Source organism: Candidatus Campylobacter infans (genome assembly GCF_013416015.1).
Taxonomy (GTDB): domain Bacteria; phylum Campylobacterota; class Campylobacteria; order Campylobacterales; family Campylobacteraceae; genus Campylobacter; species Campylobacter infans.
On the sequence record NZ_CP049075.1, the window covers coordinates 1,148,252 to 1,205,922 of the forward strand.

The 57,671-nt window shown below is 37.6% G+C and carries 48 protein-coding genes and 2 tRNA genes (2 of these 50 running past the window's edge); 35 read left to right on the forward strand and 15 right to left on the reverse strand.

Annotation, left to right across the window (positions count from 1 at the left end; genetic code table 11):
* Nucleotides 1-334, reverse strand: partial view of a hypothetical protein gene (locus tag CINF_RS05790; RefSeq protein ID WP_179974836.1) — the 5' portion only. Its footprint begins 98 nt before the window's first position; only the first 334 of its 432 coding nucleotides appear in the window; its start codon is at nt 332-334; its stop codon lies off the left edge, out of view.
* Nucleotide 335: 1 nt separating this feature from the next.
* Entirely contained in the window at nt 336-2,057 is a 1,722-nt protein-coding gene (locus CINF_RS05795; RefSeq protein ID WP_179974837.1) for a M3 family oligoendopeptidase, read from the reverse strand.
* 186 nt (nt 2,058-2,243) lie between these two features.
* Between CINF_RS05795 and hemH the strand changes: the two genes are divergently transcribed.
* The 8 genes from hemH to ligA all read left to right on the forward strand — a co-directional run bounded on the left by hemH (nt 2,244) and on the right by ligA (nt 11,911).
* Complete coding sequence (gene hemH / locus CINF_RS05800; RefSeq protein WP_179974838.1) at nt 2,244-3,170, forward strand: ferrochelatase; 927 nt, start codon at nt 2,244-2,246, stop codon at nt 3,168-3,170.
* The gene (locus tag CINF_RS05805) at nt 3,157-5,178 is read left to right on the forward strand and encodes an ATP-dependent helicase (protein ID WP_179974839.1); all 2,022 of its coding nucleotides are present in this window, start codon (nt 3,157-3,159) and stop codon (nt 5,176-5,178) included. The genes hemH and CINF_RS05805 overlap by 14 nt, the downstream gene beginning before the upstream one ends.
* Before the next feature lie 134 nt (nt 5,179-5,312).
* Nucleotides 5,313-6,152, forward strand: coding sequence for a class 1 fructose-bisphosphatase (locus CINF_RS05810; RefSeq protein ID WP_179974840.1), 840 nt, complete (start codon nt 5,313-5,315; stop codon nt 6,150-6,152).
* Nucleotides 6,140-6,412, forward strand: coding sequence for a hypothetical protein (locus tag CINF_RS05815; protein WP_179974841.1), 273 nt, complete (start codon nt 6,140-6,142; stop codon nt 6,410-6,412). The genes CINF_RS05810 and CINF_RS05815 overlap by 13 nt, the downstream gene beginning before the upstream one ends.
* Before the next feature lie 86 nt (nt 6,413-6,498).
* A complete protein-coding gene (locus tag CINF_RS05820) occupies nt 6,499-7,881 on the forward strand; it encodes a sodium-dependent transporter (RefSeq protein WP_179974842.1) in 1,383 nt (460 codons plus the stop codon).
* Between the two features lie 6 nt (nt 7,882-7,887).
* Complete coding sequence (locus tag CINF_RS05825) at nt 7,888-9,093, forward strand: M48 family metallopeptidase (protein ID WP_179974843.1); 1,206 nt, start codon at nt 7,888-7,890, stop codon at nt 9,091-9,093.
* On the forward strand, nt 9,080-9,874 hold the full coding sequence (gene prmC / locus CINF_RS05830; protein WP_179974844.1) for a peptide chain release factor N(5)-glutamine methyltransferase: 795 nt from the start codon (nt 9,080-9,082) through the stop codon (nt 9,872-9,874). The genes CINF_RS05825 and prmC overlap by 14 nt, the downstream gene beginning before the upstream one ends.
* Before the next feature lie 90 nt (nt 9,875-9,964).
* Nucleotides 9,965-11,911 (forward strand): NAD-dependent DNA ligase LigA, encoded by a 1,947-nt coding sequence (gene ligA, locus CINF_RS05835; protein ID WP_179974845.1) that lies wholly within the window; start codon nt 9,965-9,967, stop codon nt 11,909-11,911.
* A gap of 129 nt (nt 11,912-12,040) precedes the next feature.
* On the opposite strand, the gene CINF_RS05840 is transcribed toward ligA, so the two are convergent.
* The 4 genes from CINF_RS05840 to metK are packed head-to-tail and all read right to left on the reverse strand — an operon-like array spanning nt 12,041 to nt 15,536.
* Nucleotides 12,041-13,324 carry an adenosylmethionine--8-amino-7-oxononanoate transaminase gene (locus CINF_RS05840; protein ID WP_179974846.1) on the reverse strand — a complete coding sequence of 428 codons (1,284 nt, stop codon included), beginning with the start codon at nt 13,322-13,324 and terminating at the stop codon, nt 12,041-12,043.
* Nucleotides 13,325-13,364: 40 nt separating this feature from the next.
* Entirely contained in the window at nt 13,365-13,739 is a 375-nt protein-coding gene (gene acpS, locus CINF_RS05845) for a holo-ACP synthase (protein ID WP_179974847.1), read from the reverse strand.
* Entirely contained in the window at nt 13,736-14,281 is a 546-nt protein-coding gene (gene fliL / locus CINF_RS05850; RefSeq protein ID WP_178696996.1) for a flagellar basal body-associated protein FliL, read from the reverse strand. The genes acpS and fliL overlap by 4 nt, the downstream gene beginning before the upstream one ends.
* 55 nt (nt 14,282-14,336) lie before the next feature.
* The gene (gene metK / locus CINF_RS05855; RefSeq protein WP_179974848.1) at nt 14,337-15,536 is read right to left on the reverse strand and encodes a methionine adenosyltransferase; all 1,200 of its coding nucleotides are present in this window, start codon (nt 15,534-15,536) and stop codon (nt 14,337-14,339) included.
* Between the two features lie 157 nt (nt 15,537-15,693).
* On the opposite strand from metK, the gene CINF_RS05860 reads away from it, so the two are divergent.
* From CINF_RS05860 to CINF_RS05940, 17 genes are all read left to right on the forward strand, one after another.
* Nucleotides 15,694-16,320, forward strand: coding sequence for a uracil-DNA glycosylase family protein (locus CINF_RS05860; protein WP_178696994.1), 627 nt, complete (start codon nt 15,694-15,696; stop codon nt 16,318-16,320).
* Nucleotides 16,317-17,540 (forward strand): hypothetical protein, encoded by a 1,224-nt coding sequence (locus CINF_RS05865; protein WP_178696993.1) that lies wholly within the window; start codon nt 16,317-16,319, stop codon nt 17,538-17,540. Before CINF_RS05860 ends, CINF_RS05865 begins: the two co-directional genes overlap by 4 nt.
* Nucleotides 17,541-17,619: 79 nt before the next feature.
* Complete coding sequence (gene rpmH, locus CINF_RS05870) at nt 17,620-17,754, forward strand: 50S ribosomal protein L34 (RefSeq protein ID WP_178696992.1); 135 nt, start codon at nt 17,620-17,622, stop codon at nt 17,752-17,754.
* A 1-nt stretch (nt 17,755) separates the two neighbouring features.
* Nucleotides 17,756-18,085, forward strand: a complete 330-nt coding sequence (gene rnpA, locus CINF_RS05875) for a ribonuclease P protein component (RefSeq protein WP_178696991.1) — start codon at nt 17,756-17,758, stop codon at nt 18,083-18,085.
* 10 nt (nt 18,086-18,095) lie between these two features.
* Complete coding sequence (yidD, locus tag CINF_RS05880) at nt 18,096-18,428, forward strand: membrane protein insertion efficiency factor YidD (RefSeq protein ID WP_178696990.1); 333 nt, start codon at nt 18,096-18,098, stop codon at nt 18,426-18,428.
* Entirely contained in the window at nt 18,428-20,011 is a 1,584-nt protein-coding gene (gene yidC, locus CINF_RS05885; protein WP_240156097.1) for a membrane protein insertase YidC, read from the forward strand. The genes yidD and yidC overlap by 1 nt, the downstream gene beginning before the upstream one ends.
* Nucleotides 20,012-20,031: 20 nt before the next feature.
* Complete coding sequence (locus tag CINF_RS05890) at nt 20,032-20,928, forward strand: Jag N-terminal domain-containing protein (RefSeq protein WP_179974849.1); 897 nt, start codon at nt 20,032-20,034, stop codon at nt 20,926-20,928.
* Entirely contained in the window at nt 20,925-22,295 is a 1,371-nt protein-coding gene (gene mnmE / locus CINF_RS05895; protein WP_179974850.1) for a tRNA uridine-5-carboxymethylaminomethyl(34) synthesis GTPase MnmE, read from the forward strand. Before CINF_RS05890 ends, mnmE begins: the two co-directional genes overlap by 4 nt.
* Before the next feature lie 38 nt (nt 22,296-22,333).
* Nucleotides 22,334-24,568 (forward strand): phosphoribosylformylglycinamidine synthase subunit PurL, encoded by a 2,235-nt coding sequence (gene purL, locus CINF_RS05900; RefSeq protein WP_179974851.1) that lies wholly within the window; start codon nt 22,334-22,336, stop codon nt 24,566-24,568.
* A 156-nt stretch (nt 24,569-24,724) separates the two neighbouring features.
* Nucleotides 24,725-25,114, forward strand: coding sequence for a 30S ribosomal protein S12 (rpsL, locus tag CINF_RS05905; RefSeq protein ID WP_178696987.1), 390 nt, complete (start codon nt 24,725-24,727; stop codon nt 25,112-25,114).
* Nucleotides 25,115-25,203: 89 nt separating this feature from the next.
* Nucleotides 25,204-25,674: a 30S ribosomal protein S7 gene (rpsG, locus tag CINF_RS05910; protein ID WP_178696986.1), complete on the forward strand. Its 471-nt coding sequence runs from the start codon at nt 25,204-25,206 to the stop codon at nt 25,672-25,674.
* A 12-nt stretch (nt 25,675-25,686) separates the two neighbouring features.
* Nucleotides 25,687-27,762 (forward strand): elongation factor G, encoded by a 2,076-nt coding sequence (gene fusA, locus CINF_RS05915; RefSeq protein ID WP_179974852.1) that lies wholly within the window; start codon nt 25,687-25,689, stop codon nt 27,760-27,762.
* Nucleotides 27,763-27,819: 57 nt separating this feature from the next.
* Nucleotides 27,820-27,896, forward strand: a tRNA-Arg gene (locus CINF_RS05920).
* A 265-nt stretch (nt 27,897-28,161) separates the two neighbouring features.
* Nucleotides 28,162-29,463: a tyrosine-type recombinase/integrase gene (locus CINF_RS05925; RefSeq protein ID WP_179974853.1), complete on the forward strand. Its 1,302-nt coding sequence runs from the start codon at nt 28,162-28,164 to the stop codon at nt 29,461-29,463.
* A gap of 737 nt (nt 29,464-30,200) precedes the next feature.
* Nucleotides 30,201-30,443 (forward strand): hypothetical protein, encoded by a 243-nt coding sequence (locus CINF_RS05930; protein WP_179974854.1) that lies wholly within the window; start codon nt 30,201-30,203, stop codon nt 30,441-30,443.
* A complete protein-coding gene (locus CINF_RS05935; RefSeq protein ID WP_179974855.1) occupies nt 30,436-31,644 on the forward strand; it encodes a hypothetical protein in 1,209 nt (402 codons plus the stop codon). Before CINF_RS05930 ends, CINF_RS05935 begins: the two co-directional genes overlap by 8 nt.
* Nucleotides 31,645-31,751: 107 nt before the next feature.
* Nucleotides 31,752-33,089 (forward strand): AAA family ATPase, encoded by a 1,338-nt coding sequence (locus CINF_RS05940; protein ID WP_179974856.1) that lies wholly within the window; start codon nt 31,752-31,754, stop codon nt 33,087-33,089.
* A 386-nt stretch (nt 33,090-33,475) separates the two neighbouring features.
* Here CINF_RS05940 and CINF_RS09105 read toward each other — a convergent pair whose 3' ends face one another.
* Nucleotides 33,476-33,607 carry a hypothetical protein gene (locus CINF_RS09105; protein ID WP_275690504.1) on the reverse strand — a complete coding sequence of 44 codons (132 nt, stop codon included), beginning with the start codon at nt 33,605-33,607 and terminating at the stop codon, nt 33,476-33,478.
* 591 nt (nt 33,608-34,198) lie between these two features.
* On the opposite strand from CINF_RS09105, the gene CINF_RS05945 reads away from it, so the two are divergent.
* Nucleotides 34,199-34,492: a hypothetical protein gene (locus tag CINF_RS05945; RefSeq protein WP_179974857.1), complete on the forward strand. Its 294-nt coding sequence runs from the start codon at nt 34,199-34,201 to the stop codon at nt 34,490-34,492.
* A 27-nt stretch (nt 34,493-34,519) separates the two neighbouring features.
* The gene (locus CINF_RS05950; RefSeq protein WP_179974858.1) at nt 34,520-36,073 is read left to right on the forward strand and encodes a flagellin B; all 1,554 of its coding nucleotides are present in this window, start codon (nt 34,520-34,522) and stop codon (nt 36,071-36,073) included.
* Nucleotides 36,074-36,793: 720 nt separating this feature from the next.
* Here the strand turns inward: CINF_RS05950 and CINF_RS05955 are convergent.
* A complete protein-coding gene (locus CINF_RS05955; protein ID WP_179974859.1) occupies nt 36,794-39,346 on the reverse strand; it encodes a bifunctional aconitate hydratase 2/2-methylisocitrate dehydratase in 2,553 nt (850 codons plus the stop codon).
* Between the two features lie 108 nt (nt 39,347-39,454).
* Here CINF_RS05955 and CINF_RS05960 point away from each other — a divergent pair, with 108 nt between their 5' ends.
* Nucleotides 39,455-39,928: a methylated-DNA--[protein]-cysteine S-methyltransferase gene (locus CINF_RS05960; RefSeq protein WP_179974860.1), complete on the forward strand. Its 474-nt coding sequence runs from the start codon at nt 39,455-39,457 to the stop codon at nt 39,926-39,928.
* A gap of 180 nt (nt 39,929-40,108) precedes the next feature.
* Here the strand turns inward: CINF_RS05960 and CINF_RS05965 are convergent, their stop codons facing one another.
* Nucleotides 40,109-41,002, reverse strand: a complete 894-nt coding sequence (locus tag CINF_RS05965) for a PDC sensor domain-containing protein (protein ID WP_179974861.1) — start codon at nt 41,000-41,002, stop codon at nt 40,109-40,111.
* Nucleotides 41,003-41,178: 176 nt separating this feature from the next.
* A complete protein-coding gene (locus CINF_RS05970; RefSeq protein ID WP_178695271.1) occupies nt 41,179-42,336 on the reverse strand; it encodes an aminotransferase class III-fold pyridoxal phosphate-dependent enzyme in 1,158 nt (385 codons plus the stop codon).
* Between the two features lie 162 nt (nt 42,337-42,498).
* Between CINF_RS05970 and bamD the strand changes: the two genes are divergently transcribed.
* Together bamD and lon are read left to right on the forward strand one after the other, a co-directional pair.
* Nucleotides 42,499-43,152: an outer membrane protein assembly factor BamD gene (gene bamD / locus CINF_RS05975; RefSeq protein ID WP_179974862.1), complete on the forward strand. Its 654-nt coding sequence runs from the start codon at nt 42,499-42,501 to the stop codon at nt 43,150-43,152.
* A 52-nt stretch (nt 43,153-43,204) separates the two neighbouring features.
* On the forward strand, nt 43,205-45,559 hold the full coding sequence (gene lon, locus CINF_RS05980; RefSeq protein WP_179975949.1) for an endopeptidase La: 2,355 nt from the start codon (nt 43,205-43,207) through the stop codon (nt 45,557-45,559).
* A 140-nt stretch (nt 45,560-45,699) separates the two neighbouring features.
* On the opposite strand, the gene CINF_RS05985 is transcribed toward lon, so the two are convergent.
* A tRNA-Met gene (locus CINF_RS05985) sits at nt 45,700-45,777 on the reverse strand.
* Between the two features lie 73 nt (nt 45,778-45,850).
* On the opposite strand from CINF_RS05985, the gene CINF_RS05990 reads away from it, so the two are divergent.
* Nucleotides 45,851-46,588, forward strand: coding sequence for a hypothetical protein (locus CINF_RS05990; RefSeq protein ID WP_179974863.1), 738 nt, complete (start codon nt 45,851-45,853; stop codon nt 46,586-46,588).
* Between the two features lie 181 nt (nt 46,589-46,769).
* Here the strand turns inward: CINF_RS05990 and trmA are convergent, their stop codons facing one another.
* Both trmA and CINF_RS06000 read right to left on the reverse strand, forming a co-directional pair.
* Entirely contained in the window at nt 46,770-47,879 is a 1,110-nt protein-coding gene (trmA, locus tag CINF_RS05995; protein WP_179974864.1) for a tRNA (uridine(54)-C5)-methyltransferase TrmA, read from the reverse strand.
* On the reverse strand, nt 47,872-48,621 hold the full coding sequence (locus CINF_RS06000; protein WP_179974865.1) for an SDR family NAD(P)-dependent oxidoreductase: 750 nt from the start codon (nt 48,619-48,621) through the stop codon (nt 47,872-47,874). The genes trmA and CINF_RS06000 overlap by 8 nt, the downstream gene beginning before the upstream one ends.
* Nucleotides 48,622-48,691: 70 nt before the next feature.
* On the opposite strand from CINF_RS06000, the gene tgt reads away from it, so the two are divergent.
* From tgt to CINF_RS06015, 3 genes are all read left to right on the forward strand, one after another.
* Nucleotides 48,692-49,846, forward strand: a complete 1,155-nt coding sequence (gene tgt / locus CINF_RS06005; RefSeq protein ID WP_179974866.1) for a tRNA guanosine(34) transglycosylase Tgt — start codon at nt 48,692-48,694, stop codon at nt 49,844-49,846.
* 208 nt (nt 49,847-50,054) lie between these two features.
* The gene (locus CINF_RS06010) at nt 50,055-51,188 is read left to right on the forward strand and encodes a glycosyltransferase (protein ID WP_179974867.1); all 1,134 of its coding nucleotides are present in this window, start codon (nt 50,055-50,057) and stop codon (nt 51,186-51,188) included.
* On the forward strand, nt 51,185-51,838 hold the full coding sequence (locus CINF_RS06015; protein ID WP_178695278.1) for a sugar transferase: 654 nt from the start codon (nt 51,185-51,187) through the stop codon (nt 51,836-51,838). The genes CINF_RS06010 and CINF_RS06015 overlap by 4 nt, the downstream gene beginning before the upstream one ends.
* Nucleotides 51,839-52,151: 313 nt before the next feature.
* Here CINF_RS06015 and CINF_RS06020 read toward each other — a convergent pair whose 3' ends face one another.
* On the reverse strand, nt 52,152-52,448 hold the full coding sequence (locus CINF_RS06020; RefSeq protein WP_179974868.1) for a HigA family addiction module antitoxin: 297 nt from the start codon (nt 52,446-52,448) through the stop codon (nt 52,152-52,154).
* Between the two features lie 2 nt (nt 52,449-52,450).
* Nucleotides 52,451-52,741, reverse strand: coding sequence for a type II toxin-antitoxin system RelE/ParE family toxin (locus CINF_RS06025; protein WP_179974869.1), 291 nt, complete (start codon nt 52,739-52,741; stop codon nt 52,451-52,453).
* 543 nt (nt 52,742-53,284) lie between these two features.
* Between CINF_RS06025 and CINF_RS06030 the strand changes: the two genes are divergently transcribed.
* Nucleotides 53,285-57,671, forward strand: partial view of a beta strand repeat-containing protein gene (locus CINF_RS06030; protein WP_179974870.1) — the start only. It continues 4,919 nt past the right edge of the window; only the first 4,387 of its 9,306 coding nucleotides appear in the window; its start codon is at nt 53,285-53,287; its stop codon lies beyond the right edge, outside the window.

The following is a 57,671-nucleotide window of genomic DNA, read 5'->3' on the forward strand; positions in this document are numbered from 1 at the left end:
CTAGTAAGGTTGTTTTATCAATGCTAATGCGCAAAACCCCGCTAAAATCTATACTAACGCTTGAACAAAAATTTTCCTCCCCAAAACTTGTCTCAAAAATCAAACTTTCATTTATAAGTTTTGCGCTACTTAGCCCATAACCGCTAAGAGCAAAAAGCGCTACTTCATTTGTGAGTTTTAAATGCTCTGGCAAGGGCGGATTAAAGCGCACAAAGTTCATATTTACTAACACATCAAAACTTTCATTTTTGCTTAAAATCAGCTCAAAGCACTCTCTAACATGGCGTTGCATTAAGCTTACAAATTCCTTGCTAGCTACAAAATCATCACCCATTTTATCCCCTTAACTCCATAAACTCATCGACTAATTTTTGAATTTCATTTATACCGATTTGCCAAAAATCCTTACTTTCTATATCAAAGCCAAACATCGCCACCATATCTTTTGGAGATTTTGAGCCACCAAGAGATAAAAACTCAGTATAAACCCCGTTAAAATCAGCAAGTTCGCCACTTTTATAAAGTCCATAAATTGCAAGCACCAAAAGCTGAGCATAAGAATAAGCATAACAATAAAATGGCGAATGAATAAAATGTGGTATATAACTCCACCAAATCCCGTAATATTCATTTAATTTAAGAGAGTCCCCAAACATCTTGCGTGAATGTTTTAGCCAAATTTCACTAAGTTCATCGCTGCTTAATTCCCCGCTAATCGCGTGTATTTCACGCTCAAAGGTGGTAAAGTTTATTTGCCTATAAAGCGTTGCAAAAATATCTTCAAGTTTTGCGCCAATTATTGCGCGTTTTGTGTTGTTATTTGCTTGATCTTTAATGCGTTCAAATACCAGCATCTCGCAAAACACCGATGCGGTCTCAGCCGTAGTAAGTGGCGTATGCGAGCTAAGATAGCCGGCTTTATAGCTTAAAAACTGATGAATGCTATGGCCTAACTCGTGCGCTAAGGTGTAAATATCACGGCGTTTATTTGTGTAATTTAACAATATAAAAGGATGTAAGCTACTTACACTTGAATGACTAAATGCGCCATTTACTTTATTAGTAGCTGGCATTACATCGCACCAGCCGTGTTTTAGCCCGTGTTCTGCTATCTTGCCAAACTCATCATCAAAATCATAAAAAGCATTTAAAACTATCTTTTTAGCATCTTCAAAACTAAAATATTCATCATCATCACTAAGCGGAGCGTATCTATCATAATCATACAACTCTTCAAATCCTAAAATTTCACGCTTTGTAGCATAATATTTAATAGGCAAATCAAAGCTCGCCTCGCTAGCTTCAATTAGCGCATCAACGCTTTGCTTGCTGATTTGATTGCTTAAATCCCTAGCACTTTGTGGATATTCATAACCTCTAAGCTCGCGCTCATTGCGTAAATCTGCGCGAATTATATTTAAAATATAAGTAAGCAAATGTAAATTACTCTCCAAGCCTTTTGATAGGCTAAGTGCTGCATCTTTTCGCTCATCGCGTTTTGGGCTACTTAATTTTGCTAGCACCAATTCTTCGCTTAAACTATGCCCTCTATAATCAAAACGCATCCTAGCCATACTTTCATCAAAAAGGCGAGAAAATGCGTTTGCGCCAGTATTTGCCGTGCGTAAAAGTATGCGCTCTTCGCTCAGGCTTAATTCATATTTTTTTTGCTTGGCTGAATTGCTTAAATAATATTCATAGCCTTTTGTTTGCTCTATTAAATCTTCTTGTTTTTGTTTTGGCAAGGCGTTAAATTCAAGCATAAAAAAGAGCAAATTTTCTTCAATCTTTGTAACTCTATCTTCAAAATGCGCTAAAATTGCGCCCTTGCTAGTATCTTTGCTAAACATTAAATGAGCATAACTTAGCACCTTCGCTACGCTTTCGTTTAAAATTTCATATTCTGCTATTGCTTCATCAAATTTTTCTTGGCTTAATGCGTAAAGTTGCTTTTCGTATTGTTGCTTAAAATTAGCACTTTTGCTTTCTAATTCATCGCAAAAGCCATTAGCACCATCTTGGCTAGCAAAAAACTCGCCCAAATCCCATTCATACATTATCTAATCCTTTAATTAGCAAAAATTGTGAAATTATAGCAAAAAACACGCTAAACGCGCCAAGAAAATACACGCATTAAAATTTGCTTAAATTTTAATACTAGAAATTTTATGATTTTAAAAAGCTGTGTTTAAGCTAATTTAGCTAAATTCCGCCCTTTATTTTAAAATTTGCTGAGGATAAAAATGCAAAAAGATGTGGTGATTTTACTAAATATGGGCGCGCCAAATGATTTAAGCGAGGTAGAAATTTTTTTAAAAAATATGTTTAATGATGAATATATTTTGCCTATTAAAAGCCCAAAAATTCGCTCTTTTGTAGCCAATCTAATCACTAAAATACGAAGCAAAAAAACTAAAAAAATCTACGAAACCCTAGGTGGCAAATCACCGATGGTAGCCATAACGCAACGACTAATTACTAAATTAAATTTTGTCCAACAAGATTTTGTTTTTGATTATGCTATGCGCTACACAACGCCTTTTGTAAATGAAATTTTACCAAAATATAAAAATGCTAAAAGCATAACTCTTTTTGCGCTTTATCCGCATTATTCGCAAACCACCGTGCTTTCAAGCTATGATGATGCCCTAAAAGCAGCTAGCGAGCAAGGCATAGAAATTTCAAAAAAAATCGAACCATTTTATAAAGATGATGAGTTTAACACAGCTATCGCAAGCTCGATAAAATCAAGCCTTAACGATACAAAAAGCGCGCATTTAGTTTTTAGTGCGCATTCTTTGCCAAAAAAAATGATAGAAAATGGCGATTTATATGAAAAGCACATCAACGAACACATAGAACTACTTAGTAAAAAGCTTGATTTTAAGGGCATTCATTTAGCTTATCAAAGCCATTTAGGACCAGTAAAGTGGCTTGAACCAAATATTTCAAAGGTGCTTGATGGGTTAAAGGGCGAGCGCGTGGTTATTTATCCGCTTAGCTTTTGTATTGATTGCTCTGAGAGTGATTATGAGCTAGAAATTTTATATCGTGCTTATGCAAAAAAAATAGGCATTAGCGAATATATCGTGGTTAAAGCCCTAAATGATAGCACGGATTTTATGCGTTATATTTTAAATAAATTAAAGCAAACTAATGCCTCTAAGTAATCTTAACCAAGAGCAATTAGCAGCAGCTAGTGCTAGTGCTGGGCATAATCTAATAATCGCATCAGCAGGCACTGGCAAAACTAGCACCATAGTAGCGCGCATAGGATATTTGCTAAACTCTGGCATAAAGCCTGAGCGCATTTTGCTTTTAACCTTTACAAATAAAGCCGCTACTGAGATGATGGAGCGACTTAATAAAAAATTTCCCAAAAGCATTACAAATAAAGTGCTTGCTGGCACCTTTCACGCCATTTCTTATAAATTGCTTAAATCTATGAATAAAAACATAATCTTAAAACAACCCAGCGAACTAAAAACCTTGCTAAAAAGCCTGGTAAATGCTAGGCAGTTTCATCATTTAAGCGAGCTTAGTGCTTATGGCGGGGCATATTTGTATGATATTTTTTCGCTTTTTACAAATAGCGCGCTTGATATTAGCTTTAAAGAATGGTTTAGCCAAAAAAACCAAGACCAAGCAGTATTTGCTGATATTTATGAGGATATTTTGCGTGAGTTTGAAAGCGAAAAGGCGCGTTTTGGCTATGTGGATTTTAATGATTTATTGCTCAAAATGCGCACAGAGCTTAAAAACGAAAATGCGCCAAGTTTTGATGAAATTTTAGTAGATGAATACCAAGATACAAATTCCTTACAAAGCTCGCTAATTGATGCTTTTAATTCAAAAAGCCTTTTTTGCGTGGGCGATTTTGATCAAAGCATTTATGCCTTTAATGGCGCAAATATCGAAATAATCGGCTCTTTTAAGCATAGATATAAAGATGCTAAAATTTATACCCTAAATACAAATTACAGAAGTAGTGCTAAAATTTTAAAGCTAGCAAACCGCGTGATATCCATAAATCCACGCCTTTATGAAAAAGAGCTTAAAGTAAGCAGAATTGGCGAGTTTAAATCCCCTCAGCTTTTAGTTTATAACGAGCTAATCTCACAATACAAAGGCATAGCTCAAATAATAAAAGATTCAAAATACGATAAAAGCGATATAGCCGTAATTTTTCGCAATAATTCAAGTGCTGATGGCATAGAAATAGCTCTAAAAGAATTAGGTATAAGCTCAAAACGCCGTGGTAGTGGTAGTTTTTTTGATAGCTTAGAAATCAAAGCTCTTATTTGCTTGCTTGCTTTAAGCCTAAATGGGCGCGATATAATGAGCTTTATAGAGATTTTTGGCTACGCAAAAGGCGTAGGCGAAGCTAAGGCTAAACAAATTTTTGATTTGCTTAGCCAGCTTGGCGATGGAGATATGCGCTTAGGGCTTTTATGCCCGAATCAAAACGCAAGATTAACGCATAAAAGGCGCAAAAATTACGAACTTGGGCTTTTTGATGATATGCTAGATTATCAAAATGCTACAAATATCGATGAAAGCGCATTTAACGCAAATTTTAAAGGTCATCAAATTTTAAATTACCTAAACCAAAACGGGGCTAATTTTTTAAATGATCTCTACTGCCTTTTAGCCAGCCTCAAAAACACAACAAACACGCAAAACGCCATAAACACAGCCATCAATTCACGCATTTATGCTAATATCGCACAATTTTTAGCCCATAAAAAAGCCCTGCGAAAAAACTTCACCCTAAATGAAGAAGCCAAACAACAAGCTTATGAAAACATCATCACAAGGGCTAAAAGCCTAGCTCTTATTAGCAATACTTATAAAGAGCTTGCTAGTTTTTATAATTTTTTAGTGCTTGGCAAGAGTGAGTTAAATAGTGGTAATGGGGTGAATTTATTAAGCGTGCATTCAAGCAAGGGCTTGGAATTTGGGCAAGTTTTTGTGATTGATTTAGCAAATACGCGCTTTCCAAACTTGCGTTTAATGGCACAAGGCGGGAGTTTAGAAGAAGAGCGCAGGCTTTTTTATGTAGCAGTTACAAGAGCAAAAGATGAGCTTTATTTAAGTTACGCAAAATACGATAAAAACGGCAAAACTAGCTTTGAAGCAAGCCAATTTATTCAAGAAGCTGGTTTTGTGATTGAATAAATTTTAAAAGCGCGTTTAAAATTTAAAATAAATTAACATTAAAATTTCACTTTAAAATTTTAAAAAATTTACTTAAAAACTTAACTTTTTTAAATTTTTTTAGCTAAAATCCAAAAATTTTTTAAAGGCAAATAATGAAAAAAATTTTTAAAAGCTTCAAAAAAATCGCAATCAGCATAAGCGATGCCCTAAAATACGCTGATTTTAGCTACTCAAACAGCACAAACGCTACGGGCGATACCCAGCTAAAATTAGACATATTAAGCGATGAAATAATCACAAAAAAACTCTCAAAACTAAAATGCATAAAAGCCCTAATCAGCGAAGAAAAACAAAACGCCCTACAACTAGAAAATAGCGGCAAATACATCATCGCTTACGATCCACTTGATGGCAGTTCGCTTGTAGATGTTAATTTTGCCGTAGGCTCGATTTTTGGCATTTATAAAAACGAATTATGCCCGCAAAATTTGATCGCTAGCGCATATATCATCTATGGACCGCGCACTGAATTAGTGCTGTGTAAGAAAAAAGCCTTATTATTTAGATTAAATAAAAAAGGAAAATTTAGCCTTGTGCGCGAATTAAAATTAAACGAAAAAGGCAAGCTAAATGCCACAGGTGGCACACAAAAAGCTTGGGAGCAAAAGCACGCTATGCTTATAAAATCGCTATTTGATGAAGGTTACCGCCTAAGATATAGTGGCGCGATGGTTAGCGATTTGCATCAAATTTTATTAAAAGGTGGCGGGCTTTTTAGCTATCCACGCAGTGCTGATGCGCCAAATGGCAAGCTTAGATTGGCATTTGAAATTTTACCTTTTGCGTGGATTTTTGAGCACGCAAATGGCGCAACTAGCGATGGCTCAAATGATAGTTTATTTGATTTAGACCTAAAAACCCCGCACCAAACTAGCCCTTGTTATTTTGGCTCAAAATACGAAATCAATAAGGTAAAACAATGCCTACGCTAAACTCTAATGAAAATTTTAAAGCAAATCAAAATAGCTCTTTAAATATAAATGAGCCAGAAAGTGCCATAGATGAAAAAGCAAAATATTTTAGCCTTGATTTAGAAAATAAAACCAAAGAACTAAAACAATGCCAAGCAGAGCATAATCTAAACTCTTGCTTGCCCTGCTCGCAGCTTTTAGCATGTAAAAAGCGCAATGCTTATGTAAAAGCAGCCTTTGATAAAATGTGTCAAGGCGAGGATAGAGGATTTATTTTTTAAAATTTAAACAAATTTTAATGTTTAAATTTTAACACCCGCCCCAAAAAGCTAGAAATTTTAAATATTTACACGCAAAAAGGATAATAATGCAACAACACAGACCATTTTGGAGTTCGCGCTTTACTTATGTGTTAGCAGTAGCTGGCGCGACTGTTGGCTTTGGAGCTACTTGGCGTTTTCCTTATTTAGTAGGGCAAAACGGCGGCGGCGCGTATGTGCTAGTTTTTATTGTAGCGATGATATTAATTGGCATACCGATGTTGCTTGTAGAAAATGCCATCGGGCGAAGAATGCAAGTAAATGCTGTTGATGCTTTTGGTGGCAAAGTAAATGGGCGCGAAATTAGCAAATATTGGCGCATTGTAGGATATGGCGGCCTTGTGGGTGCTTTTGGCATTATGGCTTATTATATGGTAATTGGCGGCTGGGTGCTTGATTATATTTATAGCATTTTGCTTGGTGATTTAAAAATTGGCAAGGGCATTTTAAGTGCTGAGCAAACAAGCAGTTTTTATGAAAAAAACATAAACAATTCACCGCTTGAAATTGGCATTTTTACCTTTATTTTTGTGGTTATAAATTATATTATTTTAATTAACGGCGCGGTTAAGGGCATAGAGCGCGCAGCAAAATACCTGATGCCACTTTTGTTTTTGCTAATGCTTGGAATGGTTGGGCGCAATTTAAGCTTAGATGGCGCGCTAGAAGGAACGATTTATTATTTAAAGCCAGATTTTTCTAAGATTAACACAAAACTTTTTATAGATGTTTTGGGGCAGGTTTTCTTTGCTCTTTCGCTTGGTTTTGCTACTATAATCACGCTTTCAAGCTTTGTTAAAAAAGATGAAAGCCTAGTTCAAACCTCCATAATCACAGGCATTTTAAATACCGCAATAGCCGTGCTTGCTGGATTTATGATCTTCCCATCGCTTTTTACCTTTGGTATAGAGCCAAACTCAGGGCCTAGCTTGGTATTTAAGAGCTTGCCGATAGTCTTTTCGCATATGTTTGCTGGTGATTTTGTAGCGGTGGCATTTTTTAGCTTATTGATGATAGCTGCGCTTACTACATCTTTGCCTATTTATGAAGCAATTATTACAGTGCTTGAAGAAAAAAGCACGCTAAGCCGTAAAAATTGCATTCTAATCGTGCTTGGCGGGATTTTTATTCTAGGCAATATTCCTAGTTTATTGGCCACAAATATATTAGCTGATATTAGCATTTTTGGTAAAAATATTTTTGATGCTTATGATGCGATTTCGGCTAATATTTTCTTTGTGCTTACTTCATTGCTTTGTGCGATATTTGTCGGCTGGGTGCTAAAAGACGAGGCTAAGGCTGAAATTTTAAGAGGTAGCCAAAAATATGCTAAATTAGTAGATATTTGGTTTTTTTATGTTAAATACATTATTCCTTTTATCGTTTTAATCGTATTTATCAGCAGTTTTTATGATAATTTTATAAAGTAGGCAATTATGCTATATATTTTACTTGCGCTTTATAGCATCGTTAGTATTTATGAGCTAGGCCTTAGCTTGCTAGAATATAATTTTGTAAAAAAAGCCATGAAAGAGCAAGCTGTGGTCTTAGATAGTGCTGGTTATGAAAAAGCCGGTCTTACTAGGCTTGTGAAATTAAAATTTTCTATGTTTGTTGAAATTTTTAATTTAATTATGCTTTTTATTTGGTCTTGTTTTGGCTTGGCATTTTTGAGTGAGCTTATCAACACTCTTAGCCAAAATGCGCGCTTAAATGGCGTAATTTTGGTGCTTAGCTTTTTATTAATTAGCACAATTTTAAGCTTGCCTTTTGCTATTTATGAAAGTTTTGTGCTAGATAAAAAGCTAGGATTTAGCAATTTAACGCCAAAACTTTTTATCAGCGATACACTCAAAGAACTTGCGCTTTTGTGCGTATTTGCAGGACTTGGCGTGTGGGCGTTTAGCCTTTGTTATGATTATTTGGGGCGTTTTTGGTGGGTTTATGCTTATGTGATTGCATTTTGCGTGGTTTTATTGATAAATCTAATTTATCCAACCTTAATCGCACCTATTTTTAATAAAATGACCCCTCTTAATGACGAAAGCCTAGGCGTGGCTATTTCATCATTGCTTGATAAATGCGGCTTTAAAAGTAGCGGGGTATTTGTAATGGATGCAAGCAGACGCGATAACCGCTTAAATGCGTATTTTGGCGGACTTGGTAGCACAAAAAGAGTGGTGCTTTTTGACACGCTGATTGAAAAATTAAGCCAAGCTGAAATTTTAGCCGTGCTTTCACATGAATTAGGGCATTTCAAGCATAAAGATATGATAAAAAATATCATTATGATGGCTGTGGTGATGTTTATATTTTTTATTATCGCAGGCTCGTTAAATGCTAGCGTTTATGGGGCTATTGGCTTAGATGAGAGTGCTTATTCGCTTATTATATTTTGTATGCTTTATGGGGCGATTTTAAATGCGGTATTTACCCCTTTAATGTCGGCATTTTCGCGCTCACACGAATTTGGAGCAGATGAGTTTGCCGCAAAATTAACCAACAAAAACGATATGATCCTAGCCCTAAAAAAACTAGCTAGCCAAAATAAAGCCTTTCCGCTTTCTCATAAAATTTATAGCTTTATTTATGACTCACACCCTACCCTAGCCCAAAGGATTAGCCAACTTGAAAATAGCTGATGCTCTAAGGCTTTTTAGCACGCAACTTAGCCCAAAACAACGCCGCGATCTTATGTGCTTTGCTTTAAATATTAGCTTTGAAAAGCTATTTTTAAGGCTAAACGATGAACTTAGCAACGAGCAAAAAGATGAATATTTAAAGCTTTGCGAGCGTTTAAGCCTTGGGGAGCCTTTTGAGTATATTAGTGGGGTGTGCGAGTTTTTAGGGCGCGAGTTTATGGTAAATTCTAGCGTTTTAATCCCGCGCATTGAAACTGAAATTTTAGTGCAAAAATGCCTAAAAATTGTCAAAAGACAAAATTTTAAAAATATTATTGATATAGGCACAGGTAGCGGAATAATCGCTATTAGCCTGGCTTTAAGCTTGCCAAATACCAACATTTTAGCCACAGATCTTAGCCTCAAAGCCCTACAAACAGCCAAAGAAAATGCTAAAAAATTTGGCGTTAAAAATATCAGTTTTTTACAAAGCGATTTATTAGAAAATTTTAACCAAAACGCCGATATAATCATCTCAAATCCGCCATATATAGCAAGGGATTATCCACTTAGTATTAGCGTATTAAATGAACCTAGTCTTGGGCTTTTTGGTGGCATTAAAGGTGATGAAATTTTAATTAATCTAATAAAACAAGCCAAAAATCGCTGTAAATATCTAGCCTGTGAAATTGGCTACGACCAAAAAGCCAGCATGCAAACTGCGCTAAAAAACGCAGGATTTAAAGCGCGTTTTTATAAGGATTTAGCAGGATTTACAAGAGGTTTTATCGCCCATATTTAAAATTTCAAACTCAAAATAAGTTAAATTTTAAAATTTATTTGCAATAAAAGCTATTTTTGCTAAATTTCGCCCCTTAAATAAAGGCAAAAAATGAACGAAAAACAATACCAAAACGCCATAAAAATTTTAAATGAATGGGCGCACGCCTACTACACCCTAGATAAGCCAATAGCCAGCGATGCCGAATATGACGAGCTTTACCGCCAAATTTTAAACTACGAAGCAAAAAATCCACTTTTAATAGCTAGCAATTCACCAAGTCGCCGCGTGGGAGCTGAAATTTTAAAAGGCTTTGAAAAAATGGCTCATATCAAAGCACTTTGGTCTATGGAGGATATTTTTGATCAAAACGAGCTAAAAGAATGGTTAGAGCGTGGCAATAAACAAAATTTAGAGCTTTATATAGAGCCAAAATTTGATGGGGCTAGTTTGAATTTATTGTATGAAAATGGACAATTATTTAGCGCAATTACGCGCGGTGATGGCAAAATCGGCGAAAATGTAACGCAAAATGCGCGCACAATTACTAGCATACCATTAACAATCCCCTACAAAGAACGCATCGAAATTAGAGGTGAGGTTTTAATAACAAAGAGCGATTTTAACGCCATAAACCAAGAATTAACAAAACAAGGCAAGCAAACACTAGCAAACCCGCGAAACGCCGCTGCTGGCAGCCTAAGACAGTTAGATAGTGCTATTACGCGCTCTAGGAGGCTGAAATTTTATCCTTGGGGCGTGGGCGAGAATAATTTAAAATTTACAAAACACAATCAAATAATGGAATTTATTCACTCGCTTGGCTTTTTACAAGATGAGTTTTGCGTGCTTTGCGTTGGCTTAGAAAACGCGCAAAATGCGTATAATGAGCTTTTAAGGCGCCGCGAGAGTGCTAGTATTTTAATGGATGGGATGGTGCTAAGATTAAATGATGTAAGCCAAGAAGAAAAATTTGGCTACACGGTGAAATTCCCGCGCTTTATGGTAGCTTATAAATTCCCAGCGCTTGAAAAAAGCACCATTATTTTAGATGTTGTGTGGCAAGTAGGTCGCACAGGCGCGCTCACGCCAAAAGCGATTTGCCAAAGCGTAAATATCGATGGGGCAAATGTCCAGCATGCCACCTTACATAATTATGATGAAATTTGTCGCCTTGGTGTGAAAATTGGCGATGTGGTTAGCATTATCCGCAGCGGCGATGTGATACCTAAAATCACAGGCGTTTTAAGGCCAGGGAAAGAGCAAAAAGAAATTATTAAGCCAAAATTTTGCCCACAATGTGATAGTAAGCTTTTTGATGATGGGGCTATTTTAAAATGCCAAAATCTTGCTTGTAAGGCGCGCGTGCTAAATAATATGATTTATTTTGCCAGCAAAAAATGTATGAATATCGATGGGCTTAGTAGTGCGACAATCAGGCTATTTTATGAACTTGGGCTAATTAAAAATATCAGCGATTTATATAGATTAAAACAAAGCGATTTAGAAAATTTAGAAGGTTTTAAAGATAAAAAAATCGCTAATCTTTTAAACGCCATCGCTGCTTCTAAAACGCCTAGTTTAGAGCGTTTTATAGCATCGCTTGGCATAGAGCTAATAGGCGAGGTTGCTGCTAAAAAAATAGCCCAACACCAAAAGCAAAATTGGCGCAACGCAAGCTATGATGAATTAATTAGCATAGATGGTTTTGGCGAAAATATGGCAAAAAGTTATTTGGAGTTTATGCGCATAAATCGTGAAAAAATCGATGAACTTTTAAGCTTTATCACGCCCAAAATACAAACGCAAACCCCGCAAACCAGCCAAATATCTAACAAAACCTTTGTCCTAACTGGCACACTAAGTGCGCCACGCCAAAGCTTTAAAGAACGCATCGAAGCACTTGGTGGGCGCGTAAGTAGCGCGATTTCATCTAATACTGATTTTTTGCTTTGCGGGCAAAATGCTGGCTCTAAACTAAATAAAGCAAAAGAGCTTGGAGTAGAAATTTTAAATGAAGCTCAGTTTAATGCCCTAATCACACAAAATAATGAATGATTTTAGGCTGGTTTTAGAAAGTTGGGCAAATTAAATTTTAAAATTTGTGTTTTAAAATTTAAAATTTGGGCGCGGAATTTTAAAATTTGAGAACAAAATTTTAAAATTTGAGAGCGAAATTTTCAAGCATTAAAGCTCGTCAATCATTTGCTTAATTTGCCTAGCAGCGTAGCTTATTTGCTCGTGCGAAATTACATAAGGTGGCATAAAATACACGCAATTTTCTAGCGGGCGAAGCACCAAACCACGCTTTAAAGCCTCAAAACGCATATTTTTCACGCTATTTTTTGGCACATTTATTAAATCAAAAGCCAAAACCATACCACATTGTCTAAAATTATGCACCTTTTTGTGATTTTTTAAACTAGCAAACTCAGCTAAAATAAACGCGCTCAAAGAGCGGTTTTTTTCTATGATATTTTCATCTTCAAATATATCTAGCACGGCATTTGCCCCAGCTGCTGCTAAGGCGTTGCCTGTGTAGCTGTGAGAATGCAAAAACGCTCGCGAAAAATCCCCCAAAAACTCATTATAAATACTATCATTTGTAAGCACCACACTAAAAGGCATAAATCCGCCAGTTATCCCCTTGCTAATACAAATAAAATCAGGCACAAAGCCAATTTGATTAAACGCCCACATCGTGCCTGTGCGCCCAAATCCCACAGCAATTTCATCAAAAATCACATCAATGCGAGCATTTTTTACCATTTCGCACGCCTTTTTATAAAAGCTAGGGCTTGGCATATTCATATTGCCAGCACATTGTATTAGTGGCTCGGCAATAAATGCGCTAATTTTATGCCCATAATCTTTTAAAATGCTCGCAAGATCGCTTAGGGCTTCATCTTCGCTTACTTCATTATCTTTAAAACTCATTGGCACCTTTGTGCTAATTGCGTTTATTAAAATTCCGCCATAACTAAGCTTATAAATCTCCACATCGCCAACGCTTAAAGCCCCGATGGTTTCGCCGTGATAGCTATTTTTGAGATTTAAAAATAGCGGTTTTTCAAGCCCTTGTAATTTATTTTTATGATAGCTCATTTTTAAAGCAATCTCCACGGCCGCACTGCCATTATCCCCATAAAAACATTTATTAAAAGGCGCGCCAAGGCTAGCACAAAGTCGCTCGCTTAGTTTGATAATGGCTTCGTGCGAAAAACCAGCTAATATAACTTGTGCTAATTTATCTGCTTGATTAGCAATGGCTTTTGCTATACGCTCATTACTATGGCCTAAAATATTTACCCACCAGCTACTAACACAATCAATATATTCTTTACCATCAAAATCCCTTAACACCGCGCCATAAGCTTGTTTGATAGGAATTATCTCATCATAATCGCTCATTTGCGAACAAGGATGCCAAATATGCGCTAAATCGCGCTTTGAAAGCTCTGCGTTAGTCATTTTATCCTCGCTGGTATTTTAAAATTTTAAATATGAAAATTTATTGCTTTTTGCGTAATTTTACCACAGCAATGGCTATGCCACCATCATGGCTAAGGCTTACAAATGCGCGCTTTTTTAGGCTTTTTTGCTTGCGTTTTTTATAAGCAAGGCGCGCGTGTTTTGAAATTTTAACACAAGGTGCGCCAAGCGGGCTTTTAAAAATACTTATATCACTAAAATCACAATCCTTGCAAATACCGCATCCTAGGGCTTTTGCCGTTGCTTCTTTAATAGCCCAAAAGCCAGCAATGCTAGCATCATTTTTAGCCAAGCTTAGTTCTTTTTCGTTTAAAAAACGCCCTAAAAAACGCTTGCCAAACTTAGCTTTAAGTTTTGTGATGCGATCTATGCTAATTACATCAACGCCTATCATTGCACGATAAAATCGGTAAAAAAGACATTTTTAATATAGCCATCGCGTAAAATTTCATTTAATTTAGTGGCTATTTCATCTTTTAAGCGTTCTTTGCCTTTTGCGGTGCTGACATCTTCATAGGTTCTTGATGTTAAAATTCTAATAATTATATCACGCAAAAGTGGCTTTTTTTGGTCTATTTCAGGCGTTAGCGTTTCTGCGCTTAATTCTAAGTTTATCTCCATTTTAAGATAGCGCGAGCCAGTTTCGCTAAGCAAATTTACTAAAAATTGATCTAATGGATACATAGGGCCGACATTAAAAAAATCATTAGAGCGTTCTTTTGGCATAGAGCGAGATGGTGCTTTTTGCTCTTGCGTGGCCGCTGCTACTGCTGCGCTACTTGCTTGCTCTGCGATTTTTTCGTTTTCTTCATTGCCACCCATCAATAAAACCACAAACAAACCTATAATCACCAAAAGAATTACTAAAATTCCAATAACCACAACAAGCACCAAACTAGTGCTTTTTTTCTTTTCTTTATTTTCTTCTTCTGCCATTTTGATCCCTTTAAATTAGATTTTTTTAATTGTAGCAATAATCATACCATTTAAATTAGCCTAATTTTTTAAATAACTCCACACTATCTAAACTCTCCCAAGGATAGCTAGGCACGCCCACTTGCCCTTTTGATGCGACATCAGCGTATAAAAATGTATCTTTACTAGGCTTATCTAAGCCAAATTTTTTAGTAATCCAGCGTGGTGTAAGTGCGAAATTTTCATACACAAAATCACTCAAAACATCATCGCCCACGCTTTTAAGATTTGTACCCATACAATCAACGCTAATGCTAGTTGGTTTTGCTACGCCTATTGCATAGCTAAGCTGAACTATGCATTTTTTAGCAAGTCCAGCAGCTACGATATTTTTGGCTATATATCTAGCAGCATAAAGCCCGCTTCTATCGACTTTTGTGTAGTCTTTTGAACTTTGTGCGCCACCACCTATTGGCGAATACCCGCCAAAACTATCTACGATTAATTTGCGCCCTGTTAGCCCGCTATCGTGTAATGAGCTATGATTTACATAACGCCCGGTAGGATTTATATAAATTATAGTATTTTGCGGATCGTATAAATTAGCTGGCAAGCCGGCATTATCGATTAACTCTTTAATCGTGCTTCTTACCTCGTCTATGCTTAAATTATCAACACTTGGCGCACTTACTACGATGGTGTGAATGCGCTGTGGAGCGCAGTTTTCAAAATTTTGCTTAGTGCCATAATCAATGGTAACTTGCGTTTTAATATCCACACCAAAACGATCAGGATGATTTAGGGCGTATTCATAAACCTTATCACATAGCATTCTTGCGTAAGTAATGGCTGCTGGCATTAAATGCTGTGTTTCACAACTTGCAAAACCAAACATTATACCTTGATCGCCAGCGCCTATTTCGCCACTTGCTTGATCTACGCCTTGATTTATATCAGGGCTTTGCTGATTTAAAAACACATCAACTTCAAGATCTTGTGGATGCAAGCATTGCTCGCGCGTAAAATGCGGATTATCAAAATAACCTATTTTTTTAATAGATTCTTTTACTATATCGCGGTAATCTTGATGCGTAAAATCAACCTTAGCATTTACCTCACCGCCGATTACTACATGCTTGCCAGCTACAAAAACCTCACTTGCTACGCGTCCATTTGGATCTTGCTTTAAAATCGCATCCACAATGCTATCAGCTATTATATCAGCGCATTTATCAGGGTGTCCTGGACTTACTACTTCGCTTGTAAATAAATACATTATTTATCCTTGAATATATTTGAATGTAAAAAATGGCGCCCATTGTAGCAAATTAACTTTAAATAAGCGTAAAATTAATAAATTTTAATCTAATTCATTTTAAAATTTTAAAATTTAAAAAGCACAAATTTAGTTTATTTTTATATAATCAGCGCTTATGAGTTTAGATGATTTATATTTTCATAAAGCAATGGGATATAGTTTTATAGGGCATTACACGCCATCGCAAAATCAAAATTTTTACAAAGATTTAAACGAATGCAACACAAATATCAAAGAATGCAATCTTTGTCAGCTTTGTAAAATCCGCCAAGATAGCGTTTTAATCGATATTTGCGAGCATAGCTATGATGCAAAAATTATCTTTGTATCCTTAATGGCTTATGATGGTATAAAGCGCGATATAGACGCATTTAAAGCTTTAATCGGCAAGGAATTTTCAAACGCATATTTTAGCTTTTTGCTTAAATGCATAACCACGCGCTCTAAATTTGAAAATTTTATCGCAAATAACGATATAAACGCTAATTTAAAGCCTTGTAAGCCCTATTTTGATTTAGAACAAAAAATGCTTAAACCAAAAATCATAATAGCACTTGGAGCGCAAGTATTTAAGGCTTTGATGGGAGAAAGTGGCTATGCTTATACTAGCGTTCGTGGCGGATTATATAGGTTGGGTGATATGCTAGTTATGCCAACGCACGATTTGGCATTTTTAGCAAAAAATCCTAGCTTAAAATGCGAAATAATCGCAGATTTACATAAATTAAAGGCTTTTTTATGAAAAAAATTATTTTACTTTTTGTTTTTTTAGTGTTTTATGCGCCAAATGCGCTCTTTGCTAAGGCTGATAAACTCTCAAATATCCCACCAGCAAGCTTGGAGTTTATCAACCTAGAACCACAAGAATGCAATATAGCCTGTCTTTTTGAACTACTAAAAAAAGGGCGAGTGTTTAGTTTTATTTCTCGTTTTGGGCAAAATATTTCAAATACCCAGTTGCTAAATGCTTATTATGCTATATTAAGCGGGGTTGAATTAAATAGTGCTGAGGCGATTTTTACGCCCATTAATGCTAATGCCAAAATCGCCGTGCTAATCCCAAAACAAAGCATCAAAAGCTATTCTTTTATCGTAACTAACGCTATTTTAGCCTACACAGCTAGCAGCGATAAGGCTGTGGCTATAAAATTTTTTATCACCAAAGATGAAAGCACCTTAGATGAAACAATCCTAGCCCTACAAAGCGAAGGTTTTAAGTATGTAATCGCACCAATAACTGATGCAGCCTTGCCTATCATATCAGCACAAAAATACGAAAAAATCTTTTTTTACATACCTACTTTACACGCTAGCTTAGCAAAAGAATATAACGATAATATCGTCTTTGGCGGCATTGATTATGAATCACAAATTAGCGCGCTTTTAGAATACGCAAATAATAAAATCGCTAGCTTTGGCGATGGTAGCAGATTAAGCCAGCTCTTAAACGAGCAAGTTAAAAATTTCGCCCCAAATGCGTATATTGATGTAATAGACAATAAAAGCGTTGATTTAAAAAGCCATTTAGATAATAACAAAGCCTTACAAAATGCTTCGATTTTCTTAAACACCACATTATTGCGCGCTTCGCTTTTAGCATCGCAATTTCGCGTTTATGATTTAGAGCCACACGCAGTGCTTTGTACGCAAATATGCTATGATCTTGTGCTTTTTAATTTATTAAGAAGTGCTGATAGGGCTAAAATGCTTGTGGCTTCATCTTTTGGCGATATTGATGATGAAATTGTGGCAAAGGCAAAAATTCTTGGCATTGATTTAAAATTTGATAGAGTAGCTTATCCTACTATTTTTGGCCTAGATTACATAATCACGCAATTTTTATTTAACGGCACTAACGCGCGCTTTAATGAAATAATCAACAACGGACAAGTAGCTTATCGCACGCATATTTATAAGGTAAACTCAAAAGGTTTTGTCAATATAACAAAGCAAAAAAGATAATTTATAAACACCAAAAAAAGAAGCTTTTAAGAATTGCTAGGCTATAATCGCGCCCTTTATTTTATTTTAAGGAAAAAATATGAAAAGAACCTACCAACCACACAACACGCCTAAAAAACGCACTCATGGATTTAGAGTGCGAATGAAAACCAAAAACGGACGCAAGGTAATAAACGCACGCCGCGCAAAAGGCAGAAAAAGATTAGCGGCTTAATTTGGCAAAATATGCTCGTATCAGGCTTAATGCTGAGTTTAGCACCATCTATAAAAATGCTAAAAAATGGCACTGCGAGCATGCTAGCGTGTATTTTCTAGCTAATGAAAATGAGTTAAAATTTGCGCCAGTAGCTAGCAAAAAAATCGGCAATGCTATTAAAAGAAACAAAGCCAAAAGACGCTTACGCGCGGTATTTGCTAGCCTTTATCCAAAGCTAAAAAACGGCTCTTATATAATAACAGCCAAGCAAAGCTTAATCAGCGCGCCTTTTAGTGATTTAAGCAAAAATTTAATTTGGTCTATCTCTAAAATAGGCGCTTTTAAATAACATAAACAAAATGCAAAAATTTATAAATGAGCTTATAAGCTTTTATCAGCGTTATATTTCAGTGCTTTTTGGGCAAAAATGCAGGTATTATCCAAGTTGCTCAAACTACGCTCTTTGGTATTTAAAAAATGAAAATTTTTTCATAGCTAGTTTTAAAATTTGCCTTAGAATTTTGCGTTGTAATCAGCTATTTCGCGGTGGCGTGGATTATCCTATAATCAAACGCAAGCATAATAATCCAGCGCGCCTAAAAAAACTAGACAAAATTCCAAAAATTAGTTATTTTTTAGTGCCAATCAAACAAAACAAATTTTATTTAATTAAAAATTTTAAGGAAAAATAGTGATTGATAAATTATCCACTCAGGCTAGACTTTTTATTGCCATCGTGCTATCTATGGTGTTTTTTGTAGCTTATGATTATTATTTTTTGCCCAAAAAACAATTAGATCAAAACTCTACCTCCATAGAGCAAAACGCTCAAAACACCCAAAACGCCCCAGCAATAAAGCAAAACGCCCCTGACGCACAAAACGCCCAAAACGCCCCAGCACAAAAGCAAAGTAAAATTTTAGTAAAAATAAGCGCACCTGATTTTAATGCTAGCATTGATGAGTTTGGTAGGATTTCAAATTTTATCCTAAGTAATGATAAGTTTAAAAATGAAGAAGGCGAGCAAACAACTCTAATTGCTCCAAGCCACGAACCTCTGCCACTTGAAGTGCGTTTTGCTAACACAGAGCTTAATAACCTAGCCTTTAAAAACACATACAGCGCAAGCTCAAATGAACTTGATTTAAATACTGGCGCAAAAAGCGTGATATTAACTCAAAATTTAGGCGATAAAACCCTAATTAAAGAAATACTTTTTTACCCAAATGGTAGTTATGATCTCAAAGTAAGCGTTGATGCTGATTATTTCATCACCGCAGGGCATCGCCCAAGTGCGCAAGTAGATGGCTATACAGTTCATGGCACAATGCTACGCACTAGTAGCGATAGCTTAGAGATAATCGAAGATGGCGATGCAAAAGGCGATGAAGTATTTAGAGGTATAGATTTAGTAGCTAGTAGCGATAGATACTACACCACGCTATTTTATGATGAAAACAAAAATTTAGAAGTATATATACAAAATGCCAAAGATGAAAGCACCCTAGCCTTTATTAGAACTAGTGGCGCGCTTATGCTAAAAGGCTTTATAGGGCCAAAGAATAATGAACTTCTAAAAAGCATAAATCCGCGTCTAAGCGATGTGGTAGAATACGGCTGGTTTACTTTTATCTCAAAACCAATGTTTGCCTTTCTTAACTGGCTTTATGGCTATTTGGGCAACTGGGGCTGGGCGATAGTAGTGCTTACGCTAATAATCCGTGTGATATTATTCCCGCTTACTTACAAAGGTATGGTATCTATGAATAAACTAAAAGATATCGCGCCTAAAATGCGAGAACTCCAAGCCAAATACAAAGGCGACCCAGCCAAACTAAACGCACATATGATGGAGCTTTATAAAAAGCACGGCGCTAATCCTATGGGCGGATGTTTGCCGATTTTGCTTCAAATACCTGTGTTTTTTGCGATTTACCGCGTGCTTTTAAATGCTATCGAGCTAAAAGGTGCTGAGTGGATTTTATGGGTTAATGATTTGGCTATAAAAGATCCGTATTTTGTGCTACCTATTTTAATGGGCGCGTCTATGTATTTACAACAACGCATAACGCCTACTACTTTTAGTGATCCAATGCAAGAAAAGCTAATGCGCTGGCTGCCGGTGATTTTTACATTTTTCTTTTTGATGTTCCCAGCAGGTCTTACGCTGTATTGGTTTATTAATAACCTTTGCTCGCTATTACAACAATACCTTGTAAATAAAATGTTTGCAAAGCATAAAGCAGAAGAAATAGCAGCACACAAACAAGCTTAAAATTTTAATGTGAGGTAGATATGAAAATACAAGCATATTCTTTACAAGAAGCTTATATGAAAGCATCAAACGAGCTTTCAAGCTCAGCAGCAGATATCAATATACAAATTATTTCAAAACCTTGTGCTGGAATTTTTGGCTTATTTAAAAAGCTCGGCGTTTTTGAAGCTACAATTACTAAAAAAAGCAACCCTCACGCCAAAGCAGAAAAACACAAAAATAATAAAGAAATAAAAAGCCAAAAAGCAAGCGAAAATAACCCAAAAGAAGCTTTAACCCAAAACGAAGCTAAAATTTTAAACACCCAAGATAAAAGCCAAATTTTAAACACACAAACCCAAGCCCAAATTTTAAACGCCAAACCAGAAGAGCCAACCACCCAAAAGCCAAGTAGCTTTAATGCTTATAATGATATTATTGACAATTTCAACACAGAAAGCAAAGAAAAAGCCAAAGCCACGCAAGAAATAGCCCTTAGCGTCCAAAATGATCTAACAAGGCTTTTTGGTGTAAGCTCATTTAAAGTCAATCCGCCAGAGGTTAGCATCTATGATCAAAACACGCTATATATTAAAATAGACGGCGAAGATAGCGCACTTTTAATAGGCAAAGAAGGCTACCGCTATAAAGCAATTTCTTATCTTTTATATAACTGGATAAACGCAAAATACGGCTTAAATATACGCTTTGAAGTGGCTGAGTTTTTAAGTAATCAAGAAAATATCATATCAACTTATCTAGCAAGCCTAACCCAGCGCATAAAAGAGCAAGGTTTTGGCAACACAAAAGTGCTTGATGGCGTGCTACTTAAAATCGCCTTAGAACAATTAAGAACACAATTCCCAGATAAATATGTAGCCATCAAAAACAACGATGAAGGCCGCTATATTGTAGTTAGCGAATTTTATAAAAAATGACAATCTTAGCAGCTGCTACTCCAAACGGCACAGGCGCCATAGCCATAGTGCGCCTTAGCGGGCCAAGGGCATATGAGCTTGCTATGATGATGATTGCCCCGCAAATTAAAGCTGGCAAAAATCTCACCAAAATAATCACAGCCCACAACCCAAAAAGCCTAAAACCGCGTTATGCCCATCTTTGCAAGCTTTACTCTCAAAATGCCGAGCTAATAGATGAGGCCATTGTGATATATTTTAAAGCTCCGCATAGTTTTAGCGGAGAAGATATTATAGAGTTTCAAACCCACGGCGGCGATGGCGTTAAAAATTTGATTATTGACGAGCTTTTAAGCCTTGGCGCAAGGGCGGCAAATCCTGGGGAGTTTAGCAAGCGTGCCTTTATAAATGGCAAATTAAGCGCAAGCAAGGCTGAGAGCATTCAGGCTCTAATACAAGCAAGAAGCACAAGCGCGGTTAAAATTTTAGCCAGAACGATGAACGGCGAGCTAGATATTTTCGCAAATGCTCTAAGGGCTGAATTGATAGAAATTTTGGCTTATTGTGAGGTTAGTATTGATTATGCAGAAGAAGATTTGCCCCCTAGCCTTTTAGCCCAAATCCACTCCAAGCTAAATAACGCCATAACAAAATTAGAAAAAATCATAGAGCTTTCATGCTCGCGCCGCGGTTTAATCGATGGCTTTAAAATCGCCATAATCGGCCGCCCAAATGTAGGCAAAAGCTCTTTATTAAATGCTTTTTTGGCTTATGAGCGAGCCATAGTAAGCGATATAGAAGGCACCACGCGAGATAGAGTTGAAGAAAGCTTACACCTTGGCTCCCATCTTGTTCGCATCATCGATACAGCAGGCATTAGAAATAGCGATGATACAATAGAAAATATAGGCATAAGCTATTCTAAAAAAGCTCTAAATGACGCTGATATTATTATTTGCTTATTTGATGCTAGCACAAAAGCCACAAATGATGATTTAGAAATTTTAAAACTTGCCAAAAACTCAAATAAAAAAATATTTTTTGTGCTAAATAAATGCGATTTGGCTATAAATTTTAATCAAGTACTACCAAAAAGCATTAAAATCAGCGCAAAAGACGATATCAGCGAGCTTAAAAGCCAAATAATTAGCTATTTAAACGCCCAAGATACTAGCGAATTACTACTAAGCTCAAATCGCCAAATAAACGCTTGCCAAAATTGCGCAAATGCCATTAAAAACGCAAGCTTTAAACTAAACGAAAATGAATTAGAGCTTTTTGCTTTTGAAATAAACCAAGCCCTAAAAGAACTAGGCAAAATCACCGCCCCACCACTTCATAGCGAAGTGCTTGATGTGATGTTTGGTTCATTTTGCTTAGGAAAATAATAAAATTTAGCTACAATCACGCCCAAAAAGGATAAAAAATGGATAAAGAAACAATCAAAGCACATAAAATCAGCGATGATGAATATAATAAAATTTTAAGTATTTTAAAAAGAGAGCCAAATTTGCTTGAATTAGGCATATTCTCAGCTATGTGGAGCGAGCATTGCTCATATAAATCTAGCAAAAAATACCTAAACGGCTTCCCCACAAAAGCCCCGTGGGTAATCCAAGGACCAGGCGAAAATGCAGGCGTCATAGATGTAGGCGATGGCTGGGCTGCTGTTTTTAAAATAGAAAGCCATAATCACCCAAGCTTTATTGAGCCTTTTGCTGGCGCAGCTACTGGTGTGGGCGGGATTTTTCGCGATATTTTCACCATGGGAGCAAGGGTTGAAGCTAGTATGAATAGCTTGCGCTTTGGCCAAATCAAAAACAAAAGCCAATATTTAGGGCTTAAAAGTAGCAAGCAAAATGATTTAGAAATTTCAAAACACCAAAGATATTTATTAAAAGGCGTAGCAGCTGGCATTAGCCATTATGGTAATTGTATGGGCGTTGCTACAATAGGCGGAGAAACTAGCTTTGATGAAAGCTTTAATGGCAATATTTTAGTAAATGCCTTTGGGCTTGGAATTTGTAAAAAAGATGAAATTTTTTACGCAAAAGCTGGCGAGGCCGGCAATGAAGTAATATATGTAGGCTCACGCACAGGACGCGATGGCTTAGGCGGCGCTGTAATGGCAAGTGATAGCTTTAACCAAACTAGCAAAAAATTACGCCCAACCGTACAAGTTGGCGATCCATTTGCGCAAAAATTACTAATGGAGGCTTGCTTAGAATTATTTAAAAAAGATTTTATCATCGGCATTCAAGATATGGGCGCAGCAGGGCTTACATCAAGCAGCTTTGAAATGGCTGGCAAAAGCGGAGCTGGTATGCGCTTAGATCTTGATAAAGTGCCTATGCGCGAGCGCGGTATGAATCCTTATGAACTAATGCTAAGCGAAAGCCAAGAGCGTATGCTAATATGTGCTAAAAAAGGTTATATTAAAGAAATTAAAGCCATTTTTGATAAATATGAATTACACGCTGAGCTAATAGGCGAGGTAACAAATACAGGGCAGATGGAGTTATTTTGGCATAAAGAGCTAGTAGGCTCTGTGCCGATTGCGCCTATTACGGAGCTTGCGCCTATTTTAGATAGACCAACATCACGCCCAAAGTACCTCGATGAAATTTCAAATTTTAACATAAACCTAATGCCAAAAGTAGATGAAAACACGGCATTTAAAGCACTTTTGGGCGATGAAAATGTGCTAAATAAAGCCTTTATTTATGATCAATATGACGCCCACATCGGCACAAATACCATCAAAATGCCAGGATTTTTAGGTGCGAGTGCTATTAGGATAAAGCAAAGTGGTGCTGCTATTGTAGTAGCTAGCCAATGCAACACAAGGCATAATTTTATAAATCCGCAAATAGGCGCCGCAGCCGCTGTGGCAAGTGCTGGGCGCAAGGTAGCTATGAGCGGAGCAATGCCCTTAGCCATTACGGATTGTTTAAATTATGGCAACCCGCAAAACCCTGAGGTTATGTGGCAGTTTGCTAAGGGCTGCGAGGGCATAAAGCAAGCTTGTAGCGCGCTAAATACGCCAGTAGTAAGCGGTAATGTAAGCTTGTATAATGAAACAGAGGGCATTAGCGTCCAGCCAACACCAACAATTGTAAATGTAGGCTTGCTAAAAGATGCCACAAAACTACTAAATAGCGTGCTTTGCTTGGATTGCGATGTGTATTTGCTAGGAAAAACTACTGGCGAGTTTGGCGGGTCGTTATACGCAAAAGTGCTTTATAATGAATGTGCTGGAATTTTAAAAGATATTGATTTTAAGGTTGAGCGCGCACTATGGGATTTAGTAATTAAAGCAAATGAAAATGAGCTTTTAGGCTTTGCAAACTCCGTTGGCAGTGGCGGTGTGGCAATTAGCCTGGCTAAAATGAGTGCTTGTGCTAATCTTGGAGTAAATGCATTTTGTAGCTTTTTAGATGATGCGTTTTTATTTGATGAAAGTTTTACTCGCGCGCTAGTGGGCGTAAAAAAAGGTAAAAATTTACAATTTGAAAACCTAGCTCAAAATTTTGGCTTAGAATGCGTAAAAATCGGCGTTGTAGGCGGCGATGAGTTTAAATTAAATAATATAAAAATTTCTTTAAACGAGCTTAAAAAAATTTATTTTGATGGCTTTGCTAAGATGATTAATGAGTTTTAATTTTATTTGCGGTGGTAAATTTTAAAATTTATGCCACCGCAAAATCCCTAAGCCAAATTTTAATTAAACTTAAAATTTTAAAATTTTTCATATTAAATTAAGCAAATTTCTTATATAATCTGCGCCTTTTTTTAAATTTAGTTGAAAGGATTTACTGTGCCAACCATCAATCAATTGGTTCGTAAAGAGCGCAAGAAAGTGATTGTAAAATCCAAATCTCCAGCGCTAAAAGAATGCCCACAAAGAAGGGGAGTTTGCACTCGTGTTTATACCACAACACCTAAAAAGCCAAACTCAGCTCTTCGTAAAGTTGCCAAAGTTCGCTTGACAAGCGGATTTGAGGTCATTAGTTATATCGGTGGTGAAGGACACAATCTCCAAGAGCACAGCATTGTGCTAGTTCGTGGCGGTCGTGTTAAGGATTTGCCGGGTGTGAAATACCACATAGTGCGCGGTGCGCTTGATACTGCTGGCGTTGCCAAAAGAACAGTATCTCGCTCTAAATACGGCGCAAAACGCCCAAAAGAAGGCGCAGCTAAGAAATAATTTAGCCTAGTTTAGCGAAAGCTTATTCATTGACACAGGTTAGGCTCTATGCTAAAACCTGAGTAAAATTAAAATTTGAAGGATTTACAATGAGAAGAAGAAAAGCACCGGTAAGGCCTGTGATGCCAGATCCGGTTTATAACAGTAAAGTCATCACTAAATTTATAAATTCCCTAATGTATGATGGCAAAAAAAGCGTGGCTACTCAAATAATGTATGGTGCGCTTAAAGCCATCGAACAAAAAAACAAAGAAGCAAAAGGCATAGAAGTTTTTGAAAACGCTATGGACAATGTGCGCCCTATAATGGAGGTAAAATCTCGCCGTGTTGGTGGCGCGACCTATCAAGTGCCTGTTGAAGTGCGCGCAGCCCGCCAGCAAGCCCTAGCCATTCGCTGGATCATAAGCTTTGCTCGCAAAAGAAGTGAGCGCACTATGATAGATAAATTAGCTGGCGAATTACTAGATGCTGCTAATTCTCGTGGCGCAGCATTTAAGAAAAAAGAAGATACTTATAAAATGGCTGAGGCAAATAAAGCCTTTGCTCACTACCGCTGGTAAGAAAGGGATAAAATGGCAAGAAAAACTCCCCTTAATAGAGTTCGCAATATCGGTATTGCCGCTCACATCGATGCTGGCAAAACCACAACTAGCGAGCGCATACTTTTTTTCACAGGTATGAGCCATAAAATAGGCGAAGTCCATGAAGGCGCGGCCACTATGGACTGGATGGAGCAAGAACGCGAGCGTGGCATTACCATCACATCAGCTGCTACTACTTGCTTTTGGAAAGATCATCAAATCAATCTTATCGACACCCCAGGACACGTGGATTTTACCATAGAAGTAGAACGCTCTATGCGTGTGCTTGATGGTGCTATATCTGTATTTTGTGCTGTTGGTGGCGTCCAACCACAAAGCGAAACAGTTTGGCGCCAAGCTAATAAATACCGCGTGCCAAGAATGGTTTTTGTAAATAAAATGGATCGCGTTGGTGCTAATTTTTTTGGTGTAGAACAACAAATAAAAGATAGATTAAAAGCTAATCCAGTGCCTATTCAAATTCCAATCGGCGCAGAAGATACATTCAAGGGCGTAATTGATTTAGTAAAAATGAAAGCGCTTATTTGGGATGATGCCAAAGGCCCTAGCCTACCTGATATTAGCGAAATACCAGCTGAATTAATGGATAAAGCACAAGAATACCGCGCTAAATTGCTCGATGCTGTGGCTGAAACAGATGATGCTCTAATGGAAAAATACCTTGAGGGCGTAGAACTTAGCGAAGAAGAAATTAAAAAAGGCATTAAAAAAGGTTGCCTTAGTATGTCATTAATACCTATGCTATGTGGCACAGCCTTTAAAAATAAAGGCGTTCAGCCATTGCTTGATGCTGTGGTGGATTTCTTGCCATCACCTGATGAAGTAGCTGAAATAAAAGGCATGTATGAAGATGGCACAGAAGTAAGCGTAGCCAACAGCGATGATGGCGAGTTTGCCGGCTTAGCATTTAAGATTATGACAGATCCTTTCGTTGGTCAGCTCACCTTTGTGCGCGTTTATCGTGGCTGTTTGGAAAGTGGCAGCTATGTATATAACAGCGTAAAAGGCAAAAAAGAACGCATTGGACGCTTACTTAGAATGCATTCAAATAAGCGCGAAGAAGTTAAAGAAATCCACGCAGGCGAAATCGGCGCGGTAGTTGGCTTAAAAGATACATTTACAGGCGATACCCTAACAGGCGAAAAAGATCATGTAATATTAGAAAAAATGGACTTCCCAGATCCGGTTATTAGCGTAGCTGTCGAGCCAAAAACCAAAGCAGACCAAGAAAAAATGGGCATAGCCTTACAAAAACTAGCCCAAGAAGACCCAAGCTTTAAAGTAAGCACAGATGAAGAAAGTGGGCAAACCATCATCTCAGGTATGGGTGAGCTACACCTTGAAATCATCGTTGATCGTATGCTTAGAGAGTTTAAAGTAGAAGCCGAAGTTGGCAAACCACAAGTTGCATACCGCGAAACCATCAAAAACTCAGTTGAGCAAGAATACAAATACGCCAAGCAATCAGGCGGACGCGGACAATACGGCCATGTATTTTTACGCATCGAGCCAGTTGAAGCAGGCAGTGGCTTTGTATTTGTTAATGATATTAAAGGTGGCGTTGTTCCAAAAGAATACATCCCAGCCGTTGAAAAAGGTTGCCAAGAAGCCCTACAAAATGGCGTGCTAGCAGGCTATCCTGTCGAAGATATTAAAATCACGCTATTTGACGGCTCATACCACGAAGTAGATAGCTCTGAAATGGCATTTAAACTTGCTGCTTCTATGTGCTTTAAAGAAGGTGCCAGAAAGGCTAGCCCTGCGATATTAGAGCCTATGATGAAGGTTGAAGTAGAAACGCCAGAAGAATACATGGGAGATGTTATCGGCGATTTAAATAAACGCCGCGGACAAATAAACTCAATGGACGAAAGAAGCGGAAACAAAATCATCACAGCATTTTGTCCTTTGGCTGAAATGTTTGGCTACTCTACTGATTTGCGCTCTCAAACGCAAGGACGCGCCACTTATTCTATGGAATTTGACCATTACGAAGAAGTACCGCGCAATGTAAGCGAAGAAATCATCAAGCAAAGAAACGGCTAATCTGGCCTGGCAGCTTGCGCTCGCAAGCTGTCTTTATAAAATCCCTATAATTTTTTTGTCCTCATAGCTCAGCTGGATAGAGCGCAAAATTCCTAATTTTGAGGCCGCAAGTTCAAACCTTGCTGGGGACACCACTTAATGTTTTCTTAAACCATTTTTACTTCTCAAAACTTCTCACAAAACGCGATTATTAGGGCATTTGCCGTTTTCTTATGTTTGATTAAGTTTTATTAAGTTATACTCTTTTTGAGAATACAGCCTATCAGGTAGCCTATCAGGTGGCAAAGCTTAAAAGGCAAAACACCGAACCTTATTTATTTATGGGTTAATTTATTTTTAAGCTTTAACCCCTAAAAGAATAATTTAAGTTAGTTTTTAAAAAGGGGATAAAAAAAATAAATGGGCTTAACAACGCTAGCAGAGTTTAAAAAACTTACACACAATCCAAAGAACAAAGATTTTACACGCATAGCACTAGACGACAACGGCAAACGCTTTTTTATTTATATTTATTACACAGGCAAAAGGATTTTTTATTATCGAACGCGCAGGGGGCAGTGGGTTAGATTAGGCGAATTCACGCAATTATTTAGCCTAGCGCAAGCGCGAGCAAGGGCGGATTTACTTTACGCCCAAGACGCGTTAAGCCCCATTGACAAAAAAGAGCTTACAGCAAAGCAAACGCGACAAACATACACCCTGCGAAATTGTTATGATGAGTTTTTTACGCAAGCCTATAAGCTTAGTGGTGAAATCGGCTCAGCTGAATATGAGCGAGCGCAACGCAGGCGAAAAAACGCTAACCGCCACATTCAAAAGTGGATTTTACAACCATTAGGGGATAAATTGTTAAGCGAGCTTAATGAGCAAGACTTAATTAACGCATTCACAAACACAAAAAATCCGCCTTGCGCCGATACTATGCGAAAAAATCTATCCACCCTAAGCAATATATTAGCACCTGCAGAGCGCAAGGGCATAATTAGCGATTGTAGTTTTATCGACAAAGCGCGCCAAAAGCTTAATAAGATACTAGAAAGCAACAGCCACGAGCCCAGAGAGCGCGCAACGCTTTTAGACGATAAAAACCGCCTAGACGAGCAAAAGACAAGCGAGCTTATAAAATGCGTGATGGGTGGCAAAATGAGCCTACACGCAAAGCTTTTGTTTGCTTTTATGATGATTAATCCGCAACGCCAAAACGAGCTTAGGCATTTGCGCGCAAGCGATTTAACGCGCGATAAAACCGCGATAAAATACCACGCCCACAACAACAAAACATCCGCGCAAGCTCTTATCCCGCTATCACCGCAAGGGCGCAGGATTATTGAGCTAGCATTGAAAATCAGCGGGGGAAAATACATTTTTAGCATTAACAATACGCCAATCAGCGATAACACGCTAAACAAGTTTATAAAAGAAAATGGGCTAAATTTTACAATGCATTCAATCCGCGCAACATTTGCCACATCAATCCAAGCCAGCGATGAATTAGGCGAAAATAGCATTTACCGCAAGAAATTAGCGGATATTATAATGCTCCACATCACGCAATCTGCGGTCGATAAAGCCTATTTTTTAGAGCAAGCCAAACAAAGCGAGCTTTTGCGTGTTTTAGAATTTTGGGCTAACAAAATAGAGAATTTGGGGCTTGATATTGACTATTTAGAACAGCAAGTAAAAGATTTGCTAAATGAATAAACCTTTTTTTTATGGGGTTGAATTAGAATTTTAATCCGTAAAAATTTTAGTTTTTTAGGTGTTTTTTAAATCCACTTAAAAAACAGCCCAAACCACGACACCATCGGCATTTGCGGGCATTTTTTTAACAAGTGGGCTTAAAAAACAGGCTAAGCACGATATAATCGGCATTTGCGGGCACTTTTTTTTGTGTTTTTTAGATTTTTAGAAAAAAGGCGGGTAAATTCTTTTGTTGATGCCTTTTTTGTCAATTTTGCTTTTAAACTTAGTAGCCCCCAGAATTTAGCCCATAAGATAAAAGCCTTTTATCTCTTAGGGGCTTAGCTAGTTGCTAGTTACATAGCTAGTTACATAGTATGTAACTAGTTTTAAAGCACGATATAATCGGCATTTGGGCTTAGCTAGTTACTAGTTACATCACACACCCCCTTAATGTAACTAGCTACCCCCTAACCTCAGCAATCCGCAAATTTTAATCATTTTATATTTATAAAAAAGCGCAGTGGGCTGAGGTTGCCACCCTAGCAAATGCCACAAGGCGATGAAATAGCAAAGGGTAACAGCCTTTTTTTATTCTATGGGCTAATCCACTCCACTAAAAAAAACGCCCTTAAATTTCAAGCCAAATAGTGATTTTTTTTCATAAAATCTCACAAAACAAAAAAAGGCTATTGACAAAATCCTTTTAAAGATTGAAAATTACGCAAAGAATATAAAACAATTTGAAAGGAGCTTTTATGAAAGCATTATTTACCACAAAACAGGTGGCGAAAGCCTTGAACATATCAAAGGCAACGCTAGACAAATACGCGATGGCGGGGGCAGACAAAAATCATCCCCTTTACCTACAATTTTCAGGCGGTAATGGAGCGTTAAGGCGTTATCCGCGCTACATTGTAAAAGCCAAATTAATAGAATTAGGCGCAAGCGAGCAAGATGCAGAGCAAACGCTCCAAGAAATTGAGAGCGCAAATGCTTAGCATTAGCGAACTCCGCGCGCGCGGGTATTTAACCCGCGATAATGTCGCGCAAATTTTAATAAATTTGGGCTACAAGCTCAGCGCGGATTATAAGTTTAAAATCCGCGATGAGCGCACGCCGTCCGCAAGCGTTGATAAAAATGGGCGCATTTGCGACTTTGGCGGAAGTTTTAGCGGGAGTATCTTTGATTTTTTAAAAGATATTCACGGATTAACGCCAAAGAGCGCAAACGAGCTTTTAAACGAGCTTTGTGGCACAAAGGACAGCAACAATCCCGCACCCTTAACTTTTCAGCCCATAGTGAAAAAATCCACGCATCCGCAAGCAAGGCAACCTCAGCCACCGCAAGCCAAGCAAGTAAGCGCAGGGGAGCTAGCCGAGCTTAACAGGGTAGCAAATGAGCTAAGCTTAAATGCGCTAGCATTATTTAACAAAGCCCACTACATAGAGCGCAAAGGCGAGCAAAGCTTTTATGAGCGTTTAAATGGCATTGATGTAGCGCGCCAAGTAGAAGCCTTTACAGCGCAATTTTATTACGGACAATCGGGGCTTTTTAATTCAACCTTTTTATCCGCATTTGCGCCAAAAGGACAAACCGCGCTAAGTTTTCTTATTCTTAGGGGCTTATTAGGTTACGATTTTAGGCGCGAGTGCTTGGCGTGGATTTTGCGCGATGAGCGTGGCATAGCTAAGGCAATAGCTTACAATCAGCGCGCGCAAGGGCTTAAATGGCTCAGGGCTAAAAACAGCGATAATAGCTTTATCCCAAGACAAATCCGCAACACGAACGCGCCTATATTCATAGCCGAAGGAGTTAGTGAGATAGCCATATTTTCATTGCTAGATTTTGATTTTATTTGCCTACAAAACATCGGCGAAATAAGCAAAGCTAGCAAAGGCACATCCGCAAATTTTAATGAACTTTTGCCAGCTCTTAAAGATAGAAAAATAGCGATTATAGCCGACAATGACGCGCTAGAACAAAACAAGGCATTAGCGGAGTTTTTAAACGCAAATGGCGCGCTAGCTACTGCTTATTATTTTTCTTTGGATGTTAAAGGCTATGATTTGCGCGACTTTACGCGGGATTATTTTGCTAGCCTGAGCTTAGCGAGATTAGAAAACGCGCTAACAATGCCCGAGCAAGAAAAACGCGCATTTATGAACGCGCTATTTAAAGCGTTGAATAAGGTGGCTTAATGAAAAGCCTAGATAAAATTTTAAAAGAGCGCAAATCGCTAGCACTAGCGGACGAGCTTTTGAAAAATTACAATTCACAAATTAATTCAATTTTGAAAGGATTTAAAATGAAAAAAGACTTTACCACGCTAAACGAAACATTAAACACAACAAAGGAGCAATTAGCAATGAATAGTTTTTTAAATAACACTTTGCCAGCAGAGAGCTTGCCAACGATTGACGAGCAATTAAAGAAATTCGGGGAAACAATAACGGGAACGCCCGCCCCGCAAAATCAAGGCGGACAGGAAATAATCGTCAGCGACAATTATACCACGAATTCGCAGATTTTGGGCGGGAATAAACAAAATTTTAAAAAAGAGAAAAAACCACCTTTAAAATTAGTTACGGCGCAAACGCTCACAGCATACACGCGCAAGCAAATCGAAAACGAAATGCCCGCAGAATTTTTAATGCCGGGCAAGTTTTTAGAGCGTGGCGCAATCACAGGCATTTACGCAAAAAAAGGCACAGGCAAAACCTTTTTAAGTTTTGCTATTATCCAATATATCCTACTCCACAAAAAAGATTATAAAATTTTAGTATTTGATGCGGACAATTCAGCAAAAACACTAAAAGCACGCGGACTTTTAGAACTAATGGAGCTTTATGGCGAGCGGTTAAAAGTTTTTGGGAGCAAGCTTAACTTTACTAATGCAAAAGGCGAGCAAGAGAAAATAAAACCGCGCGAGCTTTTAGCGCATTTAGCACAAAGCTATGATTATGAAAACGCGGATTTAAGCGAAACAATAATTATCTTAGATACCGCACGCAAGTTTATCAACGGCGATTTAAACAGCGATAAAGTGCTAGATGTGGAGTTTTTTGAGCCATTGGAGAGCTTGCGCGCGCAAGGCGCAACAATTATTTATTACCACCACACAACCAAAGGCAAAGGGCAAGATTTAGATGGCGATTTAATATGTAAAAATAGCGGTGGCTTTGCTGACAATGGAGAGAATTTATTTGAATTAACGCGCATTGACGAAATAGACGGCATAGCCACAATGTCCCTAAAAGTAACGGACTATGGCAAATCGCGGGACAAATTCGAGCCAATCGCCTTTACACTGCCAATATCACCAGAAACAATGGCTGGGGCAATAAAAAGCCAAAGGCAAGCTTTTCAAATCGCAGATTATGGCGTTGCCGCGCTTAATGACGGCGGGGAAAAGCAAGAAATGAAAGATGCGCTAATTGAAAGCTTAGCAGGCGGAAAAACTCTTAAACAAAACGAGCTAAGGCAAGCTATGAAAGCATTGTTAAAAGATATTGGGGCTAGCAAAATATTAAGTTTTATTAATGAATTTGGGGGCTACTTATGCGATATTCAAACAGCAGACAAGAACGCAAAGCTCTACACGCTTAAATCCACATCCACAGCCAAAATCTATGAATTAGACTAACCACATCCACAGCCCGCAGAATTTAGCCCATAAAAGAAAAATTGCTTTTTTGGGCTAATTCATTTACTTTTTTATTTACTTTTTTATCCACAATCCCTAGCTCTACACAAAAAAACTAAAAAACAGGAAATAAAATACCTTGAAATAATGAAATAATAATCATATCCTGTTTTTTAACCTACTTTTTAAAAAAAATACCTTGAAATAATGAAATAATCGCGCGCATTCAGTTTTTTAAGTGGATTTAAAAAACAGCTAAAAAACACAAAAATAAAATAAAATCTAGCTTAAATCATTTGTTTTTTATTTAGTTTAGAATAGCCTGTGATTTTTTCTATTTATGGGCTAGCTCAACCAAGCTCCACACCACTTTACTAAACTTTTAATTAGCAAGCTTTTAAAATCGCATTTAAGCCACCTAGCAAGCACGCTAAGCGCGATACGCTAGCAAGGCAGGGGGTAAGGGCGGGCAAATCTCTAAGAACTTTTAAACGCCACACCGCGTGGGGAGTTTTCATTTTGCGCGTGGCAATTTTTTAAAACCCCTTTTGTATTATCTAGCACTTGGCAAAATCTAGCTTTTATTTGCTTTTAGAATAACCTGCGCTTTTTTCATTTTATGGGGATTTTTAAGGCAATTTTAAAAGTAATATTTTAGAATGTTTAGCGTGTAAGATTTTCAAGCTTTAAAAATCGGCATAAGCATACACCGAACAAATAGCAAAAAATGAGCTTATAAGGTAGCCTATCAGGTAAAAAAAGCTTAAAGCCGTCAAAGCGCGATAAATAGGTAGTCGGCTAGAAAAAATAGGTGTATGCTGGGGACACCACTTGTAAATTTTAAATTTGCTTTAAAATTTTAAACTTTGCCTTATGGCTCGCGCGAATTCTTAGCTGATTAAAATTTGCCTTAAATTTTATGCCAAATTCTCAGCTGATTAAAATTTTAAAATTTGTTTTAAAACTTTAAAATTTGCCTTTAATTCGCGCTAATTAGCCCAAATCTGCCCTTAAATTTTAAAAATTTCAAACAATTTATAAAAAAAAATTTAATAAATTTTACAAAAAAATTTCATCAAAAAGCTAAACAAATTTTTACTCTTACCGATATGGCATTTGTTAACACGAAGTTAAACATCAAATTACACGCAAGCAGCGTAAGAAAGGTGCAGAATTTACCCGCGAATTTCGCTAAAAAAGCTCTAAAAGCTCTAAAAGCTCTAAAAGCTCTAAAAGCTCTAAAAGCTCTAAAAGCTCTAAAAGCTCTAAAAGCTCTAAAAGCTCTAAAAGCTCTAAAAGCTCTAAAAGCTCTAAAAGCTCTAAAAGCTCTAAAAGCTCTAAAAGCTCTAAAAGCTCTAAAAGCTCTAAAAGCTCTAAAAGCTCTAAAAGCTAAATCACGCTAAGTTCAGCTCCAAATAAAAGGAGTCCCAATGGGTTTTCGTATCAACACAAACATTTCGGCGATGAATGCTTATGTCAATTCATCATCAACCAGCAGAGCGCTTGATGAGAGTATCTCAAAGCTTAGCTCAGGTCTTAGGATAAACAAAGCAGCAGATGATGCCTCAGGTATGACCATAGCTGATAGCCTAAAAGCCCAAGCAAGCGCGCTAGGCCAAGCCATAGCAAACGGCAATGACGCAATAGGCATTGTTCAAACTGCCGACAAAGCAATGGACGAGCAATTAAGCATTCTAAATACAATTCGCACCAAAGCAGTTCAAGCAGCACAAGATGGCCAAACCTCACAATCACGCGAAGCTCTACAAAGCGATATTTCAAGACTACTTGAAGAGCTTGATAACATAGCAACAACTACTAGCTTTAATGGCCAACAGCTCTTAAATGGTAACTTCTCCAATAAAAATTTCCAAATCGGCGCATATGCTAACCAAACAGTTCAAGTTTCAATCGGTGCTACTGCTAGTGATAAAATCGGGCTTACTAGGTTTGAGACATCGGGCTTTATGGCGTTTTCGACAGCTGCAATAGCTTCTGCTTCCCTAACACTTAGTGGCATAGATGGCTATGGCGAATACAAATTCCAAGATATATCAAAAGAAGAAATGCAAAAAGATGGGCTTAAAGCCATAGCTGATAGAATAAATGGCGTGAGTGATTTAACAGGCGTGAGCGCAAAGGTTTTAAACACTATTACTTTTACAGGCGTGGTTCAAGAAGGCACTATAAATGGGCTACAAATAAATGGTATAACAATAGGCAAGGTTGAAGTAAAAGCAGGCGATAGCAATGCTGTGCTAATAAATGCCATAAATAAGGTAAAAGAACAAACAGGCGTAGAAGCTAGCAGAAAAGATGGTAAATTAACCCTAACAGCAAGAGATGGTAGAGCTATTAAACTAGAATTTAGTGCTGCAAGTAGCCAAATAGGCGCGCTTTCAGCTTGTTTTAGCGAAACTAGCGGTATGACAATTTTAGGTAAATTAACCCTAATCCGCCAAGATGCTAGGGATATAGTAGTTAAAATAACTGGTGGCGGTCAAGCATCTAAATTTAGCATATGTAAAAATGATGGCTCTGATGGCGCAATGAGTGGCGCAGTAGTTAGCAAAACTAATCAACAAACCGTAAGTCTAGGTAATATGAATAGTGGCATATTAAGCTCAAGCTTAGCTGCTGCAATGGGATATTTTGGTGGTGGTATAACAGCTAATGACCAACTCAGTGGCGTAACCACATATTACGGCGCGCAGGCGATGATTAGCATATCCGAATCAGCCCAAAAAGCCCTTGATAGAATTCGTTCAGATCTAGGCTCCGTTCAAAATCAGCTACAATCAACCATAAACAACATCAGCGTAACCCAAGTAAATGTAAAAAGCGCAGAAAGCCAAATCCGCGATGTGGATTTTGCCACAGAAGCAAGCAATTTCAACAAATACAACATCCTAGCCCAATCAGGCAGCTACGCGATGAGCCAAGCAAACACAATCCAACAAAATGTTATGAGATTGCTACAATAACTAGCTTTTAAAGCTTTAAAAGTTTTAAAAGATTTAAAGACTTTAAAAACTTTAAAGGGCGGGCATTGCGCCCGCCCCATCAAAGCAAAAAGTTTAAATCCCCCCAAAAATTTTAAACACTCAATAAATTTTAAAAATAATTTTTTATAAATTTTAAATCTTGGCAAATTTTAAAAATCCACTAAAAATTTTAAAAATAATGTTCATAAATTTTAATGATTTTTAATAAGTAAATTTTAAAATCTTGGAGATTTAAAATTTGGTTATTTTTTGCTAGCAAGAATTAAAAATATCTAAGCAACAAAGGCTTAGCAGGGCTGAAATCGCCCCGCCCGTCCTAGCGTTGAAGCAATATTATCTCAATTTTAGCGCCAAAAACGCTAATTTTAAGATATAATACCACCTTAGGACGCTTGTTTTGCTTTCGCATACAAGATCCTTTATCGTTTATTTGCCTCCGCCAAAGCTTCGGCGGCGGCATTATATCAAAATTTTAAGCTACTTTTAAAAAATTTCACAAAACTTAAAAAGAATTTTTATAAATTTTAAAAGATGAAAAATCCAAGCAAATTTTATTATAAAATCCAAGAATTTTAAATCTTGGCAAAAAGTTTAATGAGTTTTAAAAAAACAAATTTTAAATAAGCAAATTTTAAAATTTCAAGCAAGTAGAGTTTGAGAGGTTGCGGAGAATGCCAAACGCAAACTCCGCACAATAAATTAAGCTAATTTATAATTTTGAATTAAATTAAAATTTAAATATTTATAAATTTGGCTTTCTTTGCCAGCTAGTTTTGCTGGGACGATTTTCATATATTCATCGACACTTGGCAAGCGACCTAGCATAGCACAAACTGCTGCTAGCTCGGCTGAGCCTAGATAAACTTGCGCGCCCATACCCATGCGATTATCAAAATTACGCGTTGATGTAGAAAACACCACGGCATTATCGCGCACACGGGCTTGATTGCCCATACATAGCGAGCAGCCTGGGATCTCCATTCTAGCGCCAGCTGCGCCAAACTGCGAATACACGCCCTCGCTTTTAAGCTCTGCTTCGTCCATTTTAGTAGGTGGAGCTATCCAAAGGCGCGCTGGCACTTGACCCTCGCCTTGTAGCACCGCACCAAGAGCGCGGTAATGCCCAATATTTGTCATACAAGAGCCCACAAAGACCTCATCGATATTTTTTGGTCGTTTTGGATCGGCTAAAATTTCGCTTAAAGTCGCCACATCATCAGGATCATTTGGGCAAGCCAAAATCGGCTCTTTTATTTCGTCTAAATTTATTTCCAAAATAGTATGATATTTGGCGTTTTTATCGGCTTTTAAAAGCTCTGGTTTTTCTAGGAATTTTTGCATTTTTTCTTTACGGCGTAAAAGGGTTTGCTTGCTTTCATAGCCAGCTTCTACCATCGCATCAATTAAGGCGATATTGCTTTTTAAATATTCTATAACAGGCTCAGTATTTAACGCCACAGTACAAGCTGCCGCACTGCGCTCAGCGCTAGCATCGCTTAATTCAAAGGCTTGTTCTACTTTTAAATCAGGTAAGCCCTCAATCTCTAAAATCTTGCCAGCAAATACATTGATTTTATTTTTCTTTTCAACGGTTAAAAGCCCTTTTTTAATGGCGTAATAAGGTATAGCATTTACCAAATCGCGCAAGGTTATGCCTGGTTGCATTTTACCGCTAAATCTTACTAGCACGCTTTCGGGCATATTTAAAGGCATTGAGCCTAGCACGGCCGCAAAGGCTACTAATCCGCTACCTGCTGGGAAGCTTATGCCAATAGGAAAGCGTGTGTGTGAATCGCCGCCAGTGCCAACAGTATCAGGCAAAACCATACGATTTAGCCAGCTGTGAATTACTCCATCGCCTGGGCGCAAACTCACGCCACCACGGCTAATCATAAAATCAGGCAAGGTTTTATGCGTTAGCGCATCGCTTGGTTTAGGGTAAGCTGCTGTGTGGCAAAAGCTTTGAAGCACGAAATCCGCGCTAAATCCTAAACTTGCTAACTCTTTTATCTCATCTCTTGTCATAGGGCCTGTGGTATCTTGGCTACCAACTGTGGCTGTAATAGGCTCTACATACATACCAGCTCGCACACCTTCAAGCCCGCAAGCGCGCCCGACCATTTTTTGTGCTAGCGTGTAGCCCGCGCTTTCATCGCTTTGTGGCTGAGCTGGTTTAATGAAAATATCCTCAGCACCCATTCCTAGCTCAGCTATTGCTTTATTACACAAACTTCTAGCGATGATTAGCGGAATACGCCCGCCTGCTTTTATTTCGTCTTTTAAAGTATTTGGAGTAAGCTCAAAGGTTTTTATACAAGAGCCGTTTTTATGGATCTCGCCTTTTAGCGGATATATGGTAATCTCATCGCCCATTTCTAAGCCATCTACATTTACAAGTATAGGCAAGGCTCCGCTATCTTCATTGGTGTTAAAGAAAATTGGCGCAATGATTGAGCCAAGAATTACGCCACCGGTTTTTTTATTTGGAATGCCCGGGATATCGCGCCCGATGTGCCATTGAATTGAGTTTGTAGCACTTTTGCGTGAGCTACCAGTGCCTACTACATCGCCTACATACACCACTTCGCGCCCTGTTTTTTTAAGCTCGGCAATTTTTTCTATGCTACCTGGTTGGCGTTTAATTAGCATTGCGTTTGCGTGTAATGGTATATCTGAGCGCGTAAAAGCATCGCCTGCTGGGCTTAAATCATCGGTGTTTGTTTCGCCTGGAACTTTAAAAACTACGGCTTCGATTTTTTCTGGGATATCTGGGCGAGATTTAAACCAGCTAGCATCCGCCCAGCTTTCTAGCACTGATTTTGCGTACTTGTTGCCCTCTTTTGCTAATTTTGCTACATCATTAAAATAATCATGCACAAAAATAGTATTTTTTAGCACATTTGCAGCTTGGCTTTGGATATTTTCATCATTTGAATGCAAACAGGCAATTAGCACAATCACGCTATAACCGCCAAGCATAGGTTCAAGCATTTTAATAGCCGTGCTTTTATCTATTAGAGGGCAGTTTAGATTATGGTTGATTATTTCATTTAAAAACTCTGCTTTTACCTTTGCGCCATCATCAACGCCAGGATTTACACACGTGGCTAAAAGCTCGACTAATTCAGGCGTTGGCTCGCTTTTTAAAGCCTCGCATACTTGTTGTGTTTGTTCTTTACTAAGTGCAAGTGGTGGTATGCCAAGTTTGGCTCGTTCGGCTTTATGCGCGTTATACTCGTCAAAAAAGCTCATTTTTTATCCTTTGTGTAAAAATTTTTGGCGGATTTTAGCAAAGTTTTTATAACAAAAACAAAAAATATTTAGCTAAAATTTTATTTTAACTTTTTTTTAAGGATTAAAATGCAAACAATTTATCAAAGCCCCATTGGTAAAATCATACTTAAAAGCAGTTTTGGCAAGCTAAATGAGCTTAGATTTATCGATGAGCTAGAATGCTCTATGCTAAAAGCTAGCAAAAGCTGTGATAGTAATACTTTACTAGCATTAAAAGAACTTGATTTATATTTTAATGGCAGGTTAAAATTTTTTAAATGTGAGTTTGAAATTTTAAATGCTAGCGCCTTTGTGATGGCGATATATCAAGCATTGCTTAAAGTAAAATACGGCCAAAGCACGACTTATAGCGCGCTAAGCCAAAATGCTGGGTATTTGCGCGCACAAAGAGCTTGTGGCAACGCGCTAAATAAAAACCCTCTTGCAATCATCATTCCTTGCCATAGAGTGCTGGCTAAAAGTTCATTTGGTGGCTACGCACAAGGCTTACAAAGAAAAAAATTTTTATTAGAATTAGAAAAATCTAAGATCTTACAATAAAGGTAAAATTTTATAAATTTAGCATTTAAACGCCCAGCAAAATTTCTAGCATTTTATAAAAAATTTTAAAATTATGGCTATTTGGCATAATTTAAATAAGCCGCGCACACGCGCTAATTAGCGCGCTTTGAACGATCTTGCTAGATTAATAGCAATTAAGCCATATTTTTGAGCTTAAAACTAATCTTGGGCTCTTTTGCTAGCAAATAAATAAAAGCCTAGCGAGCTTATAAGCACAGCCACGCCAGCGATTAAATAAACGGCATAAAGTATATCATTTGGGCTAGTTATGGCAAACTTAAACACAAGCATTAAAGCCTCAATAGCAAGTGCGATAATAATCGAGCCTAAAAACCTCACCATCGTGCGCGCTACGCCATTTTGGCGTTTTTTCTCACGCCCTAGCACCTCTTCATCCACAATGGCTCTAACCAAATCAAAAATAGCAAGCGCAAGCGTTAAAATAATCGTGCTTTCAAACATTTTGGAAATATCAATTTCGCTAAGATTTTCTATAACCAAGCTTGTAATGCCAAAATAAAAAAGCACGCTCACCACGCCAAAAAGACCTAGCGCAAATAACGAATATATCACGCGTGTAAAGTTTTCAAAAATATGCGCTAGCATACTTGGTGAAATCATTTTTAAGATATCTTTAAGCGAAATATCCATACAAACTACAAATTTTAATTCACCATTTTCATCATAAATTGGCTCGCTCGCCGTAGTGCAAAGCTCGCCTGTAAGGCTACTAGGATATGGATCGCTCAGCACGCAACGCCTCTCACGCACGGCGCGGTAATAATACGCCTTATTTGCGCGGTTTGCGCCATTACCGGTGATTTTTGCTTTATCTAGGCTGATATTATCACCAATTTGAACGCCATCAGCACCCAAAATATAAAAAGCATCAAATTTTTCAATCTCATGTGCGATTTTATCAAACCCTGATTTTATCGCATTTAAACTCACGCCCGGCAATTTATTTGGAATATTTCGCTCAAATAAATAAGCCAAATAAGCCCTTGCGTTATAGCGGATTTGGGAAAAATTGTGAATGTCTTTAATTAGCATTTGAATCCTTAATTTATTTATACTTAATTTCTAGCGCAAATTTTATATTTAAAATTTTAATTTATTTGCTAGCTGTTTAAAAAACTCAGCTTGGTTTTAATTTCTAGCGCAAATTTTAAACTTGAAATTTTAATGCCCAAAAGCTTTTAGCAAGTTTTATATTTAAAATTTCAAATCTATAAACTCTTTAAAACTTCTTTAAATGCCTTATCTAGCCTTTTAAAGCCCTTTTTCATCTCATCTTTGCTTATGTTTAATGGTGGCAAAAATCTAAGCGTGGCCTTGCCTGATTTTAGCACAAGCACGCCGTTATTTAAAGCAGCTTCAAAAAGCAAACTCAAATGCTCACTTTTATGTAATTCAAGCCCGCACATCGCGCCAAGTCCGGTGCGCGCTTTGATTAGTGTTTTGTATTTTTTGGCTAGTTTATCAAGCTCTTTTGTAAAATTTTCAATCATCTTATCTATTTGTCCGCTTTTTTTAAGGCGCAAAAGCTCGCCAAGAGTGTAATTGCCAGCGCTAGTTGCTAAAAAATTACCCCCAAAAGTGCTACCGTGATCGCCCGGGCTAAAAATATCATATTTACTAGCACACGCCCCAATTGGCACGCCTGCGCCCAAACCCTTAGCAAAGGTGATTATATCGGGGCTAATGCCATAAAGCTTGCTAGCTACAAACTCGCCCGTTCTATACACGCCACATTGAACCTCATCAGTAATTAATAAAATATCATTTTCTTTACAAAATTTTGCTAATTTTGCTACTTCTTTTAGCTCTAATGCGTGTATCCCGCCTTCGCCTTGAACCAGCTCTATTATCACGCCAGCCGTGCGCTCGCTAGCATTTTTAATAATCTCATCTATACTATCATAATAACTAAACCCATCAGGAAAAGGCTCAAAATGGCTTGGATGAAATTTTTCTTGGCCTGTTAGTTTAAGCGTGGCTATTGTGCGGCCGTGAAAGGAATTTGCTAGCGAAATAATTTCATTTTTACCTTTTGGCGCGCCGTATTTTCTGGCTAATTTTATAGCGCATTCATTTGCCTCAGCCCCTGAGTTTGCAAAAAACACATAATATTTAGAGCCTAAAAGCTCGCAAATACGCTCCCCAAGCTCATTTTGGGGCGCAATTTTATAAAGATTTGAGCTATGAATTAGCGTGTTTGCTTGCTTTGAGATAATGCGCGCAAGTCCCTTTGGCGCGTGTCCTAAGCTACAAACCCCAATCCCTGAGCCAAAATCTATAAAATCCCTGCCATCATCAGCTATAAGCGTGGCGCCATGACCTTTTTTAAAGCCTAAATCAACCCTAGCATAATTATTCATAAGCATTGCGTATCCTTTGAAAAAATAGGCAAAATGCTAGCAAATTTTAAAATAAATTGCCCTTAAACTAAGCTTTTAAAATTTCAAAGCAAAAAATAAATCTTTATGTATTTTTCAAGCATTTTTGGCTAAAATGCGCGCTATTTTTACAAATTTTGGAGCTAAGCGATGAAAATATGGCAGTTTTTGCTCTTTTTGCTACTTAGTTTTGGGCTGAGTGCTTGCTCAACTTTTGGGCAAAAAAAAGACAACACACTTTTTAATCTAACCCCGCAAGCGTGGTTTTCACAAATTTTAAAAGATTTACGCGAATTAAATTATGACGCTGCAGATGAGCATTACATAAGCTTTACAAGCGAGCATATAAACTCCCAGCTCTTACCGCAAATCACGCTTATATTAGCTAATGCTTGTGCTGAAAATGAAAAATATTTAATGGCAAATTTTTATTTAGATGAATACATCAAACGCTTTGCTAACCGCGATGAAATAGAATATGCTAAATTTTTAAAGATTAAGGCAAATTTTGATTCATTTTCTAAGCCAAATCGTAATCAAAAATTAATGATTGATAATATCAACCAGATTGAAAATTTTTTATTAGAATACCCAAATACTCAGTATCGCCCGCTAGTTGAAACCATCTTAGCCAAGCTAAAACTAGCACAATTTTACCTAGACCAAGAAATAGCCAAACTCTACGAGCGAACAGGGCGCGATGAAAGCGCACAAGTATATAAAGATAGATTAGAAAACACAAATATAAACGATAAAGATATGATAAAACCTAACTTGCCGTGGTATATGTTACCATTTGAATAAGATAAATTTTAAAAAAGGATAAATTTTGAATCTTCCATCTAAAAATGACCCTATGTTGCCTGTAATTATAGAAAATGATGTTTTTTTGTATCCGTTTATGATTACGCCGTTATTTTTAAGCTCAAAAAGCGATTTAGATGCCTTAGAACTATCCTCACAGCAAAACACGCCAATAGTAGTTTTACCTAGCAAAAACAATATGAGCTCAGGCTTTGATAGCTGCTATGATGCGGGAGTTTTAGGCGTAGTAATGCGAAAATCCACTATGCCAGATGGCAAGATAAAAATATTATTTCAAGGCAAGTCAAAAGTCCGCATCCTAAGAGCAATAAGCAGCTCACCGATGATAGCCTCAATAGAGCAAATCAACATAAGCTTGCCCCCAAAACCAAAAATCGAAGCTTTATTAAATGTGTTAAAAGATAAATTATACGCCCTAACCAAAAGCTCGCATTTTCTTAGCGATGATATACTCCGCGCCATCGAAGATAATGACGATGCCGTGCGCGTATGCGATATAATCTGCTCAGCCTTGCGCCTAAAAAAAGATATTGCTTATGATTTTTTCATTGAAACCGACCTTGAACAAAAGGTGATAAAAATTAGCGATTATATCAGCGCTGAGATAGAAACAAACAAATTACAAAAAGAAATCAAATCAAAAGTGCATTCAAAAATCGACAAAGTAAATAAAGAATATTTTTTAAAAGAGCAATTAAAACAAATCCAACAAGAATTAGGCGCAAATAACGACCGCGATGAAGAACTAGCCGAATACAAAGCGCGCTTAGAGAGCAAAAAAAACTTTATGGGCGAAGATGCTTATAAAGAAATTTCAAAACAAATTGAGCGTTTAAGCAAAATGCACCCTGATGGCTCAGAAGCTAGTATGACCCAAGGCTATTTAGACTGGGCGCTTGATGTGCCATTTGAAAAGCTAAGCAAAGAAAAATTAAGCATAGCTATGGTAGCAAAACAGCTAGATAAGGATCATTTTGGGCTTAAAAAGCCAAAAGAACGCATTGTGGAGTATTTTGCTATGCGAGAATTGCTAGCTAAAAGACAACTTGAAGCCAAATCTGCTAGGGGCGTGATTTTATGCTTTGTAGGGCCTCCAGGCGTTGGCAAAACCAGCCTTGCAAACTCAATCGCGCGCGCTTTAAAACGCGAATTAGTGCGCGTAGCTCTTGGCGGCTTAGAAGATGTGAATGAATTGCGCGGACATCGCCGAACCTACATCGGCGCTATGCCAGGGCGCATAGTTCAAGGCTTAATTGAGGCTAAGGTTATGAATCCTGTCGTTGTCCTTGATGAAATAGATAAATTAGCAAGAAGTTACAGAGGCGACCCAACAGCCGTGCTTTTAGAGATTTTAGACCCTGAGCAAAACTCAAAATTTAGAGATTATTATTTAAATTTTAATTTAGATTTAACTAAGGTAATTTTTATCGCCACGGCAAATGAAATAGCCCCAATCCCTGCTCCACTTCGCGATAGAATGGAGTTTATAAGCCTAAACTCATACACCCCGCAAGAAAAATTTGAAATTTTCAAGCGTTATTTACTGCCCCAAGAGCTAGAAAAACACGGACTAAGCCCAAATGAAATAAACATCTCAAAGCCTGCAATAAACGAACTTATAGAAAATTACACAAGAGAAAGCGGAGTGCGAAATTTACGCCGTCAAACAGCAAATATCTTACGCAAGGCGGCTGTTAAAATTTTACAAAATGAAGGCGAAATTTCAATTACACCTAAAAATTTAAGTCAGTATTTAGATAAAAAAGTTTATGAAATAAATCCTACCGCAAAAGTTGATAAAATCGGCATTGTAAATGGTTTGGCTTGGACTAGCGTAGGTGGCGATGTCTTACGCATCGAAGCCATACGCATTAAAGGCAGTGGCAAGCTAGAAATAACCGGACAATTAGGCGATGTGATGAAAGAAAGCGCACAAATCGCATTTAGCTTGATAAAAACCTTAATTGATAACGCTAAAATCAAAATCCCACAAAATTTAATCTATAAAAATGAAAAAGGCGAGGATATTAGCGTTTATAGGGGCTATGATTTGCATATTCATGTCCCAGAAGGTGCTACCCCAAAAGACGGCCCAAGTGCTGGTATAACGATGAGCGTGGCAATTGCAAGTATTTTAAGTGATCAAAAGGTGCGCCACGATGTGGCAATGACTGGTGAGATTACGCTAAGTGGCGATGTGCTGCCAATTGGCGGGTTAAAAGAAAAGCTAATTGCTGCTTATAAGGCAAAGATTAAAACCGCGCTAATCCCGCGCAAAAACTACGAAACAGATTTAGATGAAATTCCAAATGAAGTTAAAGATAATATGCAAATCATCGCCGTTAGCACAATAGCCGATGTGCTAAAATACGCGCTAGTTAAATAAACGGCTCAATGATGGGTGAAATTTTATTGTAATTTAAAAAAGCTTGTTTTATAATTTGGGCTTATTTTATAAGATTAGTTTAAAATTTCGCTTGTAAATAATAGGTGTGAAAATCAAAAAGCGCGGAAAATTAGGATTAATGGTGCCTGAGGGGAGACTTGAACTCCCGACCTCCGGCTTATGAGACCAGCGCTCTAAACCAGCTGAGCTACCCAGGCGCACCAAAAAAGGAGCGGATTATAACCGCACTAAGCTTATAAATGCTTTAAAATTTTAAAAAAAGGATGAAAAATGAAAGGTTTTTTAGTTTCACTTGGGACAGGTTTTGCTGTTTTGCTTGTTTTTGTGCTTGGGGCGTTGTTTGACCAGTTTATCAAACTAACCAAAAATAGCGATGACGACCTTAATATCAACCAATATGTGCAAGTAAGTATCAGCGCAAAGCCAGATATTTACCGCTCTAATCCTAGCTTTTATGCCACAGATTTAAGCGAATACGATAAACCAGCTATAAATACGGCGTTTTCAGCGATTTTAGCCCTTGTTAAAACAAATGATATTTGCACGGGCGGTAGCTATTACACATCGCTTGCTGGCAACCAAAACAGCCAAAAACAAGAGCTTAGATTAAACTCAAAACTAAGATGCGAGTTTAATGCTGGTAAAATGGATGCTTACAACGAGCTGATAAATGGCATCAATGATATAATCAAGCAAAGCCCTGTAAAAATGCATGTAAGTGCGATTATACCATCATTTAGCGATACAGCAAAAGAGCAAAACGAAGCAAAATTAAAAGAGCTAATTTTTGAGAAAATAAACCAAAATGAAAGCAGTTTATCAACGCAATTTTCTAAGCGTTGCGTGGTTAAAAACATCTCATTAAACGATGTAACAAATGCGGAGTTTCAAAGCCTTAATACGCCTCGTATGCTAAGCGCAAACGATGGAGGCGAAGAAATCACACCACCAGAGCTAAGCGATATCAAAATACAAATTGGCGCAAATGTAGATTTTTCTTGTAAATAAAATATTTGGGCTAATGAGCAAAGCCTTATTAGCCTAATCTTAAATTTTAATTAAAATTTACACAATTTTTAAAAAATTTCACGCCTTTTTTAAAATTTCTCACCTTTTTAAGATTAAAATTTGCTAGTTAGCAAACCAAACAAACCCTCATCAATTTTATCAAAGATATTCAAGTTATTCCTTATTTTTGCTTGCTTAGCACGGCGATTGTTTCTATATGATTTGTGTGTGCGAATTGATCAAAAAGGGCCAAATTTTCAATCCTATGCGTAGGCTCTAAAAGCCCTAAATCACGCGCTAGGCTCTCTTGCGAGCAAGACACATAAATTATATTTTCATAATCTTTCATCATCATCAGCACATCTTGGCTACACCCTGCCCTTGGCGGATCTACTAAAATATGCGAAAAATCATAATCTTTTAGCCTAATATCTTTTAATCTCTTATATTCCCTGCCCTTAAATGCGCTTATTAGCTCGTCTGCGCCCATTCTTATAAATTTTATATTTTCTGCTCCATTTAATATCGCATTTTGCTTGCTAAGAGCTATGCTTGTTTTATTTATTTCACTAGCAAGCACGGCATTAAAATGCCTAGCTAGTGGCAGGGTAAAATTACCATGCCCGCAGTATAGCTCCAAAAAATCGCGCCTTTTTTGCTTTTTGATTTTTTCGCAAACATAAGTTATCATTTTTTCATTTATAGCGCGATTTGGCTGAATAAAGCCATCAAAACTAATCTTATATTTAAAAATTTCGCCAGCAATTTTTAAGCTTTCATTTAAAATTTCACTACCAAAAACCAGCTTTTTGCCACGACTTCTAGCCACAACGCTAATCTTTAAAGCCCTAAAAAGCTCGCTCAGTTCATCTTCAATGCTTAAAATATCCTTATGATAGAGCAAAATCACGCAAATTTCATCACAGCTTGTTACAAACTCCACCCCAAAAACGCGCTCTTTTAATTTAAAATTTTCATTTAATCTAGCAAGCAGTTTTGGCATAAGATCAGCAATTTTTTCATCAACAATGGCGCAATTTTGTATTATCACAGGCCTTTTATCTGCCTTATTCATAGCATAATTTAGCCCATTTTCATTATGCCACAAACGAAACTCAGCCCTAGATCTAAATCCACTAAGCGCGCTAGCAAAAAACTCTATCTCCCCATCATAAAAGGGCTTTAAAATTTGCCTTGTGCGCTCTATTTTTAGCTCTTTTTGCGCCCTGTAATCACCATCTAGCACGCAACTAGCGCATTCATTAAAGCTAGCACATAAAATTTTATTCATCTTCGCGCCAAAAGCTAAATCCAGCCCAGCTTTGGCTAACTGGCATAAGCTCTACATAATTTATATTTACATGCTCAGGTAATTTTGCTATATCGCTTACAATTTGTGCTATATCATCAGCGCTTAAATATTTTGTGCCATCATACACGGCATTTGCGCGCTTATGATCGCCTTTAAATCTCACATCGCTAAACTCAGTTTTAGCAATGCCAGGGGCTACCACGCTAACGCGAATATCACGCCCTGCTAAATCATTTCTTAAATTAAGGCTAAATTGATGCACAAAGGCCTTGCTTGCGCCATATACATTTGCGCCAGGATACGGCCAGCACCCTGCCACACTGCCTAAATTAAAAATTATCGCGCCCTTATTTAAATGCCCTAAAAGCGCCTTAGTTACATAAACAAGCCCTTTTATATTTGTATCAATCATAATCTCAAAATCCTCCAAGCTAGCATTTGGCGTTTTTTCTTGCCCTAAGGCAAGGCCTGCGTTATTTACTAAAATATCAATCCTAGCCCATTCATCTTTTAAGCTATTTACCGCGCTAAAAACCGCATTTTTATCCCTTACATCAAGCTCTAAAACCAAACACGGATTTTTTAAAATTTTAGCTAGCTCTTGTAGTTTTTGCTTGCGCCTAGCACAAATTATCACGCTATATCCATCATCATCAAGCCTTTTGGCAATACTTGCGCCAAACCCAGAACTAGCCCCTGTAATAAAAGCAATTTTACGCATTTTTATCCTTTCAAAAGCGCGCAGTATAGCCAAAATCCGCTATAATTGCGCTTTTTAAAAAAGGCTTAAAATGAAATTTCAAATCCTAGCTACTGATTCACAAGCCCGCGCAGGCGCCCTAAATACCGCGCATTCTCTAATCCAAACCCCAGCCTTTATGCCAGTTGGCACGCAAGCTGCCATCAAAAGCCTAGACGCGCACGATATGCAAGAAATCTTAGGCGCAAAAATCATTTTAGCAAACACCTATCATTTATATTTACGCCCAGGCTCAGCCCTTGTGCATAAATTAGGCGGCTTACATAATTTCACTAAATTTCAAGGCTCGTTTTTAACAGACAGCGGCGGCTTTCAAGCTTTTTCTTTAAATTCCAAAGCAAAAGCCGATGAAAATGGCATTACCTTTAAAAGCCACATAGATGGTAGCAAGCATTATTTTACGCCAAAATCCGTTTTAGATACCCAATACGCCCTAAATAGCGATATAATGATGATCTTAGATGATTTAGTAGCCCTGCCTGCAAGCCCTGAGCGCATAAAGCTAAGCATAAAACGCACGCTAAAATGGGCGCAAGAATCCCTAAATTATCACAAAAGCGTAATTTCAAGCGATTTAAATAATAGATTTTTTAATGCCAAAGAGCAAAATATTTTTGCCATTATCCAAGGTGGCGTTGATAAAAATATGAGAAAGCATTGTGCTAGCGAGCTTTGCGCTATGCATAGTGGGGATAAATTTTTTGATGGCTTGGCAATTGGTGGGCTAAGCGTGGGTGAGAGCGCAGAGCAAATGTATGAAACCATAGAAGCCACCCTGCCCTACACAGATGCGCTTAGGCCACGCTATTTAATGGGTGTAGGCACGCCCGAAAACCTAGTAGAAAACATCGCAAGAGGCGTGGATATGTTTGATTGCGTTTTGCCTACAAGAAACGCAAGAAACGGCACGCTTTTTACAAGTTTTGGCAAGCTAAGCATTAAAAACGCCCGCTTTAAAGATGATGAAAGTGCGCTTGATAGCCAGTGTCAATGCTACACCTGCGCTCGTTATAGTCGTGCTTATTTACACCATTTATTTCGCGCTGGCGAGCTTAGCTTTTACCGCCTTGCTAGCTTACATAATTTACATTATTACCTAAACTTAATGCACCAAGCAAGAAAAGCAATAATTAAAGGCGAATTTAGCAAATTTTATAAAGACTTTTACGCTAAAAGAGTTGCTTAGTTTTGCGCTTAAAATAAATTTTAATTTAAGACCAAATTTATTTTTTAAAAAGCAAATTTTAATTTAAAGGCTGAAATTGCTTGCTTTTTGCGCGCTAAATTTTAAAATTTATCAAGCCACAGCCAGCCAAAATGCCCCAAAACCCAAAAAAATTTAAGCTCATCTTGCTACAATTTTAATCTTAATTTTTGCTAAAAAGTGAGCTTATATGCTAAATGCTAAAAAAGCCTTAATTTGTGATTGGCTAGATGTTTATAGCGGTGCTGAGCGTTGTATAGCCGCATTTACTGATATTTATAAAGATTTTGATATATATTCACTAGTTGATTTTATGGGGCAAAAAGAGCGGGGTACCGTGCTAAAAGGCGCACACGCTAAAACTAGCTACATTCAAAATTTGCCCTTTTCAAAAAAGCATTTTAGGCTGTATTTACCGCTATTTGCAAACGCTATCGAAAGTTTTGATCTAAGCTCTTATGATATAGTCTTATCAAGCTCGCATTGCGTAGCCAAAAACGCCCTTACAAACCCAAACCAGCTTCACATCAGCTATCTTTACACGCCCACGCGCTATGCTTGGGATATGCATTTTGAGTATTTAGCAAGGCTAAATCCGCTCTTGCGCCCGCTAGCTAGAAAAATCTTACATAATTTTCGCATCTGGGATGCAAGCTGTGCTAATAGACCAGATAAAATAATTGCTATATCACACTTTATCGCCAAAAGAGTGGCTAAAATTTATGGCAAAAAAGCCGATGTTATCTACCCGCCAGTAGATACTTTAAATTTTAAATTAAAAGAAAATAAAGACGATTATTACATTACTTGCGGGCGTTTGGTAGGATATAAGAGAGTGGATTTATTAGTAAAAGCATTTAATTTAAACGGCAAAAAGCTAGTAGTTGTAGGTGATGGCGAGCAATTAAACGCGCTAAAAGCCATCGCAAAGCCAAATATCGAGCTTTTAGGGCGCGTAGATAATAATGAATTAAAAAATTTGCTACAAAATGCGCGTGGCTTTGTTTATGCTGGGATTGAGGATTTTGGCATAGCTGCTGTTGAGGCGATGAGTTGTGGCACGCCCGTAATTGCTTTTAATCTAGGCGGAGTAAGCGAGAGCGTAAAAAATAGCCAAGCACAAGGCATAAAAAGTGGAATGCTATTTAACGAGCAAAACGAAACTAGCTTAAATGACGCTATTAAAGCATTTGAGAGCGATCTTGCTAGTTTTGAGCCAGCCAAAATTTGCCACTACGCCCAAACTTACAGCACACAAAATTTTAAAACAAACATTCAAAATTACATAAGCAATGCTTACACAAATTTTAAAGGTTTAGCTTGAAGCATTTAAAACTAGGCATTAGAGCGCTTTTACGCCCGCAAAATCAAGCCCTAAAAACTATCCTTGATACTATTTTAGTGCTGATTTTTGCTCCATTTTGGCTAAGCATTTTTGCCCTAATTGCCCTGATTTTAAAGCTCAAAGAACCAAAAGAAAAAATTTTTTTTCACCAAAACCGCCTTGGCAAAAACGGCTCTGTGTTTAAATGCTTGAAATTTCGCACGATGACTAGCGAGCAAGACTTTATGGAGCAGTTTTTACAAGACAACCCAGACGAAGCCGAGCATTACGCAAAATACCATAAATTCAAACGCGATCCGCGCGTAAATGCCTTTGGCGCGTTCTTGCGGGCAAGCTCGCTTGATGAATTGCCCCAGCTTTTTAATGTGCTAAAAGGCGATATGAGCTTGGTTGGCCCGCGCCCTTATATGGTCAGCGAACGGCACGATATGAAAGGATATTTGCGCTTGATTTTGGCCGTAAAACCCGGCATTACAGGGCTTTGGCAGATCAACGGACGCAGCGAAACTAGTTTTAGAACTAGGCTAAAAATGGACTTGCTTTATGTGAAAAATTGGAGCATTTTAGGCGATTTTGGCATTATTTTCAAAACGATTTTTGCCGTAACCTTAAAAAAAGGCGCTAGATAATTAAAATTTTAAAATTTTTTTGAAAATTTTAAATTTACTGCGCTTTTAATTCTGTAAAATTCTTGCGCCTATTTTGTAAAATACCAAATTTTAAAATTTCAAACCCCACGCGAAAGCCAAGCGCAAATTTTAAAATTTTAAAATTTCAAAATTTCGCCCAAACCCTAAGCTACAAAAGCTCATTAAAGAATGAAAACACAAATCTAGGCGATATTAGCGTAATATAAATTGTCTTTGATATAGGAAAAATAAAGATAATCACAAATTGATTTTTTAAGCAATGTCTTGTAATTGTCAAGTTACAATAAATTTTCTAGCTAGCCACTTCTAATGCTTTTATCTTGTCAAGCTCGTCTTTTTGGCGATTTTTGCTCTCGCGTAGTTCTATTTCGCTTTGTAAATCTATAAAAAAACTATCACTTACACCAAAGTATTTAGAAAGCCTTAGGGCTGTGTCAATGCTGATTTTGCGTCTGCCGTGTAAAATATCTTGTATGCGTGATACTGGCACATTTATGTCCTTTGCCACCCTATACGCTGATAGCCCAAAAGGCTTGATAAACTCTTGACTTAAAATCTCTGCTATGCTTGGTAATTCTATCTTTTTCATCTTTATCCTTTGTGATAATTTATTATTTCTACATCGTAAAAATCGTTTTGATTTTCTAGCTTAAAGCAAATGCGCCAAACATCATTTATTCTTATACTATGTTGCCCATCTCTATCCCCAAAGAGCTTTTCTAAGTGATTTGATGGTGGCACTCTAAGGTCGTTTAGATTGCCTGCTTTATCTATCATCAAAAGCTTACGCAAGGCTATTTTTTGGATATCAGCTGGCAGTTTTTTTGAAAAGCACTCATTAAAAATAAGCTCGGTTTCTTTGCTAGAAAAACTTTTAATCATAGCAAAATTATACACGAATTATAGGCATAAATCAATGTTTCATAATGTCTTTTAGAAAAAGAAGCATTTTACTAAAATTTCTAACATATAAATAAGCATTTATAATTTTCTTGCGCTTATTTTGTAAAATACCAAATTTTAAAATTTTAAAATTTCAAACCCACGCAAAAGCCAAGCACAAATTTTAAAATTTCAAAATCTCACCCAGCCCAAAACCCAAAAACCCAAAAACCCAAAAACCCAAAAACCCAAAAACCCAAAAATTCTAAAATTCTAAAATTCTAAAATTCCCAAAAAAATTTTAATCCCCCAAAGTCTAGCTAGGCCAAGCTTTTAGCATTTTTGCTACTTGATTTTTAAAAAAATTGTTAAATTTTCTTAATTTTTTGTTGTTTTTTTTTTTTTTCTTATGCTATAATTCGCGCGTTTTTTTAAAACTATCTTTCGCGGTTTATTTACATTTATTATTTTTGTTGCTTTATCTTGCGATTCTTTAAAGCGCGATATAAATGTGAATAAACCTAAATCACACAAGGAGAGAATATGGCATTAACCAATCAACAAGTCCAACAAGCTTATCTTTCAGTTTTAGGCCGTCCAGCAGAAGGCGATGCTGTTTTATGGGGCAGTTTAGCCACTGATGTACCAGGGCTTATAAACACAATAATCACAATCCGCAACGGGGTAGATTTTAACAAAGACAACACAATCTTTGTCCAAAATCTCTACGAAAACCTCTTAGGTAGAACAGGCGATGATGAAGGGCTAAGCTTTTGGGTAGCCGCTTTAAATGCCGGTATGAATCACGGAGAATTAGTTACATCTTTTATAAGTTCAGCCGCTCAAACCTTAAATGATCTTTACACCATACAAAACAAACTAGCCCTAGCAGAGCAAATTTCAACTCAAATCAAAACCATAAAAGGCGGTGCGCCAGCTGAGGCCAAGTTAAAAGCACTTATGAACACAATTGATGATAAAACCTCTATCAATGATATTCAAGAAGATATAAACCACTTCATAGGCCAATTTAACGAGGCTAAAAAAGTTACCGTAAAACCAGGCGCCGATGAGCCTACAATAGGCAGCGATGAACACGCAAGCACCTATAACGCCACCGTAAATTTAAACGATGAAAAAACAAATCTAAACATCGAAGGTAGCACCTCTTTTGATGATACCTTAAATCTTACAGTAAAAGGCTCATCAAGCAACAACACCTTCAATAGTAGCGATATAGGCCAACTCTCAAATCTAAACACAATCAACCTAAATCTAAGAGATTCAAGGCTAACTAATAGCAACATAACCACAAGCGACCTAGGCGCACAAAATTTAAAAATCAAAGGCACCAGCGCAGATAATATCACAGTAAATAGCCAAATGTCCCTACTAGATACAGGCGATGGCGGCGATACTCTCAGCGTAAATAAAAGCGTAGAAAGCATTAAAACCGGCAAAGGCAATGACAAAGTAACAATCAACGCCAAAGTAGGCACACTAGATACAAGCGCAGGCAATGATAATATAAAAGTAAATGCCCAAGTAAATAGCATAGACGCAGGCTCTGGCAATGATATCATAGATCTAGCAGCCGGCTCAAAAATCAACAAACTAAACGCAGGCGCAGGTGATGATATAATAAACATAAGCCAAAAAGCAAATATCAAAAATGCCCTAATTGATGGTGGCGCAGGCTTTAACTCTCTTAAACTTTATGATGGCTTAGTGGATCTAACTCAAACCACCCTAAGTGGCATAAACGCTCTAAGTGGCGAGGCTAGATTAAAGCTTTCTCAAATAGGCGCTCAAAATTTTATTTTAGGCGTAGAGCGTTTAGATAATTTTGCTGAGCCAACTGGCGTATTTGATAGCGCAAAATTAGAAATAAAAGCCGAGCAAGGTTCTATGGATTTAAGCAAGCTAGCAATAGCCCAGGATTCCACAGGCCACGAGCTAAAAATTTTAGATGTGAAAAACTCTGCCATAAAATTAAATGACAATAATTTAGGCAACTCAGATGGTAGCGATTCTACCAAAGTAAGCGTTTATGGCACAGACGGCAACGATACTATCACAATAGAAAGTGGCAAGGTAAGCTTGCTAGATTCTCTAAGTGGCAATGATACAATCACCATAAGCAAAGCCGCAAGCATAGCTATACTAAACGCAAACGATGGCAAAAACAAAATCACAATAGCCGGTAAAGTAGGCACACTTACAACAAAATCAGGCGATGATAATATCAGCGTAAGTGGCGAGGCAGGCACCATAAACACAAATGATGGCAATGATATAATAAATATCAGCGGTCAAGCAAATCGCCTAGATACAGGCGCAGGCAATGATAATATAAGCCTAAGTGGCGCCCTAAAAGAGCTAAACGCAGGCAGTGGCAATGATACAATCAACATAAACCAAGGCGCAAAAATCCGCGATTTAAAAGCAGGCGATGGCGATGATATCATAAGCATTCAAAAAGGCGCAGATATAAATAACGCTAAAATCGATGGCGGTTCTGGCTTTAATTCGCTTAAATTATCAAATGGCGAGGTGGATTTAAGCAAAACTAGCCTTAATAATATCAGCGCAATTAGTGGCGAGGCAAAATTACAAGCAAATCAAGTAAATAATAAATCCCTAACCCTAGGCACAGGGCAAAAAGATAATTACGGCGATCCTAGCGGTGTATTTGATAGTGCTACTTTAAATATCCAAGCAGATAAAGCAGACCTAAGCTTAAATAATCTAAAAATAGCAAGCGGTTCTAAAAACCACACCATAAACATTCAAAACGCAAAAGAAAGCCAAATTAGCCTAAACGATAAAAACTTAGGCAATGACGGCATAGATGATGTAGAAGTATTTGCTAGCAAGGTAAATGTAGCAGGCACAGCAAACAAAGACAAAATCACGCTAAAAGAGGGCAAATTTGCTAGCTTAGACGCAAATAATGGCAATGATATTATAAACATAGAAAAAGGCGCCAGCCTAGCAAGCCTAAAAGCCGGCGATGGCAATGATACTATAAATATAAAAGGCAAAGTAAGCGAGCTAGATGCTGGAAATGGCGATGATGATGTTATTGTAGAAAAAGATGCAGAAGTTAAAAAACTAAACGCAGGCGCAGGCGATGATATAATCCGCGTAAAAAATGGCGCAAAAATTGAGCTTATAGATGGCAACACAGGTAACGATACCCTAGCCTTTGATCAAAGCTCAGGTGGCACGAGCCAAACACCAACCGATATATCAAAAACCACTATTTCAAATATTGAAATTTTAGATGGCTTTGGTCTGCTAAGTGCTAAGCAAATAAACGGCCAAAGCTTTATTTTAGGTGGCGATAAAAATAAAGAAGTTGATGGGCAAAAACTCTTGGGCAATGCTAAATTACAAGTAAAAAGCGATGATCTAACAAACATAAATCTAGCAAATCTCAAATCCCAAACCGGCGTTAAAGACAACACCGTAGAAATCCAAGATGTAAGCGAGGGTAAAATCACCCTAAGCGATGCAAAACAATACATCAAAGAAACAATCAAACTAACAGCAAACGCCCACTCAGTAGATATTTCTAACATCAAAGGCGGAGATAAGATTGATTTTGAAAATATTCAAAAATTAACTGGTAGCACTGGCACTGGCACAAACAGCGCAGCAAGTAGCCCAGAAGCCCTAGATAATTCTACAAACAAAACCATTTCAAGCTCTAAGCTTTACACTATCAACCTAGTAAATGGCTCAGTAGATGATTTAAGCTCTCTTGATAGCACACTAAGCACTTATAGCGTATCAACTGGCGCAAACGCCCTTTTAGCCATAAATCAAAACGGCAAGGCACATATCTTTAAAGTAAATGGCCCAAGCACAACGAGCAAGCTAAATTCTAATATGCTAAAACTTCTAGCCATCACAGACTCAGAAATCAACCTAGGCACCACAAAGGTAATAGGCAATACCATAGAAATAAATGGTAGCGTAACAATCACCATAAATAAAGGTGATACAAAAGTCCAATCAGCAGGCAATGCAGATACCGTATTTGTAGGCTCTGTGGATATAAGCCAAGCAGACCAAGGCACGCCAAATAAAGAAACCCAAATCATCGGTAGCAAAGACTTCACCGACACCCTAGCCATACAAATAACTAGTGGCAGCAGCACAGGTGGCACAACACAAAAACTTGATAAATCAAATTTTGAAAAAATAGTAGATACCAGCAAGGTTAAAGATGTAGAAAACCTAACCCTAAGCACAGGCAGCGTAGAAGTAGATTTAGAGCTTACTAATACCAACGGCAATTTCCAAAATGAAGTAACCATCGCAGGCTCAGGCACTACAAAATTACAAGTTAAACAAGACACGCAAAAAATCTCCCTTGGCTCAGGCTCAGGCGATGTAACGGTATCAAGCGCAAGCGTAGGTGATCTAAACCTAGGTGGCGGGCAAAATACCCTAAAAGTAGAAAATAGCGGTAAAATCGGCGAAGTAACAGGTAGCAATGAGAAAGACACCATAACAATCTCAGGCTCAGGCTCGGTAGATAAAATCACCACAAATGGTGGCGCAGATACTATCACCCTAAGCGGTAACGGCACGCTAAAAACGCTAGAAGCAAGCAGTGGCAGTGATACCGTAACCATCTCAGGCTCTGGCTCTATAAGCCATATAACAGGCGAAGGCAAGGTAACAATAGCCGATCAAACAACGCTAAATAACACACTAGACATCGGCTCTTATAAAAATAAACTAACCATAAGCGGTAGCTCTGCTAATGTTAAAAATCTACTAGCCGATGATAATAAAATAAAACTAGAAGCTAATTCACAAATAGAAAAACTACAAATAAAAGATGGTGGCAATGTAAGCGTAAGTGGCAGTGGCTCTATCACCTTTGATACCACAAACGATACTGGCACGCACACGC

What these genes read in the sequence shown, in the direction of transcription:
- CINF_RS06010 (WP_179974867.1), top strand. Translation starts at nt 50,055, where the DNA reads ATGCTAAATGCTAAAAAAGCCTTAATTTGTGATTGGCTAGATGTTTAT.
- CINF_RS05820 (WP_179974842.1), top strand. Translation starts at nt 6,499, where the DNA reads ATGCAACAACACAGACCATTTTGGAGTTCGCGCTTTACTTATGTGTTA.
- acpS (WP_179974847.1), bottom strand. Translation starts at nt 13,739, where the DNA reads ATGATAGGCGTTGATGTAATTAGCATAGATCGCATCACAAAACTTAAA.
- CINF_RS05940 (WP_179974856.1), top strand. Translation starts at nt 31,752, where the DNA reads ATGAAAAAAGACTTTACCACGCTAAACGAAACATTAAACACAACAAAG.
- CINF_RS05945 (WP_179974857.1), top strand. Translation starts at nt 34,199, where the DNA reads ATGGCATTTGTTAACACGAAGTTAAACATCAAATTACACGCAAGCAGC.
- CINF_RS09105 (WP_275690504.1), bottom strand. Translation starts at nt 33,607, where the DNA reads ATGAAAACTCCCCACGCGGTGTGGCGTTTAAAAGTTCTTAGAGATTTG.
- CINF_RS05860 (WP_178696994.1), top strand. Translation starts at nt 15,694, where the DNA reads ATGAGTTTAGATGATTTATATTTTCATAAAGCAATGGGATATAGTTTT.
- CINF_RS05840 (WP_179974846.1), bottom strand. Translation starts at nt 13,324, where the DNA reads ATGACTAACGCAGAGCTTTCAAAGCGCGATTTAGCGCATATTTGGCAT.
- CINF_RS05925 (WP_179974853.1), top strand. Translation starts at nt 28,162, where the DNA reads ATGGGCTTAACAACGCTAGCAGAGTTTAAAAAACTTACACACAATCCA.
- CINF_RS05935 (WP_179974855.1), top strand. Translation starts at nt 30,436, where the DNA reads ATGCTTAGCATTAGCGAACTCCGCGCGCGCGGGTATTTAACCCGCGAT.
- CINF_RS05960 (WP_179974860.1), top strand. Translation starts at nt 39,455, where the DNA reads ATGCAAACAATTTATCAAAGCCCCATTGGTAAAATCATACTTAAAAGC.
- CINF_RS05955 (WP_179974859.1), bottom strand. Translation starts at nt 39,346, where the DNA reads ATGAGCTTTTTTGACGAGTATAACGCGCATAAAGCCGAACGAGCCAAA.
- CINF_RS05950 (WP_179974858.1), top strand. Translation starts at nt 34,520, where the DNA reads ATGGGTTTTCGTATCAACACAAACATTTCGGCGATGAATGCTTATGTC.
- CINF_RS06000 (WP_179974865.1), bottom strand. Translation starts at nt 48,621, where the DNA reads ATGCGTAAAATTGCTTTTATTACAGGGGCTAGTTCTGGGTTTGGCGCA.
- CINF_RS05965 (WP_179974861.1), bottom strand. Translation starts at nt 41,002, where the DNA reads ATGCTAATTAAAGACATTCACAATTTTTCCCAAATCCGCTATAACGCA.
- CINF_RS05795 (WP_179974837.1), bottom strand. Translation starts at nt 2,057, where the DNA reads ATGTATGAATGGGATTTGGGCGAGTTTTTTGCTAGCCAAGATGGTGCT.
- purL (WP_179974851.1), top strand. Translation starts at nt 22,334, where the DNA reads ATGGATAAAGAAACAATCAAAGCACATAAAATCAGCGATGATGAATAT.
- CINF_RS05825 (WP_179974843.1), top strand. Translation starts at nt 7,888, where the DNA reads ATGCTATATATTTTACTTGCGCTTTATAGCATCGTTAGTATTTATGAG.
- lon (WP_179975949.1), top strand. Translation starts at nt 43,205, where the DNA reads ATGTTGCCTGTAATTATAGAAAATGATGTTTTTTTGTATCCGTTTATG.
- metK (WP_179974848.1), bottom strand. Translation starts at nt 15,536, where the DNA reads ATGTATTTATTTACAAGCGAAGTAGTAAGTCCAGGACACCCTGATAAA.
- CINF_RS05990 (WP_179974863.1), top strand. Translation starts at nt 45,851, where the DNA reads ATGAAAGGTTTTTTAGTTTCACTTGGGACAGGTTTTGCTGTTTTGCTT.
- yidD (WP_178696990.1), top strand. Translation starts at nt 18,096, where the DNA reads ATGCAAAAATTTATAAATGAGCTTATAAGCTTTTATCAGCGTTATATT.
- hemH (WP_179974838.1), top strand. Translation starts at nt 2,244, where the DNA reads ATGCAAAAAGATGTGGTGATTTTACTAAATATGGGCGCGCCAAATGAT.
- CINF_RS06025 (WP_179974869.1), bottom strand. Translation starts at nt 52,741, where the DNA reads ATGATTAAAAGTTTTTCTAGCAAAGAAACCGAGCTTATTTTTAATGAG.
- tgt (WP_179974866.1), top strand. Translation starts at nt 48,692, where the DNA reads ATGAAATTTCAAATCCTAGCTACTGATTCACAAGCCCGCGCAGGCGCC.
- CINF_RS05805 (WP_179974839.1), top strand. Translation starts at nt 3,157, where the DNA reads ATGCCTCTAAGTAATCTTAACCAAGAGCAATTAGCAGCAGCTAGTGCT.
- trmA (WP_179974864.1), bottom strand. Translation starts at nt 47,879, where the DNA reads ATGAATAAAATTTTATGTGCTAGCTTTAATGAATGCGCTAGTTGCGTG.
- CINF_RS05815 (WP_179974841.1), top strand. Translation starts at nt 6,140, where the DNA reads ATGCCTACGCTAAACTCTAATGAAAATTTTAAAGCAAATCAAAATAGC.
- rpsG (WP_178696986.1), top strand. Translation starts at nt 25,204, where the DNA reads ATGAGAAGAAGAAAAGCACCGGTAAGGCCTGTGATGCCAGATCCGGTT.
- CINF_RS05810 (WP_179974840.1), top strand. Translation starts at nt 5,313, where the DNA reads ATGAAAAAAATTTTTAAAAGCTTCAAAAAAATCGCAATCAGCATAAGC.
- bamD (WP_179974862.1), top strand. Translation starts at nt 42,499, where the DNA reads ATGAAAATATGGCAGTTTTTGCTCTTTTTGCTACTTAGTTTTGGGCTG.
- fliL (WP_178696996.1), bottom strand. Translation starts at nt 14,281, where the DNA reads ATGGCAGAAGAAGAAAATAAAGAAAAGAAAAAAAGCACTAGTTTGGTG.
- rpmH (WP_178696992.1), top strand. Translation starts at nt 17,620, where the DNA reads ATGAAAAGAACCTACCAACCACACAACACGCCTAAAAAACGCACTCAT.
- mnmE (WP_179974850.1), top strand. Translation starts at nt 20,925, where the DNA reads ATGACAATCTTAGCAGCTGCTACTCCAAACGGCACAGGCGCCATAGCC.
- CINF_RS05930 (WP_179974854.1), top strand. Translation starts at nt 30,201, where the DNA reads ATGAAAGCATTATTTACCACAAAACAGGTGGCGAAAGCCTTGAACATA.
- fusA (WP_179974852.1), top strand. Translation starts at nt 25,687, where the DNA reads ATGGCAAGAAAAACTCCCCTTAATAGAGTTCGCAATATCGGTATTGCC.
- CINF_RS05890 (WP_179974849.1), top strand. Translation starts at nt 20,032, where the DNA reads ATGAAAATACAAGCATATTCTTTACAAGAAGCTTATATGAAAGCATCA.
- CINF_RS05865 (WP_178696993.1), top strand. Translation starts at nt 16,317, where the DNA reads ATGAAAAAAATTATTTTACTTTTTGTTTTTTTAGTGTTTTATGCGCCA.
- CINF_RS05970 (WP_178695271.1), bottom strand. Translation starts at nt 42,336, where the DNA reads ATGCTTATGAATAATTATGCTAGGGTTGATTTAGGCTTTAAAAAAGGT.
- ligA (WP_179974845.1), top strand. Translation starts at nt 9,965, where the DNA reads ATGAACGAAAAACAATACCAAAACGCCATAAAAATTTTAAATGAATGG.
- CINF_RS06020 (WP_179974868.1), bottom strand. Translation starts at nt 52,448, where the DNA reads ATGAAAAAGATAGAATTACCAAGCATAGCAGAGATTTTAAGTCAAGAG.